Origin of the sequence: Acinetobacter sp. NIOH-H-8 (assembly GCF_046635365.1) — a bacterium.
Taxonomy (GTDB): Bacteria; Pseudomonadota; Gammaproteobacteria; order Pseudomonadales; family Moraxellaceae; genus Acinetobacter.
Window position 1 is genome coordinate 1 of sequence record NZ_JBHDVN010000014.1, and the last position, 57,671, is coordinate 57,671.

55 protein-coding genes and 1 pseudogene (1 of these 56 running past the window's edge) are annotated in these 57,671 nt (G+C 42.8%); 25 read left to right on the plus strand and 31 right to left on the minus strand.

The features are described 5' to 3' along the window. Positions 1-90: pseudogene (locus ACEWB7_RS07670) on the minus strand (transposase); the annotation flags it as partial. An 80-nt stretch (positions 91-170) separates the two neighbouring features. Between ACEWB7_RS07670 and ACEWB7_RS07675 the strand changes: the two are divergent. Then, positions 171-515 (plus strand): SMR family transporter, encoded by a 345-nt coding sequence (locus ACEWB7_RS07675; protein WP_180179573.1) that lies wholly within the window; start codon positions 171-173, stop codon positions 513-515. Between the two features lie 37 nt (positions 516-552). Here the strand turns inward: ACEWB7_RS07675 and ACEWB7_RS07680 are convergent, their stop codons facing one another. The 4 genes from ACEWB7_RS07680 to ACEWB7_RS07695 all read right to left on the minus strand — a co-directional run bounded on the left by ACEWB7_RS07680 (position 553) and on the right by ACEWB7_RS07695 (position 4,532). Then, entirely contained in the window at positions 553-1,728 is a 1,176-nt protein-coding gene (locus tag ACEWB7_RS07680; protein WP_312310075.1) for a benzoate/H(+) symporter BenE family transporter, read from the minus strand. A gap of 110 nt (positions 1,729-1,838) precedes the next feature. Continuing rightward, complete coding sequence (gene leuE, locus ACEWB7_RS07685; RefSeq protein WP_179992453.1) at positions 1,839-2,498, minus strand: leucine efflux protein LeuE; 660 nt, start codon at positions 2,496-2,498, stop codon at positions 1,839-1,841. An 82-nt stretch (positions 2,499-2,580) separates the two neighbouring features. Further along, complete coding sequence (tal, locus tag ACEWB7_RS07690) at positions 2,581-3,552, minus strand: transaldolase (protein ID WP_312310073.1); 972 nt, start codon at positions 3,550-3,552, stop codon at positions 2,581-2,583. A gap of 89 nt (positions 3,553-3,641) precedes the next feature. Next, positions 3,642-4,532 (minus strand): LysR family transcriptional regulator, encoded by an 891-nt coding sequence (locus ACEWB7_RS07695; RefSeq protein ID WP_180068775.1) that lies wholly within the window; start codon positions 4,530-4,532, stop codon positions 3,642-3,644. 94 nt (positions 4,533-4,626) lie between these two features. Between ACEWB7_RS07695 and aceI the strand changes: the two genes are divergently transcribed. Continuing rightward, on the plus strand, positions 4,627-5,058 hold the full coding sequence (aceI, locus tag ACEWB7_RS07700; RefSeq protein ID WP_004783926.1) for a chlorhexidine efflux PACE transporter AceI: 432 nt from the start codon (positions 4,627-4,629) through the stop codon (positions 5,056-5,058). Between the two features lie 95 nt (positions 5,059-5,153). Here the strand turns inward: aceI and ACEWB7_RS07705 are convergent, their stop codons facing one another. Further along, positions 5,154-6,671, minus strand: coding sequence for an acetyl-CoA C-acetyltransferase (locus ACEWB7_RS07705; RefSeq protein ID WP_166135004.1), 1,518 nt, complete (start codon positions 6,669-6,671; stop codon positions 5,154-5,156). 240 nt (positions 6,672-6,911) lie between these two features. Here ACEWB7_RS07705 and ACEWB7_RS07710 point away from each other — a divergent pair, with 240 nt between their 5' ends. The 5 genes from ACEWB7_RS07710 (at position 6,912) to dnaX (ending at position 13,562) form a co-directional block, all read left to right on the plus strand. Beyond that, entirely contained in the window at positions 6,912-8,303 is a 1,392-nt protein-coding gene (locus tag ACEWB7_RS07710) for a 3-oxoacyl-ACP reductase (protein ID WP_312316180.1), read from the plus strand. Between the two features lie 189 nt (positions 8,304-8,492). Next, positions 8,493-9,347 carry a MaoC family dehydratase gene (locus ACEWB7_RS07715; protein WP_159123195.1) on the plus strand — a complete coding sequence of 285 codons (855 nt, stop codon included), beginning with the start codon at positions 8,493-8,495 and terminating at the stop codon, positions 9,345-9,347. A gap of 59 nt (positions 9,348-9,406) precedes the next feature. Continuing rightward, entirely contained in the window at positions 9,407-10,669 is a 1,263-nt protein-coding gene (locus ACEWB7_RS07720) for a serine hydrolase domain-containing protein (RefSeq protein ID WP_312308782.1), read from the plus strand. An 83-nt stretch (positions 10,670-10,752) separates the two neighbouring features. Further along, the gene (locus ACEWB7_RS07725; RefSeq protein WP_004783916.1) at positions 10,753-11,196 is read left to right on the plus strand and encodes a copper resistance protein NlpE N-terminal domain-containing protein; all 444 of its coding nucleotides are present in this window, start codon (positions 10,753-10,755) and stop codon (positions 11,194-11,196) included. A 275-nt stretch (positions 11,197-11,471) separates the two neighbouring features. Next, positions 11,472-13,562, plus strand: a complete 2,091-nt coding sequence (dnaX, locus tag ACEWB7_RS07730) for a DNA polymerase III subunit gamma/tau (RefSeq protein WP_312308785.1) — start codon at positions 11,472-11,474, stop codon at positions 13,560-13,562. A gap of 6 nt (positions 13,563-13,568) precedes the next feature. Here dnaX and ACEWB7_RS07735 read toward each other — a convergent pair whose 3' ends face one another. Beyond that, positions 13,569-14,003, minus strand: coding sequence for an acyl-CoA thioesterase (locus tag ACEWB7_RS07735; RefSeq protein WP_159123193.1), 435 nt, complete (start codon positions 14,001-14,003; stop codon positions 13,569-13,571). Between the two features lie 54 nt (positions 14,004-14,057). Beyond that, a complete protein-coding gene (locus ACEWB7_RS07740) occupies positions 14,058-15,215 on the minus strand; it encodes an iron-containing alcohol dehydrogenase (RefSeq protein ID WP_125278997.1) in 1,158 nt (385 codons plus the stop codon). A 118-nt stretch (positions 15,216-15,333) separates the two neighbouring features. On the opposite strand from ACEWB7_RS07740, the gene ACEWB7_RS07745 reads away from it, so the two are divergent. The 4 genes from ACEWB7_RS07745 to ACEWB7_RS07760 are packed head-to-tail and all read left to right on the plus strand — an operon-like array spanning position 15,334 to position 19,072. Then, positions 15,334-15,843 (plus strand): low molecular weight protein-tyrosine-phosphatase, encoded by a 510-nt coding sequence (locus ACEWB7_RS07745; RefSeq protein WP_125278996.1) that lies wholly within the window; start codon positions 15,334-15,336, stop codon positions 15,841-15,843. A gap of 3 nt (positions 15,844-15,846) precedes the next feature. After that, a complete protein-coding gene (gene murB, locus ACEWB7_RS07750) occupies positions 15,847-16,884 on the plus strand; it encodes a UDP-N-acetylmuramate dehydrogenase (protein ID WP_125278995.1) in 1,038 nt (345 codons plus the stop codon). 5 nt (positions 16,885-16,889) lie between these two features. Beyond that, a complete protein-coding gene (locus tag ACEWB7_RS07755) occupies positions 16,890-18,029 on the plus strand; it encodes a YdcF family protein (protein WP_125278994.1) in 1,140 nt (379 codons plus the stop codon). Continuing rightward, the gene (locus ACEWB7_RS07760; RefSeq protein ID WP_005236036.1) at positions 18,029-19,072 is read left to right on the plus strand and encodes an alpha/beta hydrolase; all 1,044 of its coding nucleotides are present in this window, start codon (positions 18,029-18,031) and stop codon (positions 19,070-19,072) included. Before ACEWB7_RS07755 ends, ACEWB7_RS07760 begins: the two co-directional genes overlap by 1 nt. Positions 19,073-19,156: 84 nt before the next feature. Here ACEWB7_RS07760 and ACEWB7_RS07765 read toward each other — a convergent pair whose 3' ends face one another. Together ACEWB7_RS07765 and ACEWB7_RS07770 are read right to left on the minus strand one after the other, a co-directional pair. Further along, positions 19,157-20,827, minus strand: a complete 1,671-nt coding sequence (locus tag ACEWB7_RS07765) for an FMN-binding glutamate synthase family protein (RefSeq protein ID WP_125278993.1) — start codon at positions 20,825-20,827, stop codon at positions 19,157-19,159. Positions 20,828-21,287: 460 nt separating this feature from the next. Beyond that, positions 21,288-22,310, minus strand: a complete 1,023-nt coding sequence (locus tag ACEWB7_RS07770) for a helix-turn-helix transcriptional regulator (protein ID WP_166134987.1) — start codon at positions 22,308-22,310, stop codon at positions 21,288-21,290. A gap of 241 nt (positions 22,311-22,551) precedes the next feature. Between ACEWB7_RS07770 and ACEWB7_RS07775 the strand changes: the two genes are divergently transcribed. The 5 genes from ACEWB7_RS07775 to ACEWB7_RS07795 all read left to right on the plus strand — a co-directional run bounded on the left by ACEWB7_RS07775 (position 22,552) and on the right by ACEWB7_RS07795 (position 26,813). Next, a complete protein-coding gene (locus ACEWB7_RS07775) occupies positions 22,552-24,111 on the plus strand; it encodes a circularly permuted type 2 ATP-grasp protein (RefSeq protein ID WP_312308789.1) in 1,560 nt (519 codons plus the stop codon). A 22-nt stretch (positions 24,112-24,133) separates the two neighbouring features. Continuing rightward, positions 24,134-24,736, plus strand: a complete 603-nt coding sequence (locus ACEWB7_RS07780) for an alpha-E domain-containing protein (protein WP_312308791.1) — start codon at positions 24,134-24,136, stop codon at positions 24,734-24,736. Next, a complete protein-coding gene (locus ACEWB7_RS07785; protein WP_312308793.1) occupies positions 24,733-25,512 on the plus strand; it encodes a transglutaminase family protein in 780 nt (259 codons plus the stop codon). The genes ACEWB7_RS07780 and ACEWB7_RS07785 overlap by 4 nt, the downstream gene beginning before the upstream one ends. A gap of 20 nt (positions 25,513-25,532) precedes the next feature. Next, positions 25,533-26,267, plus strand: a complete 735-nt coding sequence (locus ACEWB7_RS07790; protein ID WP_004783888.1) for a proteasome-type protease — start codon at positions 25,533-25,535, stop codon at positions 26,265-26,267. Between the two features lie 114 nt (positions 26,268-26,381). Beyond that, positions 26,382-26,813: a BLUF domain-containing protein gene (locus ACEWB7_RS07795; protein ID WP_312308795.1), complete on the plus strand. Its 432-nt coding sequence runs from the start codon at positions 26,382-26,384 to the stop codon at positions 26,811-26,813. A 61-nt stretch (positions 26,814-26,874) separates the two neighbouring features. Here ACEWB7_RS07795 and alr read toward each other — a convergent pair whose 3' ends face one another. The 12 genes from alr to ppsA form a co-directional block, all read right to left on the minus strand. Further along, on the minus strand, positions 26,875-27,945 hold the full coding sequence (gene alr / locus ACEWB7_RS07800; protein WP_312308796.1) for an alanine racemase: 1,071 nt from the start codon (positions 27,943-27,945) through the stop codon (positions 26,875-26,877). 231 nt (positions 27,946-28,176) lie between these two features. Next, a complete protein-coding gene (gene dnaB, locus ACEWB7_RS07805) occupies positions 28,177-29,616 on the minus strand; it encodes a replicative DNA helicase (protein WP_004783882.1) in 1,440 nt (479 codons plus the stop codon). Positions 29,617-29,832: 216 nt separating this feature from the next. Further along, positions 29,833-30,279 (minus strand): 50S ribosomal protein L9, encoded by a 447-nt coding sequence (rplI, locus tag ACEWB7_RS07810; RefSeq protein ID WP_004783880.1) that lies wholly within the window; start codon positions 30,277-30,279, stop codon positions 29,833-29,835. Positions 30,280-30,288: 9 nt separating this feature from the next. Next, the gene (gene rpsR, locus ACEWB7_RS07815; RefSeq protein WP_004278792.1) at positions 30,289-30,516 is read right to left on the minus strand and encodes a 30S ribosomal protein S18; all 228 of its coding nucleotides are present in this window, start codon (positions 30,514-30,516) and stop codon (positions 30,289-30,291) included. 12 nt (positions 30,517-30,528) lie between these two features. Next, a complete protein-coding gene (gene rpsF, locus ACEWB7_RS07820) occupies positions 30,529-30,915 on the minus strand; it encodes a 30S ribosomal protein S6 (RefSeq protein ID WP_004696436.1) in 387 nt (128 codons plus the stop codon). Positions 30,916-31,199: 284 nt separating this feature from the next. Beyond that, on the minus strand, positions 31,200-32,078 hold the full coding sequence (gene cyoE, locus ACEWB7_RS07825) for a heme o synthase (protein WP_179992465.1): 879 nt from the start codon (positions 32,076-32,078) through the stop codon (positions 31,200-31,202). A 10-nt stretch (positions 32,079-32,088) separates the two neighbouring features. Continuing rightward, entirely contained in the window at positions 32,089-32,418 is a 330-nt protein-coding gene (locus ACEWB7_RS07830) for a cytochrome o ubiquinol oxidase subunit IV (protein WP_171064814.1), read from the minus strand. After that, positions 32,415-33,035, minus strand: coding sequence for a cytochrome o ubiquinol oxidase subunit III (gene cyoC, locus ACEWB7_RS07835; RefSeq protein WP_004783873.1), 621 nt, complete (start codon positions 33,033-33,035; stop codon positions 32,415-32,417). Before cyoC ends, ACEWB7_RS07830 begins: the two co-directional genes overlap by 4 nt. Positions 33,036-33,039: 4 nt before the next feature. Continuing rightward, a complete protein-coding gene (gene cyoB, locus ACEWB7_RS07840) occupies positions 33,040-35,028 on the minus strand; it encodes a cytochrome o ubiquinol oxidase subunit I (RefSeq protein WP_166134966.1) in 1,989 nt (662 codons plus the stop codon). A 3-nt stretch (positions 35,029-35,031) separates the two neighbouring features. Continuing rightward, complete coding sequence (gene cyoA, locus ACEWB7_RS07845) at positions 35,032-36,108, minus strand: ubiquinol oxidase subunit II (protein WP_005236020.1); 1,077 nt, start codon at positions 36,106-36,108, stop codon at positions 35,032-35,034. 301 nt (positions 36,109-36,409) lie between these two features. Beyond that, positions 36,410-37,216 carry an RDD family protein gene (locus tag ACEWB7_RS07850; protein ID WP_312308798.1) on the minus strand — a complete coding sequence of 269 codons (807 nt, stop codon included), beginning with the start codon at positions 37,214-37,216 and terminating at the stop codon, positions 36,410-36,412. A 417-nt stretch (positions 37,217-37,633) separates the two neighbouring features. Further along, positions 37,634-40,012, minus strand: coding sequence for a phosphoenolpyruvate synthase (gene ppsA, locus ACEWB7_RS07855; RefSeq protein WP_312308800.1), 2,379 nt, complete (start codon positions 40,010-40,012; stop codon positions 37,634-37,636). Positions 40,013-40,166: 154 nt separating this feature from the next. On the opposite strand from ppsA, the gene ACEWB7_RS07860 reads away from it, so the two are divergent. Further along, on the plus strand, positions 40,167-41,003 hold the full coding sequence (locus ACEWB7_RS07860; protein ID WP_004783863.1) for a pyruvate, water dikinase regulatory protein: 837 nt from the start codon (positions 40,167-40,169) through the stop codon (positions 41,001-41,003). Positions 41,004-41,246: 243 nt separating this feature from the next. Here ACEWB7_RS07860 and ACEWB7_RS07865 read toward each other — a convergent pair whose 3' ends face one another. From ACEWB7_RS07865 to ACEWB7_RS07880, 4 genes are all read right to left on the minus strand, one after another. After that, the gene (locus tag ACEWB7_RS07865) at positions 41,247-41,810 is read right to left on the minus strand and encodes a flavoprotein (protein ID WP_312308804.1); all 564 of its coding nucleotides are present in this window, start codon (positions 41,808-41,810) and stop codon (positions 41,247-41,249) included. Positions 41,811-42,090: 280 nt separating this feature from the next. Continuing rightward, positions 42,091-43,095: an LLM class flavin-dependent oxidoreductase gene (locus ACEWB7_RS07870; RefSeq protein ID WP_004783860.1), complete on the minus strand. Its 1,005-nt coding sequence runs from the start codon at positions 43,093-43,095 to the stop codon at positions 42,091-42,093. Between the two features lie 155 nt (positions 43,096-43,250). Further along, positions 43,251-43,700 (minus strand): hypothetical protein, encoded by a 450-nt coding sequence (locus ACEWB7_RS07875; protein ID WP_312308809.1) that lies wholly within the window; start codon positions 43,698-43,700, stop codon positions 43,251-43,253. A 249-nt stretch (positions 43,701-43,949) separates the two neighbouring features. Then, the gene (locus ACEWB7_RS07880) at positions 43,950-44,378 is read right to left on the minus strand and encodes a glycine zipper domain-containing protein (RefSeq protein WP_034171622.1); all 429 of its coding nucleotides are present in this window, start codon (positions 44,376-44,378) and stop codon (positions 43,950-43,952) included. Between the two features lie 354 nt (positions 44,379-44,732). Here ACEWB7_RS07880 and prfA point away from each other — a divergent pair, with 354 nt between their 5' ends. After that, positions 44,733-45,821, plus strand: coding sequence for a peptide chain release factor 1 (gene prfA, locus ACEWB7_RS07885; protein WP_004783856.1), 1,089 nt, complete (start codon positions 44,733-44,735; stop codon positions 45,819-45,821). After that, complete coding sequence (gene prmC, locus ACEWB7_RS07890) at positions 45,821-46,639, plus strand: peptide chain release factor N(5)-glutamine methyltransferase (protein ID WP_004783853.1); 819 nt, start codon at positions 45,821-45,823, stop codon at positions 46,637-46,639. Before prfA ends, prmC begins: the two co-directional genes overlap by 1 nt. 69 nt (positions 46,640-46,708) lie before the next feature. Here the strand turns inward: prmC and ACEWB7_RS07895 are convergent, their stop codons facing one another. The 4 genes from ACEWB7_RS07895 to ACEWB7_RS07910 form a co-directional block, all read right to left on the minus strand. Beyond that, positions 46,709-47,536: an ABC transporter permease gene (locus tag ACEWB7_RS07895; RefSeq protein WP_312309537.1), complete on the minus strand. Its 828-nt coding sequence runs from the start codon at positions 47,534-47,536 to the stop codon at positions 46,709-46,711. Continuing rightward, positions 47,536-48,507 carry an aliphatic sulfonate ABC transporter substrate-binding protein gene (locus ACEWB7_RS07900; RefSeq protein WP_312309535.1) on the minus strand — a complete coding sequence of 324 codons (972 nt, stop codon included), beginning with the start codon at positions 48,505-48,507 and terminating at the stop codon, positions 47,536-47,538. Before ACEWB7_RS07900 ends, ACEWB7_RS07895 begins: the two co-directional genes overlap by 1 nt. 323 nt (positions 48,508-48,830) lie before the next feature. Continuing rightward, entirely contained in the window at positions 48,831-49,184 is a 354-nt protein-coding gene (locus ACEWB7_RS07905; protein WP_312309534.1) for a hypothetical protein, read from the minus strand. Between the two features lie 228 nt (positions 49,185-49,412). Beyond that, positions 49,413-50,435 carry an AraC family transcriptional regulator gene (locus tag ACEWB7_RS07910; RefSeq protein ID WP_166134947.1) on the minus strand — a complete coding sequence of 341 codons (1,023 nt, stop codon included), beginning with the start codon at positions 50,433-50,435 and terminating at the stop codon, positions 49,413-49,415. Positions 50,436-50,573: 138 nt separating this feature from the next. Here ACEWB7_RS07910 and ACEWB7_RS07915 point away from each other — a divergent pair, with 138 nt between their 5' ends. From ACEWB7_RS07915 to ACEWB7_RS07925, 3 genes are all read left to right on the plus strand, one after another. After that, positions 50,574-51,344: a 3-hydroxyacyl-CoA dehydrogenase gene (locus tag ACEWB7_RS07915; protein ID WP_166134944.1), complete on the plus strand. Its 771-nt coding sequence runs from the start codon at positions 50,574-50,576 to the stop codon at positions 51,342-51,344. A gap of 92 nt (positions 51,345-51,436) precedes the next feature. Next, on the plus strand, positions 51,437-52,573 hold the full coding sequence (locus ACEWB7_RS07920; RefSeq protein WP_179993313.1) for an acyl-CoA dehydrogenase family protein: 1,137 nt from the start codon (positions 51,437-51,439) through the stop codon (positions 52,571-52,573). A gap of 254 nt (positions 52,574-52,827) precedes the next feature. Then, entirely contained in the window at positions 52,828-54,474 is a 1,647-nt protein-coding gene (locus ACEWB7_RS07925) for an AMP-binding protein (RefSeq protein ID WP_312309529.1), read from the plus strand. A 189-nt stretch (positions 54,475-54,663) separates the two neighbouring features. Here ACEWB7_RS07925 and ACEWB7_RS07930 read toward each other — a convergent pair whose 3' ends face one another. Then, positions 54,664-55,173 (minus strand): pyridoxamine 5'-phosphate oxidase family protein, encoded by a 510-nt coding sequence (locus ACEWB7_RS07930; protein ID WP_312309527.1) that lies wholly within the window; start codon positions 55,171-55,173, stop codon positions 54,664-54,666. Positions 55,174-55,431: 258 nt separating this feature from the next. Between ACEWB7_RS07930 and ACEWB7_RS07935 the strand changes: the two genes are divergently transcribed. The 3 genes in view from ACEWB7_RS07935 to ACEWB7_RS07945 are tightly spaced (at most 58 nt apart) and all read left to right on the plus strand, a layout consistent with a single transcriptional unit that may run on beyond the window. Then, positions 55,432-55,620 (plus strand): hypothetical protein, encoded by a 189-nt coding sequence (locus ACEWB7_RS07935; protein WP_411580565.1) that lies wholly within the window; start codon positions 55,432-55,434, stop codon positions 55,618-55,620. A 39-nt stretch (positions 55,621-55,659) separates the two neighbouring features. After that, positions 55,660-56,430 (plus strand): HesA/MoeB/ThiF family protein, encoded by a 771-nt coding sequence (locus ACEWB7_RS07940; protein ID WP_312309540.1) that lies wholly within the window; start codon positions 55,660-55,662, stop codon positions 56,428-56,430. Between the two features lie 58 nt (positions 56,431-56,488). Then, positions 56,489-57,671: the 5' portion of an ABC1 kinase family protein gene (locus ACEWB7_RS07945; RefSeq protein ID WP_004783830.1), read on the plus strand. The gene runs 116 nt beyond the window's last position; only the first 1,183 of its 1,299 coding nucleotides appear in the window; it begins with the start codon at positions 56,489-56,491; its stop codon lies beyond the right edge, outside the window.

Here is a 57,671-nt window from a genome sequence, read left to right on the forward strand (position 1 = left end):
AATTTCAAATTGTGCAGCTACCGCTCGAATAGAATAACCTTCCTCAAGTTTAGCTAAAATTTTACGTCTAAAATGTTCTGAATAACTCATTGCACCATTGTATTGGTTTTATAATGATTTGACTATAACTAAGTTTTGGTCTAGGAAAGATAAATTTGGAGAGTGAAAAAATGAATCCTGCAACTTGGGCATATTTTTTGTTGGGTTTGGCCATTATTGCCGAAGTCACTGGCTCTACATTTCTGGTAAAATCTGAAGGCTTTACCCGTTTGTGGCCTTCTTTAGCGGTGGTTGTTTTATTCTGTATCGCGTTTTATTTACTGTCTCAGGTGATTAAGGTGATTCCTTTAGGCATTGCTTATGCGATCTGGGCCGGTGTCGGGATCATTCTCACGGCCATTGTCGGTTATATTGTATTTAAGCAGGCGTTGGATCTTCCTGCTTTTATTGGTATTGCACTGATTATTTCCGGTGTAGTGGTCATAAATCTGTTTTCTCAAGCAGCAGGGCATTAAAAAAAGATAGACATAAGTCATCTCTACTTTTATAAATTTAACCCAACTGAGGTTTAAGCTTAAATAGTAAATAAACCATCAAACCAAGCAGTAGGCCCCAGAAAGCAGAACCAATGCCGAAAAACTGGATATTGGATGCACTGAACAGAAAGGTCATCAGTGCGGCTTCCCGGTCATGAGTGTCCTGAAAAGCCAGTGCAATGTTGTGGCCAATGGTACCAAATAGGGCAATGCCAGCCAGAACCGTAATCAGAATACCCGGAAAAGCCATCAATAAGCTGGTCAGGGTTGCAGCGAAGAAACCCATCAGGATATAAAATAGTCCACAGCTCATACCTGCGATATAACGCTTAGCCGGATCAGGATGGGCTTGTGCATCCAGACTGACTGCTGCGCTAATCGCGGCAAGATTAACACTGAAACAGCCAAAGGGAGCGAGTAGTGCCTGAGTGAGGCCCGTCCAGCCTAAAATTGGATTCACCTTGGGTGGATAGCCATAGCTTTTAATCACGGCCAGGCCAGGTAAATATTGTGAAGCCAGATTAATCACCATCAGCGGAAGAGCCAGTCCTAAAATAGCTTGCAGGCTAAATTCTGGTGTGGTCCATACAGGCTGAGCGATGCTCCAGTCCAAATGTGGAAGCGTAAAATCGATAAAGAACGGACAGAGTGCAATTGCAAGCAGCACAGTAATGACAATGCTATAACGGGTACTCAGTTTTTTGGAAATGAGATAAATGGCCAGTACGGTAAGCACAAAGCTCCAGGATTGTTGCAGGCTGCCAAATACTGAAATACCAAATTTCAGCAAGACACCAGCCAGCATGGCACTGGTCAAGCTTTGCGGAATAAACTGAAAAATCCGGTCAAATATTCCGAAAAATCCCAGACAGGCAATCAGGATGCCGCAAATCAGAAAAGCGCCAATCGCTTCGGCCAGACTGTAATGGCCTGCGGAGGCAATAATTAACGCCAGACCGGCTGTCGACCATGCGGTGGAAATCGGATAGCGATATTTCCAGGAAAGCAGCAAGCCGGAAACCCCAATACCTATACCGAGTGCCCATAACCAGGAACTGATTTGCGCTGCATTTGCACCCAGGCTTTGGGCTGCTTCAATGACCAGTACCGCGGATACGCTGATCCCAATCATGCAGGTAATAAAACCCGCCATGATGGCAGGAAAGGAGAGATCTTGTAAAAGTTTAGGCATCATCCATAACACTATTTTTAAATGCGTTTAAATCATACGCTTTTCATATATCAACACAATGTTTTTAACAATTTTAGAAAGAGCTGCTCTTGCCAGAAAGCTGCTAATTTTTAGAAGGTTGAAGTCGCCAGTTTAATTCCGAACCCGCAGAAGAGAATTCCTACTGAAGCAACCCCGCCAGCCGTCAATTTATAATTCTGGTTGAAATAGCTCGCGAGTTTGACCCCGGAAAAGATCAGGATTGAAAGGTAGGTCATGCTGATCAGTTGCAGGATTAAAGCCAAGAGTGCAAAAGTCAGTGCCGGATAAGGGTAAACAGGATCAACAAACTGCACGAAAAAAGACAGGTAGAACAGAATCGCTTTAGGATTTAAAACACTGATTGTTAATGCTGTACGGAAGGGCTGAATCGACCCGACAGTTTCAGGAGTAGTCTTTTTAATCTGAACACGTTGTGACGACTGTTTCGGAAAGAAAGTCTGATAGGCGGCAATGATCAGTTTGATACCAAGATAACTGAGATAAACAGCACCGATAATTTTCAGGGCAATAAACAGCACGGGAAACGCATGAAGTAGAGAGGCTGCGCCTAACGCCGTACATAGGATCAGAATCAAGTCACCGGTATAAACCCCTAAGGCACCCATATAACCGGTCTTGATGCCAAAACGAGAGGCAATTGACATGACATAGAGGGAATTCGGCCCCGGCAGTAACACAATTAACGTTGTCCCAATAATAAAGGTCGTTAGATCTGTGATACCAAACACGAAGAACTCGCAAAAATGAAAAAAGCCGATGCGGCATTATAGCAACATCGGCCTGGAGAAATTCTATAAATTCGCTGTGAATTTAGGTGGTGCTCAAAAAACTTTCCTTTAATAAAGCCGCCAGTTGCTCACGTGCCTTGATAAAGCCATCGATACCACCTTGCAGTAATTCACTGGCCATCTGGTCCTGTTTCAGTTGTGCATCAAAATCGGCATGACTGATTGGACTCAGTTCACCTTGAGATTGAATATCTTTGGCTGAAAGCTGAGCCTGAACTTCACGCTGATCATTTTCAAGTTGTTCCAGCAAGTTTGGTGCAACAGTCAGTAGATCACAACCGCTGAGGCCCAAAACCTGCTCAATACTACGGAAGCTTGCACCCATGATTTCAGTTTTAATCCCATGCGCTTTATAGAATTCATAAATGCGCTTCACTGAGAGTACGCCCGGATCTTTTTCAATTGGATACGACTCAACACCTTCCGCTTTTTTGTACCAGTCTAGAATGCGGCCGACAAAAGGCGAGATTAAAGTCACTTTGGCATCAGCGCAGGCATGGGCCTGATGCTGGCCAAACAATAAGGTCAGGTTGGTATGGATACCTTCTTCTTCCAATGCTTTCGCTGCCTGAATACCTTCCCAAGTCGATGCGATCTTAATCAGGATGCGGTCAGAATTAATTCCATATTGCTCATACAGCGCGAGTAATTCTTTAGCCTTGGCGATGGTCGCTTCAGTATCAAAAGACAGGGAAGCATCCACCTCAGTCGAAACACGACCTTCAATCAGTTTTAAAATTTCAACACCGAATTTGACGGTCAAAATATCAATCGTGCGTTCAATCAGGGCATTATTCACATAGCCTTCTTGCTGGGCTTGTTGAAAAGCTGCTTCAATCAAGGCCTGATTTTCAGGTTGTTTCGCTGCTGCAGTAATCAGAGATGGATTTGTAGTTGCATCCAGAGGGCGAAATTTCTCAATTGCGCTTAAATCACTGCTATCTGCCACAATAGTCGTCAAGTTTTTTAATTGGTTTAGTGCAGTTAATGTCATTACGATCTAGTTCTATGGTTATTGCTTATGCATTCTTATATATCATAAATCATCCTCTTACCAAGTAGACTGTCGTTGAATTTCTGTGATTAATGGTCGGTTTTTCGCTGCTGACGCAAGTGATTAATCAAAAAATGAGCAGCTGTACCCAGTCGAGTTTCTCGACTCCAGACCAGATCGACAAAATATTCAAATTTTGGGGTGAAATCGAGCAGATGCAAGATCTGTAGCTGCTCCTGCAAATGTGGCTGTTCATTAATCATTTCTAAGGGAAGCACGCCCCAGCCCAAACCTTGCTGGATCATGCTGCAGGCTGAATGATGATTATCAGTGCGCCAGTAATTCCGGGAAAAGAGCAGTTCCGGCTTAATGCTACGATCACGACTGGCAACAACAATCTGTCGGTTTTGTAAAATCTGTTCATAGCTAACCTGGTGAAATTGACTTAATGGATGCTGTTTGGCTGCTACAGCCACAAGCACCTCACGCTTTAATTCTATAAACTGTTCACGGGTTTCTAACTGTTCTCGTTCAAACATTAGTGCTAACTGCGCTGAACCCTCAAACAGCATGCGATGAGCATCCTCCTGAGGTGCGCTAAAGACATTGACTTGCAGCGCTGGAAATTCCCGTTCTAGCAAAACGATATAATCAGTCCAGCGGGTATGAAGTAATTCTGATACCACCACAATATTCAGTTCAGATTCCAGACCTGAACTGAGCGCAAGCGCATGCTGCTTCCATTGATTCATTTCAACCAAAAGCTGTTCAGTTTTTTCATATAGCACTTGCGCCTGTGCGGTGGGTTTCGGTTCACGGCCAATGCGTTCAAATAGCACCAGATTAAGATCAATTTCCAGATTGGCAATAGACATGCTCACTGCAGAAGGAACTTTACCAAGTTTACGTGCAGCAGCAGAGAAGGAGCCGGTTTCCATGACCAGTTTAAACATCAGTAGCTGTTCTTGATTGATATTCATGCATTCTATCTTTCATTTTTATTGATAGATTCTAACTCGAATAATCAAATTAAAAGAAATAAAATTCCCTTATCTCCTGACTTGATGAACTGAAATGTTAATTTCAAAAAGAAGACTGATTCATGCCACCTTATATGAAGGCATTTTATTGGTGGTGATTGCCATATTACTGAGTACGCTCATGCATATGCCGCTTGAGGTCACAGGCGCTCTCGGAATTGCGATGGCTGTGACTTCAATGTTCTGGAATATGCTGTTTAATCATTATTTTGAAAAGTTTGAAGCCAAACATTGTCTTAAAAGAACAATCAAAGTGCGGATTGCTCATGCGATTGGATTTGAGGGTGGTTTGATGCTGGCCACGATTCCGATGGTAGCTTATGCATTACAGATCAGTCTGGCGCAGGCTTTTCTTCTGGATTTGGCGATGACATTATGTATTCTGGTGTATACCTTTATTTTCCAGTGGTGCTATGACCACCTTGAGGCCAAAATGGGGCTGGAACCAGACTACCGAAAAGCTTAACTTAAGTCTTTACTAGAGTAATCTCAAATGCTTCGCTAATAATATTGCAATAAAAAACCGCTCATAGAGAGCGGTTTTTTTATATGAGGCTTGGATTATTTTTCAATAATTGCTGTTACGCCTTGACCACCAGCTGCACAGATCGAAACCAGTACACGACCTGAACCTTTCTGGTTAATCAGTTTTGCTGCAGTTGCGATAATACGACCGCCAGTTGCTGCAAACGGGTGACCTGCAGCAAGAGAAGAACCTTTTACGTTCAGCTTGGCACGATCAATTGAACCTAGAGGAGCATCCAGACCTAAACGTTCTTTACAGAATTTTGGATCTTCCCAAGCTTTCAGCGTTGAAAGTACTTGCGATGCAAATGCTTCGTGAATTTCATAGTAGTCAAAATCTTGAAGTTTTAGACCAGCACGTTCCAGCATACGAGGAACTGCATAAGCAGGTGCCATCAACAAGCCTTCTTTCTTCTCTACGAAATCAACGGCAGCAGTTTCCTGGAAAGTCAGGTAAGCCAGTACTTCATGGCCATTTGCTTTAGCCCATTCTTCAGAAGCCAATAGCACACAAGACGCACCATCAGTCAGTGGAGTAGAGTTACCCGCCGTCATGGTACGTGCATCGCCTTTACCGAATGCAGGTTTTAGTTTCGCCAGTTTTTCAACTGAAGAATCTGGACGCAAGTTGTTGTCGCGTTCAAGACCCAGGAATGGAGTTACCAGGTCATCAAAGAAACCTTCTTCATAAGCTGCTGCCATTTTTTGATGTGAAGAGGCTGCAAGCTCGTCTTGCGCTTCACGAGAAATACCCCATTCCAGTGTAGTAATCGCCTGATGGTCGCCCATAGACAGGCCAGTACGTGGCTCACCATTTTTTGGTGCATCCATCAGGTCTTTCACATTGATTTTAGTCAGCGCTTTTAAACGGTCTTTCGCTGTTTTCGCAATGTTCAGCTCAAGTAATGCTTTACGTAAGCCATCACCGAAAGCGATTGGTGCATCAGAAGTCGTATCTACACCGCCTGCGATTCCCACTTCGATTTGACCTAGAGCAATCTTGTTCGCGACCAGGAAGGCCGCTTGAAGGCCAGTACCACATGCTTGCTGGATGTCATAAGCAGGGGTTTCCGGTGCAAGAGCAGTATCCAGTACACATTCACGCGTCATGTTGAAGTCGCGGCTGTGTTTCAGTACAGCACCTGCAACCACTTCACCTAAGCGTTGACCTTGAAGGTTAAAACGTTCAACCAGACCATTCAGGGCTGCTGTGAACATATCAGTATTGGATGCCGTAAAGTAAGCACCGTTAGAACGTGCAAATGGAATGCGGTTACCACCGATAATAGCAACGCGGCGAACTGTATTTTGGCTCATGTTTGGTTCCTGTTGAACAGAAGTCTGTGTTATAGATGCTGAATCTTGTTGGCTTGAAGTCGTTTTTTTGGTACGTGCAGATGTACTGCGTGTACGTGTGGTTTTAGCCGGACTTTTTTCTGCGGCATTGGCTGTATCAGGATTTTTAGTGCTACGCTTGCTACGCGTTGATGGTTTTGACACAGTTTCTGTCGCAGAGTTCTCGACTGCTGGATTATCTTGAGTTGTTTTGCTCATAAGGCTTTACCAGGCAAATAGATCGTCTTCTTGGCGGTTACATTAGCATAGAAGAAGATAGGCTGTATTGACTACAATGACATTACAGACTGCGCTTAGGTCAAGTCATCTGCCTGTTATCTCAAGTATGATTGGGCGGAAACTGGTAGATCTATTGAAATATAAGTGTCTGGCATCATACTGAAGTTTAAGGATAACTTTAGATCAACCAAAAATTAATTTGTATGAGAGATAATAAACATGACTGATCAGTACCAAACTTTTGCAAAATCTCCTATTGGTAAATTTGTCATTAAAAATTTGGGTCTGCCATCCCCAACTTCTTTAGACCGTTTTGAGTCTGCTACACCAGTTGTCAAAGGTGCGGTATTGTTTGGAGCAGCACCGGCAAGTACCTTGACTGGTGCTATTGCTCAGGTTCTGGCAAATATTCATGCCAATAGTTATGCAGGTAACAATGCTGAACTGCAACAGGCTGCTGCATCGGCTGGACTGAATCTGGGCGCGTTTAATCCGGGCGATAAAGAATCAAAATTCAAAGTTGTCATTTTTGATGCTTCAGGAATCGAAAATTCAGAACAGTTAAAATCACTTTATGATTTCTTCAACCCGATTGCGCGTCAAATCCAAAGTTCTGGCCGTGTCGTGATTGTGGGGACTACGCCTGAAACTGCTAAATCAGTCAGTCAGTCAATTGCTCAACGCGCACTGGAAGGTTTTGTAAAATCTGTGGGTAAAGAGTTTAAAAAGGGTATTGCAGCGAACCTGATCTATGTAGATGCCGGTGCTGAAGCAAACCTTGAGTCTGCTTTACGTTTTGCAGTTTCTCCACGTTCTGCCTATGTTTCTGGTCAGGTGATCCGTGTTTCACCTGCTGAAAAAGTGGATGTGGACTGGACTAAACCATTAGCGGGTAAAACTGCTGTAGTGACCGGTGCGAGCCGTGGTATTGGTGAAGCGATTGCTCATGTATTGGCACGTGATGGCGCACATGTCATCTGTCTGGATGTTCCGCAACAGCAAGCAGACCTTGACCGTGTAGCCGGTGAAATTGGCGGTTCAACTTTAGCCATCGATATTACTGCTGCAGATGCAGGTGAGAAAATCAAAGCGGCAGTAGCTGAGCAAGGCGGTCTGGACATTATTGTGCACAATGCCGGTATTACCCGCGACAAGACTTTGGCCAATATGAAGCCTGAGCTATGGGATCTGGTGATTAACATCAACCTGTCTGCCATTGAACGTGTAAATGACTATTTAATCTCCAACGATGGTCTAAATGCCAATGGCCGTATTATCTGTGTATCCTCAATTTCAGGCATTGCAGGTAACCTGGGTCAAACCAACTACGCAGCGTCTAAAGCGGGTGTGATTGGAGTGGTAAAATTCACAGCACCAACCTTAAAAAATGGTATAACCATTAATGCCGTTGCACCGGGCTTTATCGAAACACAAATGACGGCTGCGATTCCATTTGCAATCCGTGAAGCTGGCCGCCGTATGAACTCAATGAGCCAAGGTGGTCTACCTGTAGATGTTGCAGAAACAATTGCCATGTTTGCTTCTACGGCTTCAACAGGTTTAAATGGCAACGTGGTTCGTGTCTGTGGTCAAAGCCTATTAGGGGCTTAATGGAATCTCTCCCGACCTCTCTTAAAGAGAGGAGAAGCCCCCTTTTAAAGGGGAATTCAGGGAGATTAAAATTCTAAAGAGAAAATTCCAAGAATTCTCAAAACCTCTCCAGTGCTTCACTTTCATACAATGATTGAAGTATGCTCAGGAGAGGTCACTTTATAAAGATAATATTTCCAAAGGTTCAGTATGAATACGCGCCATTTTAGTCAACTTCCAAAACCTTATTTAGCCTATCCAAAAGTTATTCAAGGCTTGATTTTTAAAAAGCCGAAAGCTGAAAAAGTTCTACCGCAAGTTGAATATGTGGTGGATTCATTCAAGGTCGATCAGAAACATTTAAAAGCCTATAATGAAGTATGTGGCTTTAAAAATAATGGTTATATTCCAGCTATTTATTTGACCGTGCTGTCTCAAAGTCTGCAAATGCACATGATGACCTCGGAAGCATTTCCATTTCCGATTTTAGGACTGGTACATATCCGTAATCAGGTCAAGCAATACCGTAAAGTCGGTGTAAATGAGACTTTAACCTTGTCATGCAAATTTGGTGAATTACAGCCACATGACAAAGGCGTTCAGTTTGATTTTATTACCACAGTCAAAGTGGGCAATGAAGTCGTCGTTGAGGCATTAACGACTTATCTTTCACGTCAAAAGACTGATGCTAAAGCTGCTGCAAAATCAGCAGAAAGTAAAGCACCAGACTATAAGCTGAATACTGAATGGAAAATTTCAGAAAATACCGGCCGCCGTTATGCCATGACTTCAGGTGATTTTAATCTGATTCATATTCATGCTGTTACAGCGAAGGCTTTTGGTTTTAAGCAGGCGATTGCACATGGTATGTGGAGCAAAGCCAAAGCGCTGGCTAATCTGTCATTGCCGGATGCGTATGAAGCCGATGTCTGGTTCAAGCTACCGATGTACTTGCCTTCTAAAGTTGAGTTTCTAACGGCTCAAGCAGCGAATGATACAGATTTCCTGATCCGGAATAGCAAAAACCAGAAGCCGCATGTGACCGGCCATGTAAAAGCGATTTAAATCTAAATCAAAAGCCTAAACTCGATTTAGGCTTTTTCATTTTAAGGGATCAAAATTCTATGGATAGAATGATGCAGCCAATCAAAGATTATCTGTTTGCTGATCAGCATAATTATCAGGGCGATGTTGATACACGTTTTCGCGACCTTGCTCGTCAGTTTAGCCGCTTACAGGATGCACGTACTGATCAGGGTGGTGCGGCACTTGTTGTATATTTTCAGGGACAAAAAGTTGTCGATATCTATACCGGGAAGAAGTCTGTCACTGAAAAATGGCAGCCCGATACCATGTCACTATGCTATTCCACTGGCAAAGGTGTACTAGCGACTCTAGCGCATATTCTGGTTAGTAAAGGTTATCTGGACTATGACAGATCAGTTGCAGAATACTGGCCTGAATTTGCCCAGAAAGGTAAACGGTCGATTACTTTGGCACATATGCTGAGCCATCAAAGTGGTTTGTTTGATATCCGTAATATCATTGATGATGCCACTGAAATGGCTGACTGGTCACACATGCTGGAGCGGATCGCGGCAGCTGAACCACGTTTTCAGACCACGACTGATGCCGCTTATCAACCTTTGACTTTTGGCTGGCAGGTGGGTGGAGTACTGGAAAAGGCAACCGGTAAATCATTAAACCAATTAATGCAGGAATATCTGGTTAAGCCTCTGCAATTAAATGGTGCCTATTTTAGTGTGCCGATGGATGAACTGCCTCGAGTTGCGCGACCGATCTTTAAAGCAAAGTCTGCATCTCAATCTTCTAAAGGCAAAAAAGTAGTTACACGCAAACCCGGTTTAATGGAGCGTGCTCTGGTCTGGAGTGGCCAGAGCCCCCAAGATTTTCAGGATGGCATGATTCCTAAAGGCATGAAGAATTTTAGCTTCTTTAGTAATGAGGGATTACAGGCGATTATTCCTTCAGCCAATGGGGTCTTTACTGCAGACAGTCTGGCAAAAATCTATGCGATGTTGGCCAAGCATGGTGCTTGGCAAGACCAGCAGTTGATTTCACCTCCAGTATTCCAGCGACTAAGTCAGGTGCAATATACCCGTCGTGATCGGGTGATGCCTGTGCCCATGCACTGGCGACTGGGTTATCACCGTATATTGACCTTGGGTAAAGCCTCTACAGGTTTTGGTCATATGGGCTTTAACGGTTCTGGTGCCTGGTGTGATCCGGAACGCGGTTTAAGTTTTGCCTATACCCATAACTTCCCAACAGGTTCATTAACTGGAGATTACCGTCTTTGGGGGCTGACGCAGGAAACTTTGCGCTGTGCTGATGCGGTATTGACGGGAAGAAAAGGCTGGCGCTAACTGAATATCCTTGATTTGGGAGTTTAGTCAGTCATTTAAAATATGCTATTTTGTGGCAAATTCCAGTGCTGCGAAATGAAACCATGAAAAAAGTAATACTGATTCCCTTAGTGGCAACCGGTGCTTTATTCGGTTGTCAGGATCAAACCCAATCAGCTAAAAATACTATTGTTGAAGCCAAGGCACAGATTCCAGCATGGGCGGGAGAGTATCAGGGTACAACTCCTTGCATGGGCTGCTTGTCCCGTTGTGATGATTGTCCGGGCATGGCTGTCATGCTAACTCTGCACGAAGATCAAACTTATACTTTAGAACGTGAAAGCCTGAGTGGTCATAATGAGGTGGAAACCTTTAGTGGCCCGATTCGTTTCCAAGATGATTCTCATCAGAAAATTGAGCTGGTGAATGTAGCGACTCGTAATTTACTGTATGTTGATCTGGAAGAGCATGTGCTGGAAATCCGTGAAGACAAAAGCGGTAAACGCTACCAGATGCAGAGTGATTTTATTTTAGGGCGATTCGCTTAAACAGATTCAACCCAATCCTTTATCTTTGATCAGAAATTTTTATTTCTAAGATTGTATTAATCCGCTCAAATAGAGCGAAAATCAATAGATATTTTATTTTCCAAATATACTAAAAATATCCTGATATTTCAGTCAGGCATAAAAATGGAGCAAACAGCTTCGAGATAGTTGATTTAAATCAGATTGATAGGTCTATCTCTCCAGATCATAACTGATTAATTCATTCACTATTTTATAAAAAAACAGTATGCTTAGACCTGTAAAAAGGAGCATACATGTATCAAGTACTTGCGCGAAAATACCGTCCCCGCAATTTCAACGAATTGGTCGGTCAAAACCATGTTTCACGTGCCTTAACCAGCGCACTGGAGCGTGGCCGTTTGCACCATGCCTATTTGTTTACGGGAACGCGTGGTGTTGGTAAGACCACGATTGCACGTATTTTGGCGAAGTGCTTGAACTGTGAAACCGGTATTACTTCGACTCCTTGTGAGGTATGTCCGACCTGTACCGCCGTCAATGAAGGCCGTTTTATTGACCTGATTGAGATCGATGCGGCATCACGTACCAAAGTCGAAGATACCCGTGAGCTGCTGGACAATGTCCCTTATGCGCCAACTCAGGGTCGTTTCAAGGTTTATCTGATCGATGAAGTACATATGCTGTCCACGCATTCCTTCAATGCTCTATTAAAGACACTGGAAGAACCACCGGAGCATGTCAAATTCCTGTTCGCAACCACAGATCCACAAAAGTTGCCGATTACAGTTATTTCTCGCTGTCTGCAATTCACTTTGCGTCCATTGGCTGTCGATGAAATTACCGAACATCTGGGCAATATCCTGACGAAAGAAAGCATTCAGGCTGATCAGGATGCGATCTGGCAGATTGCAGAATCAGCACAGGGCTCGCTTCGTGATGCCTTATCCTTAACAGATCAGGCGATTGCCTATGGTCAGGGGGCGATCCAGCATCAGGATGTCAAAGACATGCTGGGCTTGATCGACCGAACCATCATCTATGATCTGATTCTGGCTATTCATCAGAACCAGAAAGCACGTGTTAGCGAATTATTATTGCAATTCCGTCAGCAGGCGCTGGATGTATCACTGGTATTAGATCAGTTGATTTCTACCTTGCATGAACTGGCTTTATTACAATACCTGCCAGATTTAAGCCTGAAATACAGTGCCGAGATCAATCAAAAGATCATGCAGTTATCGGCTTTGATTTCAGCACAAGATTTGCAACTGTATTATCAGATTGCCTGTAAAGGCCGGGCTGACCTACAGCTTGCGGTTACGCAGGAGCAAGGCTTTGAGATGACGGTGCTGCGTTTGCTAGCCTTCCGTCCGCTACAGCCCAATGAAATTCCAGCCAATACAGCTCAGATACCACAAGCTGTACCTGCTGCATCAGTTCCACAGCAACATCAGATAACGCAGCAGGAAAGTGCTCCGGTTGCTCAAGCTGCTGTAGAAGATTTTTCATTAGATGCTGGCTATGAAGACGAGCAGGATAATCATCCAGTCACTGCACAGTCTGAACCATCTTCGAATGATTTTCTGGATGAAGACGAGCCAGAAACCAATTCTGAGCCTCAAGTCATACAAGCTGAATCAACTAGAGTAGAACAATCTGAGTCTGATCAGATTGTATTTGATCCAAACCTGGAAGATGGCCTGTTTGGTTTTGACGATGTTCCTGCAGAACCTGTTCCATCCAGCCCTGAAGCCAGCAGTGATGATTTTCTCTTAGAAGAATTCATTCCTGAAAATGATATTGCTGCACCAGTAGAACAAGAATCCGAGTTTAGTCTAGATGCTTTAGCTCCTGAATCAGAACAAGTGATTCATAAAGCAGATGAAAGCCAGCCAGAAATTTCTACTCAGACTGAGGTTGCATCTACTCAGATCGAAAATACAAATATTTCTACAGACCGTAATCTGATGCCTCAGGATATTCTGCAAATTCCGGTACAGGATATGCAGGGTGAATGGACGGTAGAAAAATGGGAATTCTGGTTCCGTAACAGCCAGTTATCCCCGGCAGTTCAGGAACTGGCTCAGTATGGCATCATGACTGGTCAGATTAATGCAGCATCGGTCTTTCATATTCCAGAGCGTTATCAGCCGCTTTTGTCGCAGCTACAACATCATCTGGAAGCAGCTTTGCGGGAACAATGGCCGCAGACCATTTTCCAGGTGAAGTTTGAAGATGTAGAGCAGTTAACGCCATATACCATGCAGCAAGAACGTAAAGTACGCGCTTTTAAACGCGCAGAAGAGCTGCTGCATGCTGAACCGGCTGTACGTGACTTGCTGGAACAGTTTGATGGTGAATTGCACAATATTCAGCTGAAATAAAATATTTTAGACTGAGACAAAACGTGCTAAAGCATCCCGCATTTCAGTTGGAATCGGGGTGCTTTTTCGTGTGTAGCGATCGACAAACACATGTACAAAACTGCCTTGAGCGGCTGCCGTATCAGAATTCATTTTGAAGATTGCCAGATCATAGCTGAGAGAACTATTCCCCATTTTTTCTATGGCGACACCTACCTCAATAATTTCCGGATAAGACAGTTCCTGATTGAACTGGCATTGCGAGCTGACCACCAGTCCAATCATTGGAGAATATTTGGGATCAAATGCGGCTTCCTGAATCAAAAGGGCATTCGCGGCCGTATCAAAATAGCTGTAATAAGTGACATTATTGACATGGCCATACAGGTCATTGTCCGCCCAACGAGTCTGTATCGGCAGAAAAAATGAATAATGTTCGCGTTGTTTAAGAGCTGCTTTCATATTTTTAAATAACTTGTAGTGGCTAGATCTGCTGTGTCGAAAATAATCCTAAATCTAATAGATCGCCTGATAGATGTTGTAAGCATCTTCCAGAGTAAGTTCACGTGGATTGTTCTGTAACAGGCGGCTCTGTTTCATGGCATCTTCCGCCATAATCATCAGCATATGTTCAGGAATTCCTAACTGTTTGAGTTTCAGGGTTAAGCCACTTTTCACCAGATGGTTATTAAAATGATCAATAAACAGGTCAGTCAGGCCATCATGGCAGCCTTTGCTTTGTGGATCTAACCAGCACATCAGTTCGGCATAGAGGGCTTTGGCATCCGGCGTATTAAATTTCATCACCTCAGTTAATACCAGTGCATTACTATGTCCATGTGAAATATGGAAATGCCCACCTAATGGATAAGCCAGTGCATGCACAGCCCCAACCGGTGCATTGGCAAAGGCCTGACCTGCCAGCATAGAACCAACCAGCATGTTTTGACGTGCGTCCAGATCCTGCCCATCGTCCAGCACACGTTGCAGATTGGCATTTAACAGTTTCAAAGCATGCTTGGCCAGCATATCGGAATAAGGATTTTTTTTGATTTTAGAGGTATAAGCCTCAATAGCATGAACCATGGCATCAATGCCAGTCGCAGCAGTAATTAAGGGCGGCAGATTCTGGGTAAATGTTGCATCCAGAATAGCAGTATCTGCAAACAGGATCGGTGCCACAATTCCGGTTTTGGTAGTTTCACCTGTAGTGACAATTGAAATCGGAGTAACTTCAGATCCTGTACCTGCAGTGGTAGGAACCAAAATCAAGGGCAAACGGGGGCCAGTAGCCTGATTTACGCCATACAGATCAGACAAAGATTGGTGCTGTGCCGGATGACTCAAGATTGCAATCAGCTTGGCGACATCCATAGAGCTGCCACCACCAAAGCCAATCACGATATCGACATTTTCCTGTTTGGCAAAATCTGCTGCTTCAAGCACTACATGCTCAGGTGGATCGGCCTGTACATCGGAATAAATTGCATAATCCAGTCCCGCATCTTCAATAATTTCCAGAATAGGCAGGTGTAATTGATGCTGTAGCATGCCTGGATCAGTGACCAGTAAAACACGCTGATAACGGCCCTGTTTGAGAATAGAGGATAATTCCTGAATCGTGCCGAGGCCGGCGATGATGTTGGGAACGGTTTGAAACTGAAATCGATTCATGTCTTTATCCTTTAATTTTTATCGCAAATACAAAATTATTATGGGGCGGTGATATAGGATTCATCAGGTAAATAACTTAACATAAGTATCTTGAAAATGATTAACTCTGAGGTTGTTTATGTCATCCAGAACGCCATATAAGGTGTTATGTGTTTGTTTGGGAAATATTTGTCGTTCTCCCACGGCAGAAGTGGTACTCAGACATTATTGTGATGAACAGAAACTCGATATTGTGGTCGACTCAGCAGGAACCAGTAATTACCATCCGGGGAAAGCACCTGATTTGCGTAGCCAGCAACATGCCTTAAAACGGGGTTATAATCTTTCTGGCCTGCGTGCGCGTCAACTCAAAACCCATGATTTTATTGATTATGATCTGATTCTAGCGATGGATCTGGAAAATCTGGCAGATATTCAGGCGCTCCAGCATCAGGCAGAGGCAGAATTCGGACGCCTGCGTGCCCAGGTTGCTTTAATGAGTGAACATGATCAGCTTTATTCAAAACAGGCTTTGCCAGATCCATATTATGGCGGGGCAGATGGTTTTGAACGTGTCCTGAACCAATGTGAGTCCAGCAGTCGGGCCTGGGTAGAAATTTTTAAACAACATCAAACAGAAAAGGTTTAAGTCATGCAGATTCAGACTCAGGTTCAACTTAAACCTTTTAATACGCTAAATCTCGAAGCGATTGCCGCTTACTACAGCCGGATCCAATCAACTGATGATCTGATTGCTGCACTGGAGTTTGCTGAGCAGCAACAACTGAATGTGCTGATTCTTTCTGGCGGTAGCAATATGTTATTGCCGGAACAGATTGATGCACTCGTCCTGCATATGGATATCCAGGGCATTGAAATGCTAGAAGGAAATGAGCAGCATCAATGTCTGCGGGTAGGTGGGGGCCAAGTTTGGCATGACTTCGTACTCTGGACGACAGAACAGAAACTCTATGGTCTACAGAATCTGGCCCTGATTCCCGGACTGGTCGGCGCTTCTCCAGTGCAGAATATTGGGGCATATGGTGTCGAAGTCGGCGAATTTATTCATGCGGTAGAGGTCTATGACCGTAAGCTGAAAAAATTTGATTCCATTCCTGCTTCAGACTGTCATTTTTCCTATCGTCATAGTATTTTTAAAGATGATCCAACACGTTATGTGATTACACACGTTACTTTTAAATTACTAAAACAGGCAAATCTGAAACTGAATTATGGTGATCTTAAAGCAGCGGTGGGTGATAATCTCACAGCAGAAAACTTACAGCAGCAGGTGATCCGGATTCGTCAGAGCAAACTGCCTGATCCTAAAGAATTTCCAAACGTGGGAAGTTTCTTTAAAAATCCTATCGTAAATCAACAGGTTTTTGACCAAATTGCTGTGCATTTTCCTAATTTGCCCCATTATCCGCAGACCAATGATCAGGTTAAAATGGCGGCAGGCTGGCTGATTGATCAGGCAGGCTGGAAGGGGAAACAGCTTGGGTCAGTAGGCATGTTCCATAAACAGGCACTGGTTCTGGTGAACTATGGTCATGCTTCTCTGACGGATGTCCGTCAAGCCTATGGCGCAGTACAGCAGGCTGTCTGGGACAAATTCAAGATTATGCTCGAACCTGAACCGGTATTATTTGATTGTAAAGGCTTAATTCGATCTCATCAGGATAAATAACGTATATGAAAAACACCCATTGGATGGTCCGTTTAGTACAAATCGTCGCAGGACTGTTTGTATTTTTCGGCTGTCTGGTGATGTTGATCTATTCGCCATTTTATTCGCAGCTTGTGGTTAAGGGACTCAATCGATTTGTGTCCTTTGAAATTAACGAAGTTGCAGCACAAAGCCAGAAAATGGCTTCCTTGAGTGAAGATGATACGCTTGAACCAGGTTCTGATCAGTGGATTGCCCGTCAGGCTTATTTGCGTGTGATGGAGCAGGATATCCAGAAAAATCATTCGTCCAATCTGATGCTGATTCAGGCACGCTACAAGATACTGCAACAGATGATTGAAGAACATCAGCGTGAACAGCAGGAAGAAAAAGCAGAACAGAACCAACCTGCACAAGTGCCTTTATTGTCCCAGCAAGAACCTGTGGAAGCCGTTGACCCGACTCAGAAGGTCCGCGAACTGCTGGAATGGGATAGTAATGAAAACAAGGAACGGATTGAACAATATGTTGAATTCTTAACGACTCATCCTCTGGAAGATGAAGAAGCGAGTGCCGTACAGGTCACAGCGAAAGAGGAAATCAAGGAAGATCTGGCTTTACTGCAGGAACAGCAGCAACAGAAACCGGTCAATCAGTCTAAACCTTATGCCATTGTGGTCTTAGGTGGTGGTTTAACTTTACATGAAAATGGTAAGGATATTGTGGTCAATGACTATACGCGTTTGCGTCTGGAAACCACACTCGCAGTTGAAAAACAGTATCAGTTACCGATCGTATTGAGTGGTGTGGAAGCGCCGTATATGCAGCGCTGGTTACAAAATTACAATGTCGATGCCAAATTGCTTGAAGACCGCAGCATGAATACCTGTGAAAATACCCGTTTCAGCTCGTTATTATTGCAAAAAAAAGGTGGGGCACCGACTGTGATTCTGATTACCGACCGTTATCATATGCCGCGTACCCGTCGTCTGTTTGCACTGAATGGTATTCAAACGATTCCAGTGGAAGCACCGATGCCGAAGTCCTTGACCCGTTGGCGTCCAAGTCGACAAAATTATGATCATAGTCGCCGTGCCAATTATGAAATGCTGGCCACTATCCGCGATATGTGGTTTGGCTCCAGTGACTGTCGGGAGGTGCCTTAATGTCTGATATTCCGTTTTTAAACCCGACCATCCTGAAACAGCTGGATTTACCTGTGCCAAGCAGGGAAACAACGCCACAGCTTTTACAGCCCTTAAACCTGAATAGGGATGACCAGCCCACTATTGATCTGTTGTCTTATCGCAGACTGTATGGTTTTGATTTACTGGATTGCAAGCATTGGCAGGGCTATGTACAGATGCCGCTGTTTAAACTGCATGTGCAAGTATTTACACCTAATCTAGAAAATACCCGTTTTGACAAAATTCAGGGAACGGCGTTTCTATTACATGGATATCTGGAACATAGCGGAATTTATCAGCCGATCGTACGTGAGTTGCTGGAACAGGGTTTTAGCGTTCTAACCTATGATCTGCCGGGGCATGGTCTGAGTGATGGTTCATCTGCCAGTATCCAGAATTTTGATCATTACCAGCAGGTTCTGCATGCGGTATATCGTTATGTGAAGCATGCCGAGCAATTACCTAAACCTTGGGTTGGCATTGGACAAAGTACCGGTGGTGCGATCTGGATGCATCATTTGCTCGAATTTGCAGAACGACGCGAAAATCCGTTTGTAGATCGCGTGCTGTTATTGTCACCGTTGATTCGTCCAGCTAAAACTGCCTGGTGGCATAATCCGCTCGGTCTCGGCATTATTAGCCGGATCAAGCGTGAAGTACCGCGTCATTTCCGCCGTAATAACCATAATCCTGAATTTCTGCGTTTTATCCGACTTAAAGATCCTTTGCAACCCCGCATGATGGGCATGGACTGGATTCTAGCGATGTCACGCTGGATGCTGGAAATGGAAGCACGTCCAGCTTGCCGAATCCCTGTCTGGTTAGCTCAAGGTGCTCAGGATCAGACAGTGGACTGGCGTTATAATATTGAATTTATCCGTCGCAAGTTCCGCCTGCAAACTTTGTTAATGCTGGAAGAAGGTTCACATCAATTGATTAATGAACGCGCGGATATCCGTGCAGCACTCACAGGTTTAATTCCAGCCTTTTTACATGCGCATGGCAGTAAGACCTATTATTAGACTGTGACACTCTCAATTAAAAAAAGGCGTTTTAGTAAACGCCTTTTTCTTTTCTAACTCGATTAAATTTCACTTATTCTAAGTCTAAAAACTTTCCAATTTGGCCATATTCCACATACGGAAATAGAAATTTTCCTCATCTTTATTTTCGCAATGTAATAATTCACCTTCTTTAAGCCAGAAATGAATCTGGGCAAAGTTCTTGATTTCATGATTGCTGATTCGCTGTGCCAGATGATGCGGTTTAATAGCAGAAGGATGTTTTAAACCTGCTGAAGCGATTAGCTCAGACAGGGCATGCATTGTATTTTTATGGAAATAAAATACTCGCTCGGCCTTAGTCGGGACATGCAGGGCTTTTTGACGCTCTTTATCCTGAGTAGTGACTCCCACAGGGCATTGATTGGTATGACAACTTTGAGCCTGAATACATCCGACTGCAAACATGAATCCGCGCGCTGAATTAACCCAGTCAGCTCCAAGTGCCATGGTACTAGCAATATCAAAGGCACTGATAATTTTCCCGCTTGCACCAATTTTAATCTTGTCTCTCAATCCTGCACCGACCAAGGTATTGTGCACAAACAAAAGACCTTCTCTTAAAGGAGTACCCATATAGTCAATCAATTCAATTGGTGCAGCACCGGTACCGCCCTCAGATCCATCTACCACAATAAAATCAGGATAAATTTTGGTATGTAGCATGGCTTTCACCATACTCATAAATTGCCAAGGTTGACCCAGACAAAGCTTGAATCCGACTGGCTTACCTTCAGAAAGCTCACGTAGTTGTTGAATGAAATTCATCATTTCAATCGGGGTTTTAAACGCCGGATGTCCAGAAGGTGAGACACAGTCATGTTCACGGCTAATCCCGCGAATCTGAGCAATTTCTTCTGAAATCTTGGCTTTAGGTAAAATCCCCCCATGTCCAGGCTTGGCACCTTGTGAAAGCTTGATTTCAATCATCTTTACCTGAGGAAGTTTGGCTTTTTCAGCAAATTTCACCGGATCAAACTGACCCTCTAAGGTCCGACAACCAAAATAGCCGCTACCAATTTCCCAGACAATGTCACCGCCATGTTCCAGATGATAAGGGCTGATACTACCTTCACCTGTATCATGAAAGAATTTGCCTTTTTGCGCACCAAGATTCAAAGCCCGAACCGCATTGGCACTTAAACTCCCGAAACTCATAGCCGAGATATTCAAAATTGAAGAAGAATAAGGCTGCGTACACTGCTCATTGCCGATCAGAATGCGGAAGGTTTCTGGATCAGCAGGTCGGCAAGGAGTGAGAGAGTGGCTAATAAACTTATAATTTTCTTCATAGACATTCATGATTGAGCCGAAAGGCTTATCTGAATTTTCATTTTTGGCCCGTTGATACACCAGACTGCGCTGCATACGTGAAAATGGCAAAGCATCCCGATCCGCTTCAATAAAATACTGACGAATTTCAGGACGGAATTCTTCAAAGATAAAGCGGAAATGACCCATAATCGGGTAATTTTTTAAGATTGAATGTCTGTTTTGCAAGACATCATATAGGCCTAGCAGGCTCAGCAGAATACTGACAATCCATAAGGTATTCACCAAAGTTGCTGGCATAAAATAATAAATATAGCGCGGTTCATAACCGATATGAAAAATCGTAAAAATAACGGCGATGGTGATGCAGGCAAACCAGACCGAATGCCGTGAAAAGAAAGTATTAAGTAATTTGTGTCGTACTAATTGCGCAGGGTTAGCCATTATGAAATTAAATCCCTATTTCCACTACGATAGCGTTTAATAATGTGCAGAGCTCCCTGGCTTATACAAGCATAGAATTGTTTTTTAATTTTATAAGCTTGCTGAAAATGGAATGATGGTGGTTATACCTGACTTTAAGATAGATAATAAATTTTCCAAATAATCTTCTATGGAAAAATTGTGCAAAAGGCATACATTCTTTTTATTTCAAAAACAGGCTTAAGCGCTCTATAGTGATTTTTATCCCCACAGCAGGAGTGTAAATTATGACAAAAAAATCGATCCGTTTTAATAATGCAGAGCTGGCTTGCTCATGTTATCAGACTCTTTAATTTCTAATGTGACACATCCGGTCTGTTTTCTGGGGCAAGAGGAAAGCAGACCGGCTCAGTAACAGATCACCAGAGCAATAATAAAAATAAAATGATAAATTGATCAGGTCCCCAAAATGGGGACTTTTTTATTCTTTGGAAGAGACTGAATCGGTTTCATTCACTTGGTAAACAGCATCTGCCACTATTTTTGGTTCGATATTTTTGATTTTATTGCCAAAACTTCGTAACCACCAAACCAGTTGTGAGGTAAAAGGCACAGTTGCGCTAATCAGGGCTATGCCATTTTCAATTTTTTCAATTTTTTGATCTTTGCTGAGCTGACTTTCTTCAAAATAGTGCGCATCAGATTCAGGCATGCTCAGTTGAAGCAATACATTTTCCGTTGGCTGGTTAAAATCGACCCGGAATCCTAAAGCGCCAGATTCAATATATTCATCAATATCAAAATTTACCGGGTGTAGGGCACGAGAATTCAGCACCTCTGCTGATTTAAAACGGTGCAGGGCAAAGGTCTGAATATCCGATTTATCATGACGGGTACAGACCAGATAGATAATTGAACCTTTTTGCACTAATGCCAGCGGATTTAAAATATAGGTTTTCTCTTCGCCATTATGACCACGACCCTGATAAACACATTCCAGCTGTTTGTCCTGTAACAGGCCTTCGTAAATCGCCTGTTGGGCCGTTTTATCAACGACAGGCGGAATAAGCGGTTGGGTAGCTGGCACGATTCTGACCCGGTTAATCCATTGTCGTACGTTATTTTGTGAAGACAGGCTGCGTCGAGCCAGATCAAACCAGGGATTCATTTCTTCAATCAGACTAGGTGGTAGCAAATGTTTCAGATGTTCTTCCACCATCATAAAGGTCACCGCTTGCGAACTGGTCATATGCGGTAAGCTTTGAATCGGGGCATCTGAACGCCAGCGCCAGCCCTGGGGCGTGGTTTTACTGCTCTCAATCGGGAAACGCTGGGCAATCTGGTTCAGATCACGCTGAATGGTACGCAAACTGATCTCGATCCCTTCACGATTCAGGATTTCCTGGAGTTCACGGGTTCCCATCCATTTGCCGGTAGAAAGACGCGACAAGATTTGCCATTGGCGGTAAAGGCTATTGGAGGTTTCTTTTTCTTGTGCTGACATAATGTATTTTTACTGGCAATCAGTGGAAACAAATTAAATATGAGCTTACCACAATAAGAAATCTGGATTTTTTTCGCAAGTTATTCTGCGCAACAATTGTCCTACAATCCGTAAACATCTTGGTGAAAAATGATATTGAGTGAATAGGCACTTTGCTGGGTTAATACAGACTTCGAAACGGATGTCATGGCATGGATATTGCTCTGATTTTATTATAATAGATTACAATGACGAGGTTTGTATGCTAAAAGAAAGCCAGGATACAAATACTATTACAACAGTAGAAAATCATACTGCAGCAGAGTTAAGCAAAAATTTTACAGATACTACAGCACTCAATATTTCAATTAAGCACAGTCCGCATTTTTTATACCAAGAGATTTCTTCGAAATTTTTCAATGAAATGCGTAATCATCAGGTGATGAACAGCCAGGCAGGTCAACGAATTGAAGAATGGCTGTCACAGCATACATTAGATGAACTGAATCAGCTAAATGAAGTGGCAAAAGAACATTTTCTCTATGACGGTATTACATTTACCGTATACGGCGATGAGCAGGGCACTGAGCGGACTATTCCTTTTGATGTAATTCCCCGGGTGATTGCCCGTAAACAGTGGAATATGGTGGCACTCGGTTCAGCACAGCGTGTTCAAGCCTTAAACCTGTTTCTGCATGATATTTATCATCAGCAGGATATTCTTAAAGCCAATATTGTCCCTGAGCTTCAGGTGCTCACCCATGAAGCGTATCAGCCACATATGTACCAGCATCATTTGAAAGGCAGTATCTATAGCCAGATTAGCGGGATTGATATTATCCGGGATTCCAAAGGTGAATTTTATGTACTGGAAGATAACCTGAGAACGCCATCTGGGGTGTCTTATATGCTGGAATGCCGCAAGATCAGCCAGAAGTTAATGCCAAAAGTGTTTGAGCAATCCAATATTGCCGGTATTGAACAATATCCAAAACTCTTAAAAGAAATTCTGGCGGAAAATGCTTATACCGATAATCCATTCATTGTGGTTTTGACCCCGGGTCGTTTCAATAGTGCTTACTATGAACACGCTTGTCTTGCAAGGGAGATGGATGTGCCTTTAGTGACATCACGTGATCTTTTTGTTGAAAACTCGAAGGTTTATGTAAAAACGATACGTGGGCGTCAACAGGTTGATGTTATTTATAGAAGGGTCGACGACGCCTATCTTGATCCACTGTGCTTTAAATCAGACAGTACTTTGGGTGTTCCGGGCTTAATGTCCGCATATTTACAGCACAATGTTGTAATCGCAAATGCCCCGGGTACAGGTGTGGCAGATGATAAATCGATTTATCCTTATGTCGATAAAATGATTCATTTTTATTTGGGTGAAAAACCGATTTTAAATAATGTTCCAACCTACCAATGCCGTAATCCGGAAGATCTGGACTATGTGTTGACAAATTTGGATCAGCTGGTCGTCAAGGAAGCACAAGGTTCTGGCGGTTACGGCATGCTGATTGGGCCCCAAGCCTCTCAACAGCATATTGATATTTTTAGAGATAAGATTTTAGCTGCGCCGCATTTATACATTGCGCAGCCAACTTTGGATTTGTCGGTCAGTCCGACTTTAAGCAATTTTGGTATTGCTGAACGACATATTGATCTGCGTCCTTTTGTCTTGAGCTCACCTTACCGCACTGAAATTGTGCCAGGTGGTCTGACCCGGGTAGCCATGCAGGCAGGCTCACTGGTGGTCAACTCATCGCAAGGCGGCGGGATCAAAGATACCTGGGTAGTCGACAACTTACATTCATAACATTCCAAAGAAGGATAACGTCATGGTTTTGTTAAATACCAATGCGCAACATATTTTTTGGTTAGGCCGTTATTTATCTCGTACCCAGTTTTTATGTTCGCATTTTCCATTTTTAGATGATGAAGCCGCTGTGGCTTATGCACATGCTTTCTGTTTGCCTGCGTTTGATGCCAGTTCATTAAATGAGCTGGTTCTGGATAGTACCCAACCGACTTCATTTACCCAACAGTTTCATGTGGCAAAAGACAATATTCAGGAATTACGCGGTGTATTGTCTGGCAAAGCCTATTCCGAACTACTGAAACTGATTAAAACTGCGGATCAGAATGCCGGTTATATCTGCGATGTCGTGACAGATTGTGCTGAAATTCTGGAAGCAGAATCATCAGATGTATTTCTGTTTTTCAGTCTGGGCCAATGTCTGGAACAGCTTGATCAGCAGTTACGTCTCGGTGAGGATACTACCCGTACCTTATGTAAAATTGATTATATTGTGGATACACTCTGTGAGATTGGTTGGGGCAGTGTAAAACAATACTGGACACAGTTACGTGCCGCACCTGATCTGAAGCAGTTTTACCAGTTTAGTGATCATATTCATCGCTTGTTCGAGGCTGATGTATGAAATTGATGGTGAATCACCAAACGCAATACACGTACACAGCCGAGGTGAGGAACAGTATTCAGTACATCAAAATGATGCCTTTCACCAATGAACATCAGAAAGTGCATTATTGGGATGTCAGTGTACCGGGTCAGAAAGTGATTCGGCATGATGCCTTTCAGAATCTCTGGATGACCAGTACACAGCGTGAATCCTATCATAGCCTGATGATCATGGCACAAGGCATCGTTGAGATAAATCTCGCGCATGAGCAGGGCTTGAATGATTCCTTAAATCCCTATCTGTTTTTACAACCGACTGAAGCCACAAAATGCAATGCAGAGATGAAGGATTTTGCAGAGCGACATGTCCCAGCATTAACTCGTAAACATTTAATCGGCTTGGCTCAAGCCGTACTCGAACACGTTCCTTATATATCAAATAGTACTACGGTACAGGGTTCTGCGATTGATGCCTTTGAAGCATGTCAGGGCGTCTGTCAGGATCACAGTCATATTTTTATCGCCATGTGTAAACATTTAGGTTTACCATCACGTTATATTTCAGGTTATCTTTATGCACAGAATGCCTCACATCTGGCGAGTCATGCTTGGGCTGAGGTATTTATTGAACAGGCATGGTACTGTTTTGATGTGAGTAATCTGTTATTTACGCCAAGTGCGCATGTCTATGTTGCGGTGGGACGCGACTATTGGGATGTTGCACCAGTACGTGGTGTAAGAGAAGAAGGCGGTGTGGAATCCATGTCTTCCATCGTCCAGGTACTAGGATGTTAATTCATTAATAAGGACAAAAAATGACGTATTGTTGTGCCCTTCGTTTAGAGCAAGGTATGCTATTTATCAGTGATACACGCACCAATGCTGGTGTGGATCATATTTCGGTTTTTCGAAAATTATATACCTTTGGGGTAGATGGGGAACGCGTTATCGTACTCCAGGCCTCCGGAAACCTGGCAACAACACAGGCAGTGATCGGACATATCAGAAATCAGCTGGAACTTAGGCAGGAACCGAATATCCTGAGTTTACCGACCATGTTTGATGTCGCGGAACTGGTGGGTAATACGCTCAAAAAAGTAATTGCCAATGTGACGGATGATAGTTTAGAACAAAGTACTTACTATTGTAATTTTCTGGTCGGCGGCCAGATTAAAAATCAGGAAATGCAGCTCTATCATATCTACCCGCAAGGCAATTTTATTTGTGCGACACGGGATACGCCATATTTCCAGATTGGTGAGAGTAAATATGGTAAGCCGATTCTGGATCGTGCCTTGACCTATGATATGCCACTCGATGAGGCATTACGTTGTTCTTTGATTTCTTTTGCTTCTACCTTACGTTCAAATGTATCGGTCGGAATGCCACTGGATGTACTTGTCTATAAAAAAGACAGCTTGATGATGCCAAAGGGCAAGCGTATTGCTGAAGACGATGAATATTTTACGGATATCAGCCGGCAATGGTCAGAAACTTTAAAGAAAGGCCTGGCGGAATTACCCACACCATCGAATGATTATTTCTTATAATATTTATAGAAATGAAAATAAGTTTTTTTTATAAGAATTAGTAAAAATTGACTGCTTAGTGTACAGTGCTAACTTCTATACGATATTGCATAGATAAGAATAGAGGTTAGCCGCATGTACCAATTTTGTTACGCCAGTGAAAGTACCTCGTCCAAATCCGACTTACTTCAAGATTTAACGGATATCCTTAAAGAAGCACGTGATTTTAATCATCCTAATCAAATAACAGGGGGGCTTTATTTTGCTGATGGACATTTTTTCCAGTGCCTGGAAGGTGAATGTCTGGTTTTAAAAGCTTTACTGACAGAGAGACTGTCTAAAGATCCACGCCATAAAAATATTAAACTATTTGAAACCAAAGAGATTGAGCAGCGTACTTTCGGCGACTGGTCAATGAAATACATTTCTAAACGTAGTTCCATTCAACAATTCTGCCAAGAGATGGGATTTGAAGTTTTTACGCCTAATGATTTTAACCAGGAACAAGTAGATGCTTTATTACTTGAACTGTCATTAATCGAAAATGAAGAGCAAAAATCAGCTTGAATACTGACCGTATAAAAAGCCCAATTTATATTGGGCTTTTTTATTTTTGGCTAGTTTTTCTTTAAACTAGTTTGCGTACCGGGCGGGCAGACATACGGCAAAGTAATTCATAACCAATGGTGCCATTCGCTTCAGCCACATCATCGACCAGACGGGATTTGCCCCATAGTTCAACTTCAGTACCCAATTCCAGATTGAGACCAGTTGCATCAATGGCAATCATGTCCATTGCCACACGGCCAATCACACGGGTTTGCTGACCATTAATCGCTACATGGTTCTGTTTTGGGAAAGCACGTGGATAACCGTCACCATAACCGATAGAAACAATGGCCAAGGTCATGTCTTTGTCAGCAGTAAAAGTTGAACCATAACCGACATGTTCACCAGGTTTGATATTATTCAATGCAATCACTTCAGCGGTAAAAGTCATGACTGGTTTTAGATCTAGATCATGTACAGTCTTGTCTGCAAATGGAGTCGCGCCGTAGAGCATGATGCCCGGACGAACAAAGTCAAAATGCAATTCTGGATATTTATAGATCGCAGCTGTGTTACAGCAAGAACCCATTAAAGGTGCGCAGTCATTCTTCACTTCCAAGAACTGCTGGATTTGCTGTTCATTGAGAGGATGTTCCGCATCAGCATTGGCAAAGTGCATCGCCAGCACGCAGGTAAAACCTTCTGCTTTTAATTGATTGATCACATCTTTAATCACATCAATTTTAAAACCAAGACGGTTCATACCGCTGTTGAGTTTTACCCAAACTTTTAGGCCTTTCGCAATATAGGCTTCTTTATTTGCCAGTAACCAGTCCAGTTGTGGCTGATGATGCACAATGACTTCAATATTCTGATCGATCACAACCTGCATTTCATCTGCAGAGAAAATGCCTTCGATTAGGGTAATGGGTTGCTGGTAGCCGAGTTCACGAATTTCCAGGGCTTCTTCCAGACAGGCGACACCAAAGGCATCACTATCTTTTAAGGCTGCTAAGCAGTCTTTAATTCCATGTCCGTAAGCATTGGCTTTGACCATGCTGACGATTTTAGCGGTTGGGGCAAGTTGTTTGACACGGTTTAAATTATATTGCAGTGCTTCACTGTCAATATAAACTGTAGCTTGGCGCACCCTAGATACTCCTGCGGGATGACAAAAATAATATCGTGTGGAACACACAAAAGAGGGAGAGAAATAACAGGATTGTGAAAACAAAAGCGGTCATTTCAAAATTGTGAATATTGTAGACCTATCTACTATAAATGGACATGCTCATTTATATAATTTCATGCACAGCAAGCATTCTAAATAAAAAAGAGACCATTTCGGCCTCTTTTCTACACTCAGATCAAACTTGAATACTTACTCTTCATCATCATACTGGGCATAGAACTCAGGAGAGAGGTTACTGAAACGGGTATATTGACCTTCAAATGCCAGACGAACTGTACCAATTGGACCATTACGCTGTTTTCCAATAATAATCTCGGCAGTACCAGCTTCTTTGGATTCCTTGTTATAAACCTCGTCACGGTAAATAAACATGATCAAATCGGCATCCTGCTCGATCGCACCAGATTCACGAAGGTCAGACATTACCGGGCGTTTATTTGGACGGTTCTCCAGAGAACGGTTCAACTGTGATAAGGCAATCACAGGACATTGCATTTCTTTAGCCAAGGCTTTTAAGCTGCGAGAAATCTCCGAGATCTCGCCTACACGGTTATCACCCATACCCGGCACTTTCATCAACTGAAGATAATCGACCATGATACAACCGAGTTTACCACCATGCATTTTAGCAATACGACGCGCACGCGCACGAACCTCAGTCGGTGGTAGTGCAGAGGAGTCATCGATATAAAGATGCTTTTCCTGTAAATGTACAATGGTACTGGTTACCTTAGACCATTCATCACTGTCCATTTTACCGGCACGTAAATGCCCTTGATGCACTCGGCCGAAAGATGAAATCAAACGCATCGCAATCGAATCCGCTGGCATTTCCATCGAATAGACCAGCGCAGGGAGGTTGTTGTTAAACAGCACACTTTCGACCAAATTCATGGCAAAGGTGGTTTTACCCATAGAAGGACGGGCTGCGACAATAATCAAATCACCGGCCTGCATACCGGAAGTTTTATTGTCCAGTTCCACGAAACCGGTGGTCAGACCGGTAATTGAACCTTCTAATTGAGACAGTTCATTTAACTTGTCGAATACGTCAGCTACCACGGTATTAATTGCTTTCGGGCCTTGAGCCTTGGCATTGTTATTATGTTGTTCGGCAATCGAAAAAATATTAGTTTCAGCCAAATCCAGAATTTCACTGACCGGGCGACCTTTAGTGTCATAGGCATTCTGTAAAATTTCAGAGCTGACCTTGATCATGCTACGTAAAGTAGAGAACTCTTTAATTTTGCCGGCATAGGTTTCCAGGTTGTAGAAACTTGAAGGCGAGTCAGCCATTAGCTGCATTAAATATTCTTCACCACCGACAGCATCGAGTAAGTTCTGCTTGATCAGCCAGTCATGAACCAGTACTGCATCATAAGGCGAATTTTCCTTAGAAAGCTGTTCAATGGCACGGAAGATATATTTATGCCGGGTCGCATAAAAATCATTTTCAGTCAGCACATCGCCGACTTGTTCAAAAGATTCAGCCACAGTCATAAGGGCAGCAAGTACAGCCTGTTCAATCGCTAAATTGTGCGGGGGAGTACGGAACTCCTTAAGTTGGGTATCAGCAACAATTTCTGGTTTAGCGGTAGGTGCCTTTTTGCTGGCATTCGCCTGTGACATATAAATCCCTGATTTTAAATACAATGGTTAAATATTGTCGGAGATGAATAGGGTTTATTCACTACGAGATGAAATGATACGCGGTCTGATCCAAAATGCGAAGTGCAATTTTTTGTGAACGCGAAGAATAAATTGAATTTTCTACTGTTGAGCAGATTATATTTTTTAGAGATAAAAAAAGAGCATGCCAAAGCATGCCCTTTTTTCGGTGAGAAATTACTCAGCTACGATAGTAACCAGAACTTCTGCAGCAACATCATGGTGCAATTGGATTGCGATGTTGAATTCACCAGTGTTGCGAAGTGCACCATTTGGAAGACGAACTTCAGCACGGTCAACTGTAAGACCAGCATTTGTCAACGCGTCAGCGATGTCACGAGTACCGATTGAACCGAACAGTTTACCTTCATCACCAGCTTTCGCAGTGATTACGATGTTTACTTCGTTCAATTGGTCAGCACGTGCTTGAGCAGCAGCTAATACTTCAGCTTCTTGTTTCTCAAGTTCAGCACGACGAGCTTCAAAAGCAGCAGTGTTAGCTTCAGTAGCTGCAACTGCTTTACCTTGAGGGATCAAGTAGTTACGGCCGTAACCAGCTTTAACTGAAACTTTATCACCAAGTTTACCAAGGTTTTTAATGCGTTGTAATAAGATAATATCCACAGCTCAACCTCACTTATGATTGTCAGTGTAAGGGATCAAAGACAAGTAGCGAGCTTGTTTGATAGCAAGTGCTAGCTGACGTTGGTAACGAGCTTTAGTACCTGTAATACGGCTAGGAACAATCTTGCCGTTTTCAGTGATGTACTGTTTTAAAGTGTCGATATCTTTGTAGTCGATGTACGTAACGTTCTCAGCTGTAAAGCGGCAGAACTTGCGACGACGGTAAAAACGTGCCATGTTAGGTTCTCCTTATGCTTCAGCAGAGTCTTGAGCTTGTTGTGCTTCTTCACGTTGAGCTTTACGCGCACGTTTTTCTTCAGCACTCTTAGCCAATAGTGACTCTTCAGTGATAGCGTTTTCACGACGGATGATAAGGCTACGAATGATTGCATCGTTATAACGGAACAATTCTTCTAGCTCATCAAGAGTAGTTTGACCACACTCAACATTCATCAGAATGTAGTGAGCTTTGTGGATCTTGTTGATTGGGTAAGCCAATTGACGACGGCCCCAGTCTTCAAGACGGTGGATTTGACCTTCAGCTTCTTTGATGTGAGTCAGGTAACGTTCTACCATACCCACAACTTGATCGCTTTGGTCTGGATGTACCAATAGTACGATTTCGTAGTGACGCATTGTCAGCTCCTTACGGTTTAAACAGCCCCAATTTAAGTGAAATTGAAGCAAGGAGTCACAACCTTGGTTGTGTCGCATAATATGCGAAGCGTGAAGTTTAGTGGTTTTGGGGCTGAAATACAAGCAAATCTTGCCAGATGATGAATGTTTGAGCACGTATGGAAACAAATAAAAAATTTACAAGAGTTAAGTTTCTAAAGGAAACAAAGTTACTTTAAGTAAGCTCGGAAGGGATTATGTATTTAGTAGAAGAAATAAAAAAGATAGAGTAAAACTCTATCTTCTTAAAAAAATATGATTGGATTCTGCGGGGCGGTAGAAGTAAAACTGAAAATAATACTGATCACGGTAATTAGTTTGACCGAGAACATGAAATACTGTTTTGCCCATGCCTGATTATCTTCAGCTTTAAAGCCCTGAATACTGAGATAGATCCAGTAAAGCGTCATCAGATTTAATACCACCAGATAGATCCAGTTTGCATAACCATAAACAAATAAAGCATTCATGGTAATTCCGAACAATATCACGTAGATCAAAGATTCGATCTTGGTACGTCGAATTGAACGGGCGACAGGCAGAATTGGAATGCCTGCATTTTTGTAATCTTCAAAACGATAGACTGCAATTCCCCATGAATGGGGCATTTGCCAGAGTGCATACCCTAGAAAAATTAAAAGGGCACCCAGGTCAAACTGGCTTGCAACTGCGGTATAACCGATCACAGGCGGTGCTGCACCAGAAATACTGCCTACCAGTGTTTGGTGAATAGTTGTTCGTTTTGTCCATAAGCTGTAAAAACCAACGTATACGACAAAACCAATAACTGCGAATAGGAAAGCGTATGCATTTACCCAGAACCATAAAATGCCAAAACCGATCACACCTAGTACAAAAGCAAAGGTGAGAGCAACAGGTACAGAAATAGTTTTTTTGACAAGTGCGCGATTTTGCGTGCGCTGCATTTTTTGGTCGATGTCCTGATCAATAACGTTATTGACCACGCATCCTGATGCCACTACGAGAGTAGTACCAATAAGAGTAAGAAGCAGGAGAAGGAAATCTACAGAACCTTGAGTGGCTACGAAGTAGCCACCCAAAGTGGTAACAAAGTTACCGAAGAGAATTCCTGGCTTAGTCAGGAATAAATACTTTTTCAGCATGACAACCAGTTTAGATCATCATGTTGTAGTGCAGGTAGTTCATGATCCATACAGAACCCACTAAAAGAATAGCGATGGTTAAGATGGTATACACAAATGCAATTACGTTCCAGCGTTGCTCTGAAGAAGAGTTCATGTGCAAGAAGTAAATTAATTGCACAAGAATCTGAGCGACTGCAGTAATTGCAATAGCAGTAATCAAGATACCGCGGCTAAAACCACCTGCCATGACCATACCGAATGGAATTACAGTAAGGACAACAGACAGGATGAAGCCAACAGTATATTGCTTCATGTTACCGTGTGATTCGCCAGCAGCGTTATGATCATGACTCATTATAGAACTCCCATCAAGTAAACTACACTGAATACACAGATCCATACGATGTCAAGGAAGTGCCAGAACAAGCTTAGGCACGCAAGACGACGAGTGTTAGGTAGAGTCAAACCATATTTCTTGATTTGAATCATTAACACGATCATCCATACCAAACCTGAAGTCACGTGGATACCGTGCGTACCTACCAACGTAAAGAACGAAGACAGGAACGCAGAAGTGCTAGGGCCATGACCAGCATGAACTAAATGATTGAACTCATAAAGTTCCATACCGATGAAGGCAGCACCAAATAACCAAGTGATCGCTAACCAGGTAAGAACCTGACCAACGTTTTTCTTGTAGGCAGCTAGAACGGCAAAACCAAAAGTTACGGAAGAGATCAAAAGGGCAAACGTTTCAGTTAAAACGAAACCTAATGAATCACCAAACAGATCACGCGCGCTTGGAGTGCCTAATGGAACGTGGCTACTTAAAACAGCGAATGCAATGAAGAGTGTACCGAAAAGGATAAGGTCACTCATCAAGTAAGTCCAGAAACCAAAGACAGTGATGTCGGTATCATCGTGATGATGATGCTCATCGTGTCCGTGGTTATCGTGATGAAGTACTTCAGCCATGGTCTTAGTCCTTCTTCAAGTGTTTTTCAAGGATCGCATAACGTTCACCTTCAATACGCTCAACTTCAGCAGCAGGAACATAGTAATCCACTTTCTTGGTGAAAGAAGACACGATGAAGCTGATGATAGCTGCTACGAAAGTAACCGCTACTAACCACCAGATGTGCCAGATTAACGCGAAGCCCATAACAGTGATGAACATTGCGATAATGAAACCAGCAGCACGGTTAGTCGGCATATGGATATCTTCGTACTTCGTAGGTTTTGCATAAGCAACACCGTTTTCTTTCTCGATCCAGAAAGTATCAATACCATTGATCTTTGGAAGATGAGCAAAGTTATAGAACGGAGCAGGAGAAGATGTAGCCCATTCAAGCGTACGACCATCCCATGGATCGCCAGTCAAATCTAGACGTTGATCGCGTTGTAGGAAACCAACAACGATTTGCATGATGAAACATACAATACCAAGTGCAACTAGAACAGCACCGAACATTGCGATGTTTACATACGGATCCCAGTCTGGGTTATCAAATGTATTCAGACGACGAGTCATACCCATGAAACCAAGGATATAAAGTGGCATGAATGCAAAGTAGAAACCAAAGAACCAGAACCAGAATGCTGCTTTACCCCAAGTCTCATTCAGTCTCCAACCGAACATTTTCGGCCAGTAGAAGATGATACCCGCGAACATCGCGAATACTACACCACCAATAATTACGTTATGGAAGTGAGCGATCAGGAATAAAGAGTTGTGTACCAGGAAGTCCGCTGGTGGAACTGCCATCAATACACCTGTTAAACCACCGATACCGAAAGTCACAAGGAAGCCAAGTGTCCATAGCATTGGGGTAGTGTAAACGATACGACCCTTATACATGGTGAACAACCAAGAGAAGATTTTCACACCAGTAGGAATCGCAATAATCATGGTCATGATACCGAAGAACGCGTTAACGTTGGCACCTGCACCCATGGTAAAGAAGTGGTGAACCCATACAACGAATGACAATACTGTAATTGCAACTGTTGCATATACCATTGATTTGTAACCGAACAATGCTTTACGAGCGAAAGTCGATACAACTTCAGAGTAAATACCAAATGCTGGCAATACCAGAATGTATACTTCTGGGTGACCCCAAGTCCAAATCAAGTTCACATAAAGCATTGGGCTACCGCCTAGCTCGTTTGTGAAGAAGTGGAAGCCGAAGTAACGGTCAAGAGACAGCATTGCAATAGTAGCAGTCAACACTGGGAATGCTGCGATAATCAATACTGCTGTACATAAAGATGTCCAGGTAAAGATTGGCATTTCCATCAGTTTCATGCCAGGCGCACGCATTTTGATGATGGTAACGAAGAAGTTAACACCCGTTAATAGCGTACCCAGACCTGAAATCTGCAGTGCCCAGATGTAGTAATCCACACCGACGCCAGGAGAGTATTCAATGCCTGATAGTGGAGGATAAGCCATCCAACCAGTCGCAGCGAATTCACCAATCGCAAGTGAAGCCATCATCAGACCCGCAGCACCAGCGAACAGCCAGAAACTTAGAGAGTTCAATAATGGGAATGCAACGTCACGTGCACCGATTTGAAGCGGTACAGAGATGTTCATTAAACCAACAACAAGACCCATTGCCACGAAGAAGATCATGATCACACCGTGTGCGGTGAAGATCTGGTCATAGTGTTCTGGGTGCAAGTAGCCTTCGCCGCCACCTTTTGCAAGGAACTGCTGAAGACGCATCATGATCGCATCGGCGAAACCACGTACCAGCATGATCACTGATACAAAGATATACATGATACCAATTTTTTTATGGTCTACAGATGTGAACCATTCGTTCCACAGGTAGCCCCATTTTTTGAAGTAGGTAATACCTGCAACAACTGCGATACCACCTAAGATCATCATTGCAACAGTTACCAGTACGATTGGATCGTACGGAATTGCATCTGGACCTAACTTACCTAAGAAGCTCATGAATTATTCTCCTTGAGAAGCAGTCGCATGTTCAACATCTACATGTGCTTCAGAAGCAGCTGCTTCCTGGTGAGCAACAGAAGACGCTGAGTGATCAGCACCGTGATAGTTACTCATGTAGTTATTGATCACAGATTCAAACAAACCTTGCTCAACAGAAGAGTAGTAAGTCACTGGATGTGGCTTAGTTGGGTAAGGCTTCATTGCTTCAGCAGCAGCCTTCTCTTCAGGAGTCGTAGCTTTTGCAATAATCGCTTCGATTTGGTGTTTACCACGGTTACCGTCACGCAAGCTTGCAAATTCAGCTTGGTCTAAAACAGTTTTTTGAACTGCTTCTGGATTTACTGAAGTACCGTTACCTGCTTTAACTGCAGCTACCCATTCAGCAAACTGAGCATCAGTCACAGCATGTGCACGGAAGCGCATTTGTGAGAAGCCATAGCCTGAATAGTTAGAAGAGAAACCGCGGTAGCCTTCAGCTGGGCTAGTTTCGTCTGCCATTAAGTTCAGGTGAGTTTGCATACCCGCCATTGCATAGATCTGACCACTTAACGCAGGGATGAAGAATGAGTTCATCGTGAAGTTAGAAGTCAAACGAAGACTTACCGGAGTTTTCTCTGGGAAGCGAATTTCGTTTACAGTCGCAATGTTTTGTTCTGGGTAGATGAAGATCCATTTGAACTGTTCAGCAATAACCTGAACTGTTAATGGTGCTTTATCTGCCTCAAGTGGGCGGTATGGGTCGTACTTGTGGGAACCCCACCAAGTTAACCAAGCTAAAATACCAATAATAATGACAGGGATACCCCAAACTACAATTTCAATCGCAGTAGAGTGTGCCCATGTAGGTTTATAGTCTGCGTCTTTATTCGATGCGCGATATTTCCAACCGAACCATAATGCCATGATAATTGATGGAATTACCACCAATAGCATTAAGTAAATCGCAGTCATCATCAGGCTACTTTGGCCTTCAGCAACTGGACCCTTAGAGTTCAGAAGTACTAGATCACCACCACACCCTGTTAAAAGTGCAGCCATCGTTGATAAAGACAATACAGCTAAAATCGTTTGTCTCATTTTACAACCTCGGTGAAGAGTCCCATTCCCTAATTTAATATGGGATAGCGATTAAAGTGTCGCATGATAAAAGAGGCCGTTTTTTTACAAAACACCCTTCTAATCATAATACACCGCTACGTTGTAGGGCATTATGCCTGATATTGCCAAACTAAGCTATATATAAAGGTGCTTTAAATGACTGTAATAAAAACCGATTTTGTCGGTCGGGTTTCAAGAGTATTTATAGGAATTTTATTGTAATTTCAAAGTTATGTAGGAAAATGGGATGCCAAAACATCCCATTTTATGGCAGAACTAATTATTGTTTAACGACTTGGGTTTTTGCCAGTTTATCGTGCACAGTTTGACGTTTTTGCCCTAAACCGAACGCCCAGTCAATGATTGTGCTGAGTGGCATGAAGATAATATTCAGGAAAATAAAGAATACACTGCGAATAGTGAAGGCGCGCATCAAGCTGGTTTTTTCACCAGTCTCGGCATCTACGATCTTAATTTTAGTCAGTTTTTTACCGAAACTTTGACCCGATTTGGCAATCAGAAAAGCCTGGATAGCGAGCATGATCACCAGGTAAATTGCAGTCGCAATCCAGGCCTGCTGTGAAAACATGTCAAACATCTGAGTTTGTAGTTGCTGTGCCAGAGCAGGGTCAGCGTCACTACTTAACATCACATTCATAAACTCCTGGTTCAGTTGTGCAAACTGGGTTTCCTGTTCAGGAGTAAAAAATGCGGTCAAAATAAACGTCGCAGGCAGCCATAAAAGCAGATCCACAATCTTGGCTAAAATACGGCTTGGAATACTCGCCAGTTCTTTTTTTGCTGCAACATTTTGAGAACTGCGGGCACGAAGATGGTCTGTACTTGACTCATTTGTGTTCTGTGGAGCCTGATAGACTGGTGTCGCTGGCGTTTCTGGTGCTACATAGCCTTCAGGCTGATAGATCAGTTTCCCTTGGGTGAGTTCACCTAAAGCTTTCCATTCGGTCATACCTTGATGCCAAGCCAAATCAGTCAGAAGTACTTGTTGGTTGGCAAGCATCTGATTTAATTGCTCGAGCGTATATGGGCCAGCTTGTTGATTATTTCGTGCCAAGTAAATCTGCATATAAACTGAATCTCAAAAATATAAATTTAGACAAAAATTGAACTAGGAGTTTAAGTATTTTCAGGCTGAAAACAAATAAAAGAATATAAGTGTAATATATGGATAAGTTTAGGATTTTCAAGAATGTTCATCACCAAATTCCTCCATAATTGAGACAGTGTAGCAAGGATTGATGATTTTGCTATCAAGATGTGAAAATTCACTTAAATTTAATTATGCAATTTTTTATCATGGTGTTTGTTGGTATTTGTTTGTCATTACACTAAGAAGCTTATGCTTATATAAATAATTTGATTTCAGCTAAATCAAAAAACATATGATTAACCGCTTAACTATAAATGTGATTAAGACAGTATCTAGGTAATATTGAGAACATAAGAAAAGACCCTATGAAAGGGTCTTTTCTTATAGAGTGAATTAAGCCTTTTGAGCTTTCTCTTCAGACAGGAAGAACCAGGTATCCAATACTGAGTCTGGGTTAAGAGATACAGATTCAATACCTTGTTCCATCAGCCATTGTGCAAGATCTGGGTGGTCAGAAGGACCTTGGCCACAGATACCTACATATTTGCCTGCTTTACGGCAAGCATGGATGGCCATAGAAAGAAGCGCTTTTACTGCTGGATCACGTTCATCAAACAAGTGAGAAACAATACCAGAGTCACGGTCCAGACCAAGTGTTAATTGAGTCAAGTCGTTTGAACCGATAGAGAAACCATCGAAGTGTTCAAGGAACTGTTCAGCTAACAAAGCGTTAGTTGGCAATTCACACATCATGATCACTTTAAGACCATTTTCACCACGTTTCAGACCGTTTTGACCTAATAGCTCAATAACACGTTTAGCTTCAGCAACAGTACGTACGAACGGGATCATGATTTGAACATTAGTCAGGCCCATTTCGTCACGAACTTTTTTCAGTGCACGGCATTCAAGTTCGAAGCAGTCACGGAAGTTGTCAGATACATAACGGCTTGCACCACGGAAGCCCAACATTGGGTTTTCTTCTTCAGGTTCGTACAGTTTACCGCCGATCAGGTTAGCGTATTCGTTTGACTTGAAGTCAGACATACGTACGATCACTGGTTTGTTAGCGAACGCAGCAGCAAGAGTAGAGATACCTTCAACCAGTTTTTCTACATAGAATTCGATTGGAGATGCATAACCTGCAGTACGGGCAAGTACAGCAGCACGAGTTTCACGTGGCAGACTATCGATGTTCAATAGGGCTTTAGGATGCACACCGATCATACGGTTGATGATGAACTCTAGACGAGCAAGACCAATACCTTCGTTCGGAATTTGCGCGAAGTCAAATGCACGATCCGGGTTACCTACGTTCATCATGATTTTGAACGGAAGTTTTGGCATAGATTCGATAGAGTTGGTTTGGATTTCGAAATCCAATGCACCTTCGTAGATGAAACCAGTATCACCTTCAGCACAAGATACAGTTACTTCCTGACCGTCAACCAGGACTTCGGTTGCATTACCACAACCTACGATAGCTGGAACACCAAGCTCACGTGCAATGATTGCAGCGTGACAAGTACGACCACCACGGTTAGTTACAATCGCAGCAGCACGTTTCATTACTGGTTCCCAATCCGGGTCAGTCATATCAGATACAAGTACATCACCGTCTTGTACTTTGTCCATTTCTTTAATTGAAGTTACGATGCGGACTTTACCAGAACCGATACGTTGACCGATTGAACGGCCTTCACAGATTACAGTACCACGTTGTTTTAACAGGTAGCGTTCCATCGTGCCGACATTTTCACGGCTCTTCACAGTTTCAGGACGCGCCTGAACGATGTAGATTTTGCCGTCATCACCGTCTTTCGCCCACTCGATGTCCATTGGAGAACCGTAGTGGTTTTCAATGATCAGTGCTTGCTTAGCCAATTCTTGCAGTTCATGATCGTTCAATGCAAATTGTTGACGATCTGCTTTTTCTACATCAACTACAACAACTGATTTACCCGCAGCGGCTTCTTCACCATAAATCATTTTCTGGTGTTTAGAACCTAAGTTACGGCGCAGTACAGCGTGTTTGCCTGCGTTTAGCAGCGGTTTTGAAATATAGAATTCATCCGGGTTTACTGCACCCTGAACTACCATTTCACCCAAGCCATAAGAAGCTGTAATGAATACTGCATCACGGAAGCCTGATTCAGTATCTAGAGTGAACATTACACCAGCAGCACCAGTTTCTGAGCGAACCATACGTTGTACGCCAGCAGAAAGGGCAACCACGTCATGCGCAAAGTTTTGGTGAACACGGTAAGAAATCGCGCGGTCGTTGTACAAAGATGCAAACACTTCTTTGATCGCGATCAGAACGTTATCGATACCACGAATGTTCAGGAAGGTTTCTTGCTGACCTGCGAAAGAAGCATCAGGTAAGTCTTCTGCAGTCGCAGATGAACGAACGGCAACCGCGATGTCAGGGTTGCCGTTTGAAAGTTCTACAAAAGCTGCACGAATTTCCTTTTCCAGTTCAGCAGTAAGTGGAGTTTCCACAATCCATTGACGAATCTTTGCACCAGTTTCAGCAAGTGCATTGACATCATCAACGTTAAGTGCAGCAAGCTCTGCATTGATTTTAGCGTTTAGGCCACTTTGCTCGAGAAATTCACGATAAGCAGCAGCTGTTGTTGCGAAGCCACCTGGTACTGATACACCAGCATTAGATAAGTGGCTGATCATTTCGCCCAGAGATGAGTTTTTCCCACCTACAAGCTCAACATCGTGCTTCCCTAATTTTTCTAGACCAATTACGCGCGCTTCCAAAGTTGTTACTCCACTTTTGCAGTATTAATCACTATCTTGGCATGAGAGTATAGCAAATCTTCTAGGTTTTTGATTTTACTAAGCGACAGTCATGTAAGATCGGTTTACTATAAAGATTATATAGTACTAAGACAAATGTTTGAGGAGAATTTTAATGTCAGAAGGTAAACAAATTCAGCGGAGTGTGTTTTTTATTTCCGATGGTACTGCCATTACTGCTGAAACCCTTGGCCACTCACTGTTAGCGCAGTTTCCGCATGTGGATTTTGACATTCATATTATCCCTTATATTAGCTCTGAAGAAGCGGCCATGAATGTGGTCACAGAGATCAATGAACGTGCCCAAAAAGACGGTCAAAAACCTTTGGTTTTCGATACGTTGGTGGATCCCTATGTGCGTGACATCATTAATACTGCAAATGCAGTAAATCTTGATGTTTTTGAAGGGCTTATCAGTAAATTATCAGAAGAGCTTGGTACTGAACCTACGACTTTAGTCGGTCAGACCCATGCGGTGACCGATTCTGAGTCTTATAAGGCACGTATTGATGCCGTACATTTTGCGCTCGACAATGATGATGGTGCGCGTACGCGTCACTATGATAAGGCTGATCTGATCCTGATTGGCGTATCGCGTTCCGGTAAGACTCCAACCTCAATTTATTTGTCTCTGCAATTTGGAATTCGTGTAGCGAACTATCCGCTAACTGAAGAAGATCTGGACGATAACCGCCTGCCAGCAGTGCTAAGACCGCATAAAAACAAGCTTTTTGGCTTGATGATTGATGCAGAACGTCTGGTTGCAATTCGTACAGAACGTAAGGCCAACAGCCGTTATGCCAGCTTTAGCCAGTGTCAGATGGAACTGCGTGCAATTGAAGGCATCTATATTTCGGAAGGGATCAAGTACCTGAATGTTTCGGAAATGTCGATTGAAGAAATCTCAACGCGTGTCTTACAGATGACAGGACTAAAACGTCGAATTGGCTAAAAAGAATTCAGAGCCAGACGGAGGTTTGGCTCTGATTTATAGATAAAAATTAATAAAAATACTGCTTTCATAGAAATAAAATATGAATATTATAAGTTGTTGAAATATTCAATATTTTAATAAAAAATGTAGTGATTGTTTTTTAAACTTTTTTGCTATTCAATGAAATCAAAAATTCAATTTTGCAGAGCTAAATTTTTCCAAATACACTCCGAATTTTTAATCTTATGTGCTAAAAACAGATTAACTTGCTGATTGAAAAGTATGCACAATTAGCTCAACCTGATATTCATCTCCATTAATACAATGAATACTATTTTCGGAAATTTTTGCAATAGGCCAGGTAATCAGCTGGCAATTTTCACGTTGCAGAGCAGCATAATAGTGATCTGATTTAAGATAAACTTTGGATGCGGCTGCAAGATTTGGCATGAGCTGGCGTCTGAGCCATAAATTCTGTACCTGATTTTCCAGATAACGTAATGACAAAATACTTTTAATCCGGTTATTAAATAGGTGTCGATTTTTAATGATCAATGGGTGATTTAATAATCGGTGCAAACCCCGTTCAGTCCCTGGCAATACAAATTGCGGATTAATCTGAAAAACTTTTACTGAGCGAGCTTGCTGGCTAATCTTGTTGAGCTGACTTACGGTAAATTGATCCGTACCAATAATCGCAATATCTTTTCCAGCACAGTCAAGTTCAGCGAGCTGGGAAGAGGGCATTTTAATGCCAGTAAAATGCTGGAAATTTTCGGGACGATTCTCAAATATACCCGTGTGTGCATCCTGCTTGGTAGACATTGTTTTTCCTTGAAATTATTTAATAATTGGTCTTATTTGCTTTGTTATAGATATTAACAAAAGCCCTAGAGCGGTAAAGTTCAAAATTTAACTTAGACAGTCATTCTTTTTTCTATTGTATTTTTAATGAGACATAGATGTATTAAAGCGCAGGAGATCCATCTTAGACATGGATTTATCTATTTGGAGACTTAAAATTTTCAAACAAAGTTTTAAAAAATATACCCATTCCTAAGAGTGGGTATATAGATCAGAATAAATTAGGCAAAGCAAGACAGCATTATTGCCCGTTTTTGATCTGCATCAGCAATTCAAAATTATGCAGACGTTTCTCTGTGTCATAGATGTCACAGGTGAAGATAAACTCATCTACATCATATTTTGCTATGAGTGCTTCCAAACCGGCTTTAACAGTTTCTTTGGAACCCACTTGCGCCATGGCAAAGAAATTGTCGACAGACATTTTTTCAGGTGGTGACCAGAGTCCTTCCATAGAATCAATCGGCGCTTTCAATTTCAGGCTTTGACCGCGAATCAGGGCAAGGACACGCTGGTAAGCACTTGTTGCCAGATATTCAGCTTCTTCATCTGTATCTGCGACACAAGTCGGTACGCCCATAGAAACATAAGGACGATCCAGATATTCAGACGGTTCGAAATTGTCCCGATACAATTGAATCGCTTGACCAAGCATACGCGGAGCAAAGTGAGATGCAAAAGAATAGGGTAGACCAAGTTTTGCTGCCAGTTGTGCGCTAAACAGGCTCGAACCTAATAACCACACAGGTACGTGTGTGCTTTGGCCTGGAGTTGCCACAATGCGTTGGCCTGGAATCGGATCTTTAAAGTATTGCAGAATTTCTAAAACATCCTGCGGGAACTGATCTTCAGTTTCCTGACGGCCACGACGTAAAGCACGCATGGTCATTTGATCGGTACCCGGAGCACGGCCTAGACCCAGCTCAATACGATCTGGATATAAAGTCGCTAATGTACCGAACTGTTCTGCTACTACCAAGGGTGCATGGTTTGGCAACATAATGCCGCCAGAGCCAAGTTTGATGCTATTGGTATTTGCCAGTAAATAGCCTAAGAGAACGGCAGTCGCTGAGCTGGCAATACCATCCATATTATGATGCTCGGCCAGCCACATCCGGCTATAACCTAGACGTTCTGCGGTCTGGGCCAGTTCCAACGCATGTTGCAGGGAGAATTGAATGGTCTTATCGTCACGAACTGGAACCAGTTCGAGAATAGAGAACTGGGTATCGGTAAGCGTACGCATAATATTACTCTTGAATAAACATGACTAAGAGCATACGACTTTGCATTGTATTTGTATATCGAAAAAAATCGATATATATGTAAACCAAAATAACAGGCAAAAAAATAAGCATCCGAAGATGCTTATTCAAGGAGGAAAAGTGATTAGAGGAAATCTTAGCGACGGTGGTTATAACGGTAGTTGCTAGTACGATAGTTTTTTGAACTATAGCGACGGTCATAACGGTCATCATAACGACGGTCTTCGCTGACTTTTTTACCAAGGGCAGAACCACCAGCAGAACCTAATGCAGCACCAATTAAGCCGCCACTAGAACCCGCCATGTTTTTACCTACGGCATAACCAGCACCACCACCTAAAGCACCGCCGATAATCGCACCATTACGGTCACGTTTATTCGCTGCTACTGCGGCACCAGCACCACCGCCAATCGCAGAACCGATTGTTGCACCAGTTGTACCACCCATTTTATTGCCCACTGCGGCACCAACGACACCACCCAAAGCAGAAGCTAAAGCCGTATTCGTTGTATTTCCGGCATTGGCGGCTGTCATACCCATGGCTGAGGTTGCTACGACAGCGATCATTAGAGATTTGTAATTCATGAGTACACCTTTTATATATCTAGCTGTATTTGTTGATGAGATAAATTTAATCTAGCAACCGTCAAATAGCATGGAGGCAGTGTTGGCGAATTGTGATTTTTATCTCCTTAATTTATTCATGATCTAGTTCTGATAATTTTATGTATTACATGAATTTGGATGTGTTGAACATATAATAAAAAAAGCACCCAAACAGGTGCTTTTAATGTTAAATGTAGCGTCGAATTTAAAGAGCCTAAGGGCAAGAAATTAACGGTGACGTTTTTTCCAGTGTTTAGCACGATTCGCTTTGGCACGATCGGCTGCTTTATCTTTAGAAATTTTATTACCTAAGGCTGCACCACCCGCAGCACCGAGTGCTGAACCGATATAGCCGCCATTAGAACCGCCCATGTTTTTACCTACGGTATAACCAGCACCACCACCTAAAGCACCACCAATTGCAGATGAGGTACGGTTTTTCTTGTTACTTGCAACAGCAGCACCACCTGCACCACCTAACGCGGCACCAATTGTTGCGCCAGTGTTGCCCCCCATGTTTTTGCCCAGTGCAGTACCAGCAACGCTACCTAGAGCACTTGCTGCTGCCACACGTGCAGTACTGTCTGCATGCGCACTCACTGTCATCATTGAGCCTGCAGCCATTGCAGCGCTCAGTAAAATTGCATTGAGTTTCATGTTGTAACTCCGTGTCCCTGATAGGACTTTCATATGTTAGTGTGTTTCGACGCAGAAAATGTAACAAATCATGCCCAAAAGAATGTGAAGATCTACCTCCATATTTAATGTGTTTATTTGCCAATTTGTAAAATGAGAAATAAATAAGGATCGAATTGAGCAGAAAAAATCCAAAACTGAAGATTTTATTTATATTTGTTAACAAATAGCGGTGACATCGCTGCATCTAAGCACTGACTTACTGAATAATGATGTTCATTAACCCAGAGAATCGTTAAACTAGGCGCAATTTTTTGATTTCGCTGTGCTAAATCACTGTTTAGTCACAGCCTTATGTTTGAGATTTTTTAGAAAATGAAAGAATCGTTACGTTTACGATTAGACCAACTCTCTGACCGTCATGAAGAACTGACTGCGTTATTGGCAGATGTTGAAGTGATTTCGGACAACAAGCGTTTTCGCCAGTTATCACGTGAGCATAATGATTTAACCGAGATTACCAGCGTTTGGACCAAGTACAAACAGGCTGAAGAAGATATTGAAACTGCGCAAGCCATGCTGTCTGATCCTGACTTTAAAGAAATGGCGCAGGAAGAGATTAAGGAAAATAAAGCCCTGATCGAACAGCTTGAAGCTGATTTGAATATCCTGATGATTCCAAAAGATCCAAATGATGCCAACTCTGCTTATTTGGAAATCCGTGCCGGAACCGGCGGTGATGAAGCGGCGATCTTCTCGGGTGATTTGTTCCGTATGTATAGCAAGTATGCGGAATCTCAAGGCTGGCGTATTGAAATCCTGTCTGAAAATGAAGGTGAGCACGGTGGCTATAAAGAAGTCATCTGCCTGGTGAATGGTGAAGGCGTTTATGGTCGCCTGAAATTTGAAAGTGGTGCGCATCGTGTACAACGTGTGCCTGCAACAGAATCTCAAGGTCGTGTACATACTTCAGCGTGTACGGTAGCAATTCTTCCAGAAGTGGATGTGGATACTTCAGTCGATATTAATCCGGCTGACTTGCGTATCGACACTTACCGCGCATCAGGTGCCGGTGGTCAGCATATTAACAAAACTGACTCTGCGGTGCGTATTACTCACATTCCAACCGGTACAGTGGTGGAATGTCAGGATGAACGTTCACAGCATAAAAACAAAGCCAAAGCGATGGCTTTGTTGGTTTCACGTCTGGAAAATGCCAAACGTGCCGCAGCAGATGCAGCGACTTCTGAAATGCGCCGTGACCTGGTGGGTTCAGGTGATCGTTCAGAACGTATTCGTACCTATAACTATCCACAAGGTCGTATGACCGATCACCGTATTAACCTGACTTTATATAAGCTGGATGCTGTGATGGAAGGTGATCTGACTGAGCTATTAGACAGTCTGCATCGTGAATATCAGGCTGATCAGTTGGCCATGCTTGCACAGCAGAATGGTGGCTAATGAACATTCAAGAAGCACTGGCTTTACGTGGTGAACCTGAAAGTTATGAACGTCAGGAAAATGCCTGGCTGTTGGAACACATTACCAAGATCGATGCTTTTGATCTGGTAATGAAAAAAGACCAGCAGTTAACACCTGAACAGGAACAGGCCTATGTCGAAGGTCTGGCGAGGATTGCTGCCGGTGAGCCATTGGCCTATATCACAGGCTCACAACCATTCTGGACACTGGATCTTAAAGTCACCAAAGATACTTTAGTGCCACGCCCGGATACCGAAGTGCTGGTCGAAACAGTCCTGAAATTAGACTTGCCGGAAGATGCGCGAATTGTTGACTTGGGGACTGGTACCGGTGCCATTGCCTTGTCACTGGCGTCTGAACGCCCGAACTGGTCTGTGACCGCTTCGGATATTTATGAACCCACACTGAAAGTTGCCAAATACAATGCGGAACAGCATGATTTGGATCAGGTGCAGTTTGTGCTTGGTTCCTGGCTAAAACCATTTGGTCGGCAGTTCTTTGATGCGATTGTATCTAATCCACCGTATATTGATGCACACGATGAGCATATGCCAGATCTGGCGACTGAGCCGGAACGTGCGCTGGTTTCAGACAAAAATGGCTTGGCTGATATTGAGATGATTATTCAGCAAGCCAAAAAACATCTGACCGTAAATGGCTGGGTTGTGCTTGAGCACGGCTATGATCAGGGCGATGCGGTTCGTCATCTGTTTACTCAAGCTGGTTATAAACAGGTCCGTACAGTGAAAGACTATGGCGGAAATGATCGAGTAACTTTAGGTCAGTGGCCGCATTAATTTTTAAAGCTTGATTTAATAAAAAAGCGACCTGGATAGGTCGCTTTTCTAATTCTTTTATTAAATAAATTATGAATTTCTAATCACATCTCGCCAGCGCAGTAAGCGGGTTTCAAACAGCTTCATAAGACTGTCCGTAATTTTGCCTAGGACTGCCAACAGGATAATGGCAATAATCACAATATCGGGACGTGAAGTCTCACGGCCATCACTAAGCAAATAGCCAATCCCTTGAGTGGTTGCAATCAATTCAGCCGCAATCATAAACATCCAGGACAAACTCAGGCTATTCCTTAAGCCAGTCAATATTCCCGGTGAGGCAGCGGGCAATACAATCTGCTGAACCTGTTGCCAGTATTTCAGGCGATAGACTTTTGCGACTTCAATCAGCTTACGATCCACCCCCTGAATCGCAGCCACAGTATTGGTATAGGTCGGGAAGAAGGCACCAATCGCAATCAAGGTGATTTTAGAAGATTCATCAATCCCTAACCAAAGCAGGAGTAGAGGAATCCAGGCTAGACTTGGAATAGATTTAATTGCAGAAAACGTTGGTTCCAGAAAATCTTCTGTATGTCTGTTTAACCCCACTAGGATTGCAAAGATCAGTCCTAATCCACTACCAATTCCAAAGCCAAGAAACACCCGCCAGCTACTGGTCCAAATGTGTTGCCATAAATCGCCCTCAGCCAGTTCAGTAAAGGACTGAAATAGGCTACTCGGTGCAGGCAACAGATAAGGTTCGATCACGCCATTACGGACCAGTATTTCAACCAGTACGATAAAAATAACAGGCAGGGTGAGGGCTTTGATCAGCGAAATGCTGCGTGGTAGCACAGCGGATTTTGGCTGTTCTTCCACGCTTAACTGTTCCGAGATGCTTTTCGGTATAGCCATTACTTAGTTACAACCTTTTTTGCATAACGGGCATCAAATAATTGAGTCACGACCTGATTAACATTGGTTCCTTTACGAACCAGTTCTTCTTCAGTCAGGATACGACCGGCTTTTTGTAATGCCCCGGTATGTTTGGTGGTTGGAATATTTTGATCCAGATTGGTACGGCTGAGTTGAAGCTTAGCGACTTCAATCGGGAGCTTGGCTTCACGTGCTAGCAATTCAGCCAATTTGTCGGGATTGGCTTTCGCCCATTTACGTGCCTGTTCATAAGCTTTAATCACCGCTTCAATCGCTTCCGGACTGGATTTGGCAAACTGGTCTTTTACGCTCAGTACGCTATAAGAGTTAAAGCTGACATTGCGATATAGCAATTTGGCACCTGACTGCGCCTGCGCAGATGCCATTAAAGGATCAAGGCCTGCCCAGGCATCGACCTGTTTACGCTCCAACGCAGTCTTACCATCCGGATGCTGTAAATGAACGAGCTCTACATCGCGTTTGCCCAAACCAATCGTATCTAAGGCTTGTAAGGTAAATAAAAAAGGATCTGTACCTTTAGTGGCAGCAATCTTTTTACCTTTCAAATCTTTCAGTGATTTGATATTCGAATCTTTATTGACGACCAGTGCTGTCCATTCAGGCTGGCTCTGGATATAAACTGTTTTAATCGGGCTACCATTGGCGCGGCTAAGCACTGCTGCTAAACCTGCAGTAGAAGCAAAATCTGTGCTACCGCTATTTAGATATTCGAGTGAACGGTTACTGCCTTGGCTAAATACCCATTTAATCTTGGTTTTTGGTAAAGCTTTTTCTAGCAGTTTCTGTTCTTTGACCACCAGACTGGTTGGTGCATAATAGGCATAGTCCAATTTTAATTCAGATGGAATTGCTGCGTTAGCCAAGCCGGTAAAGAGAGAAATAGATAGGCCGAGTAAAGTCAGACTCGAAGTTCTTAATGTTTTTTTCATGAATATCTCAATCTTGAATTAAATTTTTGACATTCATACCGGTAAATTGATAAGCACACAAAAAAGAAAAAAAGATAATCAAATCAAAAAATGAAATAATTAATATATTTAAATATAGGTATTTGTTTTTATTTAAATTTATTAAATAAAGAATAGAAAGGTTTTGCTTAGATAAAATTTTAAAAATGGTATGGCGTAAATTGATAAGCTGTTTTTCTAATTACTCATCTTTGCAGTAGGAGATTTTATAAATAACGAGTGCCATAAAAAAAGCGATGCATTAGCATCGCTTTTTGAGTCACTATTTTATCAATCTGGATAGCTTACATTGGGTAGTCTTGCAGACAGTCATAAACTTCGACTTGATCTAGACTACCAGTTTCCATTGCCAGGCAAAGGGCCACGACTTTGGTTGTATCAGCAAGATATTGTTCATCTTTCAGTGCAATACCTTGTTGTAATGCAACGATGCGCTCAGCCGGAATTTCAAGCGATTTCGCAGCTTCAGTGGCATCAATCTGGTTAAAGAAGTGCACAATAGCATCTTTGAGGGCAGAATCAGACGCATTCAAGATGCCTTGATTCAATTGCTCTGCATTAAGATCGGTCGAAGAAACTAAAGCCTGGGCGAAGTTTTGAACAAGATTTTGTCCAAGAACATCAGTCATCTTTAACATGGAAAATACCTTCAACAAGGAAAGAGGGAAAGGGAGTACAGCCAAAAGTGAAGCACTAAAAATTGATTGAAAAATAAACTATATTAATAGGGAATGCAAAGCATTATGGATGACCGTTCAGTCCTCTATTTTTGGGCTGTAAGCCTTGAAAAATATAACTGTTGAGAAAATATAAATTTAAATTTATATGCTAAATTTTAATCGTTTTTAAGTCTTATTAAATATAAATTATCTAGTAATATTTTGTCTATAGGCACCTGGACTAACCCCTGTCCATTTTTTAAAGGCACGATGAAAAGCACTGACTTCCTGGAAGTTAAGCTGATCACTGATGTCCTGCAAACTTTGATCCGTACGGGTTAATAGTTCAATGGCTGTATCACGACGAATTTCATTTTTGAGCTGTTGATAAGTCACACCTTCATTTTTAAGACGCCGTTGCATGGTGGCTTCAGACATATTCATTTTCAAAGCAAGCTCATTCAGTTCAAGCCATTCAGCCGGAGGTACTTTTAAAAGCTGTTTGCGGATCTGTGCACTTAGCGCATAAGGATTTTTAAAGCGAACTAGTAGGTTATGCGGAGTCTGTTGAATAAACTGATACCAGGAGGTTTGATCCTGTTTTACTGGGAGCTGCAAATAGGCTGCATCAAACTGGATATAGTTTTCACTGGCCTGATATTCAATCTGCTCACAAAAACGGACTTTATAATCAAAATCATCGAGTGGTGCGGCACATTTCAGTTGAATCTGATTAAGTAAAACCCGCTGTCCGCTTAACCAGCATAGCAGGGTATGAATCAGCATTAGATAGGTTGCATAACTAAACATGCGCTTGGTCTGGTTCTGGTCATAGATCACGATATAGGCAAAGTTTTCTTCGACCATCAGTGTGCTGTGCAGATCATCCAGAATCAGATTAAAAAATTGCAGGATTTGCTGCAGAGCTTTTTCCAGCGTATCGGTCTGTAACAGCATTTTTGACAAGAGTTTGAAACTGCCACGGCGCATTGGATGGCTGTCCATGCCAAAAAATTCGTCATTCATGCTGTCTGCAAGTGCAGTCCATAGCGCGGCATATTGCGCTACTGACACCCGTGCTTTAGCAGAGTGCAGAATCTCTAAGGGAATGGCAGCCTTAGTTAGAATCGCAGCAATATCATAATGCTGTGCTTTGGCATTCAGCAGTGCTTCATGAACCAGATCAATCGAAATGGTTCCCTTACTATATTCCAAGGCTGGTAAATGCATAGCCAGTCAGATATCCCTTCTTTATTGTCCAAATCCATCAGTGAAGATGCAACATTTGGAAATTGTACAGAATAAAATCTCTGTTTACTCTGCCTATTAAGTCGTAGCTTGTCATAAAAATAGGAACAGGACATTAACATGAAAATTCAGGGAAAAGTGATTGTGGTAACTGGTGGTGCATCAGGTCTGGGTGCAGCCACAGCGACTCATCTGGTGGAACAGGATGCAAAAGTGATTCTGGTGGATATGAACCAGGAGCAGGGCAATGCCTTACAACAGCAACTGGGTGAGCAGGCTGAATTTGTACAATTGGATGTAACGGATGAGCAGGCGGTTGAAGCTTTCTTTAATCATGTTGAAAATCAGTATGGCCAACTCAATGGCTTGGTGAACTGTGCTGGTATTGCACCTTCTGCCAAGGTACTGGGCCGCAATGGAATCCATGAACTGGCGATGTTCCAGAAAGTGTTGAATATCAATGTAAGTGGCACATTCAATATGCTTCGTTTTGCAGCGGCTTTAATCGCGAAGTATGAGCTGCAAACCGATGAAGAGGAGCGCGGTGTAATCGTGAATACGGCTTCAGTTGCAGCCTTTGATGGTCAGATTGGTCAGACAGCTTATTCTGCGTCTAAAGGTGCAGTCGTTGCGATGACGCTGCCACTCGCGCGTGAGCTGGCACGTGAAGCGATTCGTGTCATGACCATTGCACCCGGCATTATGGAAACCCCAATGCTGAAAGGCATGCCGCAAAATGTACAGGATGCTCTGGGGCAGATGGTTCCATTTCCACCACGTCTGGCCAAACCTCAGGAGTTTGCCCAGTTAGTAGGTCATATCTTCGAAAATAGCTATCTGAACGGTGAAGTGATTCGTCTGGATGGCGCCATCCGTATGGCTCCAAAATAAGTTCGAGCCAACGAAGCAAAATACAAAAGTCAGAGTAGATAGGTTTATTCACTCTATATGGAAAATTAAAAGATAAGTAAGGGATATACGCAGTGCTTTTAAATGACGAACAGAAAATGATTCAGGAGATGATGCGAAACTATTCGCAGCAAAAACTGAAACCCACCGCTGGTTTAAGGGATAAAACGGCTCAATTTCCAGCACAAGAATTGAAAGAACTCGGTGCACTCGGTGCACTCGGTATGACCGTGTCTGAACAATGGGGTGGAGCAGGTCTGGACTATGTGTCGCTGGTACTGGCCCTTGAGGAAATCGCTGCTGGAGATGGAGCCATATCGACCATTGTCAGTGTGCAGAATTCATTACCTTGCGGGATTACCCAGCGTTATGGTACCGAGAAACAAAAGCAGAAATACCTGACCAAACTGGCAACTGGTGAATGGTTGGGGTGTTTCTGCCTGACGGAACCTCAAGCTGGTTCCGATGCCAGCGCACTAGAATGTAAGGCAGAACGTGATGGCGATGAATGGGTATTAAATGGCACCAAGCAGTTTATTACTACCGGTAAGCATGCCCAGATTGCACTGGTATTTGCAGTGACAGATAAATCTGCGGGCAAGAAAGGAATCTCATGTTTCTTGGTACCTACCGATAGTCCAGGATATATCGTCTCGAATCTGGAAGAAAAAATGGGGCAGCATTGTTCCGATACCGCGACCATTATTTTTGATCAATGCCGGATTCCGGCTGAGAACCTGCTCGGAAAAGAAGGTGAAGGCTACAAGATTGCCTTGTCTAATCTGGAATCTGGCCGGATCGGGATCGCAGCACAATCTGTAGGTATGGCACGAGCTGCACTGGATGCTGCTGTTGAATATGCCAATGAACGTAAATCTTTTGGTGTAGAGCTGGTGCAGCATCAGGCAGTAGCATTCCGTCTCGCAGATATGGCCACCCAGATTGAGGCAGCAAGACAACTCGTCTTACATGCAGCAACGCTTAAAGATGCAGGATTACCATGCTTAAAAGAAGCGTCCATGGCTAAACTGTTTGCTTCGACTATAGCAGAGCGAGTCTGCTCGGATGCGATTCAGATTCATGGCGGTTATGGCTATGTCTCAGATTTCCCGGTTGAACGTATTTACCGTGATGTCAGAGTGAGCCAGATTTATGAAGGTGCATCAGATATTCAGCGTCTGGTCATTGCTCGGGAAGTGAGCAAAGTTTAAAAGTCATGAAATAGCCGACTGTTCAAATCCTGCAGCTCATTTGAGGGAGATGGAAATTGTGATGGTCTATAAAACATGGTCAATTATTGATAAAGCGAAAAGTGACTCAGTAGAGTGACACCTAACATGTCCTAGCAATAGGGCATGTTATATAAAACCGGCATTGCAATGGAATTCGCAGACGGTAGACAGAACAACAAATACAACGGACACAGACATAAAGTCTGTTTATAAACGGAATAGAGGTTGTCGTGATGAAGACACTAGAACAAGCGTATCGTGAATTTGATTTTGACACTATGGTTCAACAACATCTGGCAGGAACGCCAGATTCACTCAATGCCTATACAGAATGCTGTGGACGTTTTCTGGGACAAAACCGGATCGCGTTAATCTGGGAAGGTAAAAATGGCAAGACCCAATATTGGACTTTTGAACAATTGGCTGAGGCTTCAGGACAATTGGCTCATTATATGACCTCACTGGGTTTACAAGCAGGAGACTGTATTGCCGGACTGCTCCCACGAACCCCAGAATTATTAATTACCATTCTAGCCACCTGGCGTATTGGTGCGATTTATCAGCCTTTATTTACCGCTTTTGAAAGCAAGGCAATCGAGCATCGTATTAATACCGCACATACCCGACTCATTATTACCAATCAGGAACAGCGTGCGAAACTGAATGATCTGGATATTCCACATATTTTAACCGTCCATCAAACGCCTGAAAGTACCAGTCAGGATGCAGATTTCTGGACAGAACTCAAGAAATATCCAACTGAGTTTGAACCGGTTCAGGGTCGTTTTAGTGACATTTTCCTGATGATGTTTACTTCGGGTACAACGGGACTTGCAAAATCAGTGCCTGTACCACTTAAAGCTTTACTGGCATTTAAAGGCTATATGCTGCACGCCGTAGATTTACGCGACGAAGATACTTTCTGGAATCTGGCAGATCCGGGTTGGGCTTATGGTCTGTATTATGGAATTGCAGGTCCATTAAGTTTGGGGCATAGCATCATTATGGATGAACGTGCCTTTAGCGTAGACAATGCTGTTGAAGTCATTAAAAAATATCGGGTAAATAACCTGACTGGTTCTCCAACTGCATTCCGGATGTTCTTTGGCTTTAAGGAGAAATTTGATGCTGAGATTAGCTCGTGTTTACGTGTGGTCAGTAGTGCAGGTGAGCCATTAACGCCTGAAGTCATTCAGTGGTTTAATCATGAAATGGACGTGAATATCTACGATCAGTATGGACAGACTGAACTTGGGATGGTGATTGCCAATCATCATGCGCTGGAGCATCACAAGAAAATCGGTTCTGCTGGCTTTGCCATTCCAGGACATCGTTTTGCAGTTTTAAATGAAGAGCATCAGGAAGTCGAAAAAGGTGGTATTGGTACTTTGGCCATGGACTACTCAGCCTCACCTTTGATGTGGTTTGAAGGCTATGGCGGTAATAATCGGAAAGCCTTTGTGGGACAGTACTATTTAACAGGAGATACCGTAAAACTGAATGAACATGGTGGAATAGATTTCATTGGTCGTGCGGATGATGTCATTACGACTTCGGGTTATCGAGTTGGACCTTTTGATGTAGAGAGTACCTTGCTGGAGTGTGAAGAGGTGCTCGAGTCCGCTGTGGTTGGAAAGCCAGATCCGGAACGTACCGAAATTGTGAAAGCCTTTGTAGTGCTTAAATCACAATATGCCGCTAGTGAAGAACTGATGCTGAAATTGCAAAACTATGTGCGTTCCCGTTTATCTAAACATGCCTATCCGAAAGAGATTGAGTTTGTGAGTGATTTACCTAAAACTTCTAGCGGTAAAATTCAGCGTAATCTGCTTAAACAACAGGAAATTGCCAAGATTCAAGGCATTAAACAGGTCAGTTAATATATTCATTTAAATATATTGAAAAGGTCGCAATTGCGGCCTTTTTTATACGATTAATTTGTTTATGTTCGAATTAATCAGAGAAAATAATTGTCATTACAATGTAATACTATTCATCTTTTAAATAAAATAAATCAAAAATTTAGCCTCTTATTAAGAGGCTAAATTGAAGGTGGAAGTCTTATTTACTTATAGATCAACTTTTTTGTGCTCAGCATCCGGTTCCCCAGCTTCGCCAGTTACGCCACCTTTTAGTGCCTTAAATAGCTGAGTTACTTTATTATCGGTGACATTCCAGTATTCTGCACTTTCAGCTTCAGCAATCAGTATACGTACGCTAGGATCATCTTTACCTTCAAACCAGTTTTCTGCCCATGGATTCCATAATTTTTCAATCAAAATACGATCAGTACTGATCTGTGCATTTGCGCTGATTGATACATAAATACCATCAGAAGGTTTAGCGAAAGACAGGCCAATCTGAGTGCGACCAGTAGTGGCAGCTTTCACCAGATCATTGGTGTCACGCATTATGAAATACAAATTCTGATCTTCATTCATTTGCTCAGAATTGAGCATGGTCATCGGCTGAGAATGAATTTCCTGACTTTCGGTTACATGGCTGATCATGGTGTAACGCACATCTTTGATTAGTTCCCATAATTTTTCACGATTATTATGCTGATTTTGTTCGTTCATCTATATGCTCCATACTATTTATTGAAAGCGAGGATAATTGCTATTCCTTAAGCAGCTTAATCATATTTGATAATGGATACAGAGGGTCTCACTGAACTGATACATTTTCCTACTGAATTGCAGGCAGCAGCTACAGAAGTGCTAAACAAGCGGAAGACAGTTACAGGGTGATAAAAAAATAGAAGAACGAGGTTCGCAGGAAGATGTAATACGTAAATAAATTAAGTGGCATATAAATCAGTTAACTACATTAATAATATGACCATTACATATTTATCAAGACACTATCAGCTTGATACGGAGCATTTAACTGATATGCTATTTGGCGCTAGTATTGCCAAGACATTTATTGATTTGCTGTTTATGCGCAGAGAAGTTAATTTGCTCGAGATTTATCCGCATATTGAAATTTCGGTAAATGCACTTTTTGTGGCACATGCTTCTTAAAAATCTTCGAAACAAGGAACGACGTTGTCTATATCGACTATGGATGCCATATCCCCCGAGTTTGAACTCACCGATGCTGAATTGCACTTATATAGTCGCCAGATTCTTCTGGATGGTTGGGATATTGAAGCACAGGAAAAGCTGAAATTTTCTAATATCTGTATCGTGGGGTGTGGCGGGATTGGTTGTGCCTTGGCAGAACTTCTGGCACGAGCGGGTGTAGGCAAAATTACTCTGATTGATCCTGATACCATTGAGATGAGTAATCTACAACGACAACTGGCATTTACGCCAAATGATTTAGGCTTTTATAAGGCAGAAATACTCGCGAAAAGGCTGGCTCAGATTAATCCGAATGTTCAGGTTGAATATATTAATCAGGCTTTAACAACTGAAAATGCAGAAAGTATCATTGAACATCAAGATCTGGTGCTGGATGGATGTGATCAGTTCGAGACACGTTATCTGATCAATCAAAGCTGTGTAAAACTGAATGTGCCTTTAATCAGTGCTTCTGCGATTGGTTTGCAAGGGCAACTGTTCATGATGGAAGGGGATTCAGCTTGCTATGCCTGCCTGTTTCCACCTGAACATCAGGCTGATACCAGTTTGCGTTGTGCAGACTCAGGCGTCTTGGCGACTACGCCAAATGTGATGGCGAGTTTGCAAGCTCATCATGCATTGCTTTATTTAGGCTTGGGTAAAATGCCACTTAGACAGAAACTTCTAGTCTGGGATGGTCTGAGTTTCAAACAGCGCATTTTAAGTTTCGAAAAAGATACAGATTGCCCGGTCTGTCAGGCAAGATAGGCCTGCAAAATTTAATTTTTTTGCTACACTGCATGTAATTAATTTTTCCTAAGACATTATGAAAAAAAATATCTGGTTAGATGGAATACGTTCGGTTGCCCGTATGGGTGAAACCGCAGTAGTTGCGGCGAAGGCCGGCATTAAATATGCTACTGAAAAGCCAAGTAATGCCAAACTCATGCGTGAAACGTTTGAGTCTTTAGGCTCAACCTATATCAAACTCGGTCAGTTTATTGCCAGTACGCCATCGCTGTTTCCGCGTGAATATGTGGAAGAGTTTCAGGGCTGTCTGGATCAAACACCGACGTTGCCATTCAGCTATATCCAGGAAGTACTGGCATCAGAGTTTTCTGGTCGCAATCTGGATGAAATCTTTGCCTCAATTGAGGAAGCACCACTGGCTTCTGCCTCCATCGCACAGGTACATGCAGCCAAGCTGGTTTCTGGTGAAGATGTGGTCATTAAAGTACAAAAGCCGGGTGTGGAAACAATTCTATATACCGACTTAAATGTATTGCATTGGGCGACCAAACTGTTGGAAAAAGCAGTACCGAAAGTGAAATTTGCGTCATTGGCAGATATTGTCGAAGAAATCAAAACCCGGATGGTGCGTGAAGTTGATTTTATTGAAGAAGCACAAAATCTGGATGATTTCGTCAATTATCTGAATATCACCAATAATAAAGCAGCAACTGCTCCTAAGGTTTATCATCAATATTCAACACGTCGTGTGCTGACCATGCAACGTTTATATGGCGTGCCACTGACTGATTTTGAAGTGGTGAAAAAGGTCGCTAAAGACCCGTCACAGGTTCTCATCACTGCAATGAACACCTGGTTTGGCAGCCTGATGATGTGTAACAGTTTCCATGCTGATTTACACGCGGGTAATCTGATGCTGCTTGAAGATGGTCGTGTGGGCTTTATTGATTTTGGTATTGTCGGCCAGCTTAAACCAGAAGTCTGGACAGCGTGTATGGCCTTTATGGATGCCTTGCAGCATACCAATTATACCCTGATGGCAGAGAATATGCTGAAAATGGGTATGACTGCAGTTGAGATTGATACCAAAGTGCTTGCGGCTGATCTTGAACGTTTATTTAGTGGTGTGATGTTAGCTGATCCTCAGGATCTATTAACTTCAAGCCCTGCAGATCTCAACGATATCATGATGGATATGGTAGCAGTCGGTGAACGTCATGGCATTCGTTTCCCACGTGACTTTGCTTTATTGTTCAAGC

What these genes read in the sequence shown, in the direction of transcription:
- ACEWB7_RS07675 (WP_180179573.1), top strand. Translation starts at nt 171, where the DNA reads ATGAATCCTGCAACTTGGGCATATTTTTTGTTGGGTTTGGCCATTATT.
- ACEWB7_RS07680 (WP_312310075.1), bottom strand. Translation starts at nt 1,728, where the DNA reads ATGCCTAAACTTTTACAAGATCTCTCCTTTCCTGCCATCATGGCGGGT.
- tal (WP_312310073.1), bottom strand. Translation starts at nt 3,552, where the DNA reads ATGACATTAACTGCACTAAACCAATTAAAAAACTTGACGACTATTGTG.
- ACEWB7_RS07695 (WP_180068775.1), bottom strand. Translation starts at nt 4,532, where the DNA reads ATGAATATCAATCAAGAACAGCTACTGATGTTTAAACTGGTCATGGAA.
- aceI (WP_004783926.1), top strand. Translation starts at nt 4,627, where the DNA reads ATGTTAATTTCAAAAAGAAGACTGATTCATGCCACCTTATATGAAGGC.
- ACEWB7_RS07705 (WP_166135004.1), bottom strand. Translation starts at nt 6,671, where the DNA reads ATGAGCAAAACAACTCAAGATAATCCAGCAGTCGAGAACTCTGCGACA.
- ACEWB7_RS07710 (WP_312316180.1), top strand. Translation starts at nt 6,912, where the DNA reads ATGACTGATCAGTACCAAACTTTTGCAAAATCTCCTATTGGTAAATTT.
- ACEWB7_RS07715 (WP_159123195.1), top strand. Translation starts at nt 8,493, where the DNA reads ATGAATACGCGCCATTTTAGTCAACTTCCAAAACCTTATTTAGCCTAT.
- ACEWB7_RS07720 (WP_312308782.1), top strand. Translation starts at nt 9,407, where the DNA reads ATGGATAGAATGATGCAGCCAATCAAAGATTATCTGTTTGCTGATCAG.
- ACEWB7_RS07725 (WP_004783916.1), top strand. Translation starts at nt 10,753, where the DNA reads ATGAAAAAAGTAATACTGATTCCCTTAGTGGCAACCGGTGCTTTATTC.
- dnaX (WP_312308785.1), top strand. Translation starts at nt 11,472, where the DNA reads ATGTATCAAGTACTTGCGCGAAAATACCGTCCCCGCAATTTCAACGAA.
- ACEWB7_RS07735 (WP_159123193.1), bottom strand. Translation starts at nt 14,003, where the DNA reads ATGAAAGCAGCTCTTAAACAACGCGAACATTATTCATTTTTTCTGCCG.
- ACEWB7_RS07740 (WP_125278997.1), bottom strand. Translation starts at nt 15,215, where the DNA reads ATGAATCGATTTCAGTTTCAAACCGTTCCCAACATCATCGCCGGCCTC.
- ACEWB7_RS07745 (WP_125278996.1), top strand. Translation starts at nt 15,334, where the DNA reads ATGTCATCCAGAACGCCATATAAGGTGTTATGTGTTTGTTTGGGAAAT.
- murB (WP_125278995.1), top strand. Translation starts at nt 15,847, where the DNA reads ATGCAGATTCAGACTCAGGTTCAACTTAAACCTTTTAATACGCTAAAT.
- ACEWB7_RS07755 (WP_125278994.1), top strand. Translation starts at nt 16,890, where the DNA reads ATGAAAAACACCCATTGGATGGTCCGTTTAGTACAAATCGTCGCAGGA.
- ACEWB7_RS07760 (WP_005236036.1), top strand. Translation starts at nt 18,029, where the DNA reads ATGTCTGATATTCCGTTTTTAAACCCGACCATCCTGAAACAGCTGGAT.
- ACEWB7_RS07765 (WP_125278993.1), bottom strand. Translation starts at nt 20,827, where the DNA reads ATGGCTAACCCTGCGCAATTAGTACGACACAAATTACTTAATACTTTC.
- ACEWB7_RS07770 (WP_166134987.1), bottom strand. Translation starts at nt 22,310, where the DNA reads ATGTCAGCACAAGAAAAAGAAACCTCCAATAGCCTTTACCGCCAATGG.
- ACEWB7_RS07775 (WP_312308789.1), top strand. Translation starts at nt 22,552, where the DNA reads ATGCTAAAAGAAAGCCAGGATACAAATACTATTACAACAGTAGAAAAT.
- ACEWB7_RS07780 (WP_312308791.1), top strand. Translation starts at nt 24,134, where the DNA reads ATGGTTTTGTTAAATACCAATGCGCAACATATTTTTTGGTTAGGCCGT.
- ACEWB7_RS07785 (WP_312308793.1), top strand. Translation starts at nt 24,733, where the DNA reads ATGAAATTGATGGTGAATCACCAAACGCAATACACGTACACAGCCGAG.
- ACEWB7_RS07790 (WP_004783888.1), top strand. Translation starts at nt 25,533, where the DNA reads ATGACGTATTGTTGTGCCCTTCGTTTAGAGCAAGGTATGCTATTTATC.
- ACEWB7_RS07795 (WP_312308795.1), top strand. Translation starts at nt 26,382, where the DNA reads ATGTACCAATTTTGTTACGCCAGTGAAAGTACCTCGTCCAAATCCGAC.
- dnaB (WP_004783882.1), bottom strand. Translation starts at nt 29,616, where the DNA reads ATGTCACAGGCGAATGCCAGCAAAAAGGCACCTACCGCTAAACCAGAA.
- rpsR (WP_004278792.1), bottom strand. Translation starts at nt 30,516, where the DNA reads ATGGCACGTTTTTACCGTCGTCGCAAGTTCTGCCGCTTTACAGCTGAG.
- rpsF (WP_004696436.1), bottom strand. Translation starts at nt 30,915, where the DNA reads ATGCGTCACTACGAAATCGTACTATTGGTACATCCAGACCAAAGCGAT.
- cyoE (WP_179992465.1), bottom strand. Translation starts at nt 32,078, where the DNA reads ATGCTGAAAAAGTATTTATTCCTGACTAAGCCAGGAATTCTCTTCGGT.
- cyoC (WP_004783873.1), bottom strand. Translation starts at nt 33,035, where the DNA reads ATGGCTGAAGTACTTCATCACGATAACCACGGACACGATGAGCATCAT.
- cyoB (WP_166134966.1), bottom strand. Translation starts at nt 35,028, where the DNA reads ATGAGCTTCTTAGGTAAGTTAGGTCCAGATGCAATTCCGTACGATCCA.
- cyoA (WP_005236020.1), bottom strand. Translation starts at nt 36,108, where the DNA reads ATGAGACAAACGATTTTAGCTGTATTGTCTTTATCAACGATGGCTGCA.
- ACEWB7_RS07850 (WP_312308798.1), bottom strand. Translation starts at nt 37,216, where the DNA reads ATGCAGATTTACTTGGCACGAAATAATCAACAAGCTGGCCCATATACG.
- ACEWB7_RS07860 (WP_004783863.1), top strand. Translation starts at nt 40,167, where the DNA reads ATGTCAGAAGGTAAACAAATTCAGCGGAGTGTGTTTTTTATTTCCGAT.
- ACEWB7_RS07865 (WP_312308804.1), bottom strand. Translation starts at nt 41,810, where the DNA reads ATGTCTACCAAGCAGGATGCACACACGGGTATATTTGAGAATCGTCCC.
- ACEWB7_RS07870 (WP_004783860.1), bottom strand. Translation starts at nt 43,095, where the DNA reads ATGCGTACGCTTACCGATACCCAGTTCTCTATTCTCGAACTGGTTCCA.
- ACEWB7_RS07875 (WP_312308809.1), bottom strand. Translation starts at nt 43,700, where the DNA reads ATGAATTACAAATCTCTAATGATCGCTGTCGTAGCAACCTCAGCCATG.
- ACEWB7_RS07880 (WP_034171622.1), bottom strand. Translation starts at nt 44,378, where the DNA reads ATGAAACTCAATGCAATTTTACTGAGCGCTGCAATGGCTGCAGGCTCA.
- prfA (WP_004783856.1), top strand. Translation starts at nt 44,733, where the DNA reads ATGAAAGAATCGTTACGTTTACGATTAGACCAACTCTCTGACCGTCAT.
- prmC (WP_004783853.1), top strand. Translation starts at nt 45,821, where the DNA reads ATGAACATTCAAGAAGCACTGGCTTTACGTGGTGAACCTGAAAGTTAT.
- ACEWB7_RS07895 (WP_312309537.1), bottom strand. Translation starts at nt 47,536, where the DNA reads ATGGCTATACCGAAAAGCATCTCGGAACAGTTAAGCGTGGAAGAACAG.
- ACEWB7_RS07900 (WP_312309535.1), bottom strand. Translation starts at nt 48,507, where the DNA reads ATGAAAAAAACATTAAGAACTTCGAGTCTGACTTTACTCGGCCTATCT.
- ACEWB7_RS07905 (WP_312309534.1), bottom strand. Translation starts at nt 49,184, where the DNA reads ATGTTAAAGATGACTGATGTTCTTGGACAAAATCTTGTTCAAAACTTC.
- ACEWB7_RS07910 (WP_166134947.1), bottom strand. Translation starts at nt 50,435, where the DNA reads ATGCATTTACCAGCCTTGGAATATAGTAAGGGAACCATTTCGATTGAT.
- ACEWB7_RS07915 (WP_166134944.1), top strand. Translation starts at nt 50,574, where the DNA reads ATGAAAATTCAGGGAAAAGTGATTGTGGTAACTGGTGGTGCATCAGGT.
- ACEWB7_RS07925 (WP_312309529.1), top strand. Translation starts at nt 52,828, where the DNA reads ATGAAGACACTAGAACAAGCGTATCGTGAATTTGATTTTGACACTATG.
- ACEWB7_RS07930 (WP_312309527.1), bottom strand. Translation starts at nt 55,173, where the DNA reads ATGAACGAACAAAATCAGCATAATAATCGTGAAAAATTATGGGAACTA.
- ACEWB7_RS07935 (WP_411580565.1), top strand. Translation starts at nt 55,432, where the DNA reads ATGACCATTACATATTTATCAAGACACTATCAGCTTGATACGGAGCAT.
- ACEWB7_RS07940 (WP_312309540.1), top strand. Translation starts at nt 55,660, where the DNA reads ATGGATGCCATATCCCCCGAGTTTGAACTCACCGATGCTGAATTGCAC.